56 protein-coding genes and 1 riboswitch (2 of these 57 only partly in view) are annotated in these 54203 nt (G+C 73.4%); of the genes, 30 read left to right on the forward strand and 26 right to left on the reverse strand.

Annotated elements, in window-relative coordinates:
* The 6 genes from ACH4J0_RS13255 to ACH4J0_RS13280 form a co-directional block, all read right to left on the reverse strand.
* A protein-coding gene (locus ACH4J0_RS13255) for a hypothetical protein (RefSeq protein ID WP_396239378.1) crosses the window boundary here: on the reverse strand, positions 1 to 317 show its beginning. It extends 349 nt beyond the left edge of the window; 317 of the gene's 666 nt are visible here — the first part of the coding sequence; its start codon is at positions 315 to 317; its stop codon lies beyond the left edge, outside the window.
* On the reverse strand, positions 248 to 1111 hold the full coding sequence (locus ACH4J0_RS13260; protein ID WP_396239380.1) for a hypothetical protein: 864 nt from the start codon (positions 1109 to 1111) through the stop codon (positions 248 to 250). The genes ACH4J0_RS13255 and ACH4J0_RS13260 overlap by 70 nt, the downstream gene beginning before the upstream one ends.
* A gap of 288 nt (positions 1112 to 1399) precedes the next feature.
* On the reverse strand, positions 1400 to 2455 hold the full coding sequence (locus ACH4J0_RS13265) for a serine hydrolase domain-containing protein (RefSeq protein WP_396239382.1): 1056 nt from the start codon (positions 2453 to 2455) through the stop codon (positions 1400 to 1402).
* Positions 2456 to 2723: 268 nt separating this feature from the next.
* The gene (locus ACH4J0_RS13270) at positions 2724 to 3632 is read right to left on the reverse strand and encodes a glycoside hydrolase family 19 protein (protein ID WP_396239385.1); all 909 of its coding nucleotides are present in this window, start codon (positions 3630 to 3632) and stop codon (positions 2724 to 2726) included.
* Positions 3633 to 4077: 445 nt separating this feature from the next.
* On the reverse strand, positions 4078 to 4494 hold the full coding sequence (locus ACH4J0_RS13275) for an HIT family protein (RefSeq protein WP_396239387.1): 417 nt from the start codon (positions 4492 to 4494) through the stop codon (positions 4078 to 4080).
* 194 nt (positions 4495 to 4688) lie between these two features.
* A complete protein-coding gene (locus ACH4J0_RS13280) occupies positions 4689 to 5384 on the reverse strand; it encodes an MSMEG_1061 family FMN-dependent PPOX-type flavoprotein (protein WP_396239389.1) in 696 nt (231 codons plus the stop codon).
* Positions 5385 to 5594: 210 nt separating this feature from the next.
* On the opposite strand from ACH4J0_RS13280, the gene ACH4J0_RS13285 reads away from it, so the two are divergent.
* Positions 5595 to 5909, forward strand: a complete 315-nt coding sequence (locus ACH4J0_RS13285; RefSeq protein ID WP_396239391.1) for an antibiotic biosynthesis monooxygenase family protein — start codon at positions 5595 to 5597, stop codon at positions 5907 to 5909.
* Positions 5910 to 5941: 32 nt separating this feature from the next.
* On the opposite strand, the gene ACH4J0_RS13290 is transcribed toward ACH4J0_RS13285, so the two are convergent.
* On the reverse strand, positions 5942 to 6187 hold the full coding sequence (locus ACH4J0_RS13290; RefSeq protein WP_396239393.1) for an SCO4226 family nickel-binding protein: 246 nt from the start codon (positions 6185 to 6187) through the stop codon (positions 5942 to 5944).
* A gap of 262 nt (positions 6188 to 6449) precedes the next feature.
* A riboswitch (FMN riboswitch) is annotated at positions 6450 to 6577 on the forward strand.
* 227 nt (positions 6578 to 6804) lie between these two features.
* Here ACH4J0_RS13290 and ACH4J0_RS13295 point away from each other — a divergent pair.
* The 10 genes from ACH4J0_RS13295 (at position 6805) to ACH4J0_RS13340 (ending at position 15652) form a co-directional block, all read left to right on the forward strand.
* Complete coding sequence (locus ACH4J0_RS13295; protein ID WP_396239395.1) at positions 6805 to 7497, forward strand: riboflavin synthase; 693 nt, start codon at positions 6805 to 6807, stop codon at positions 7495 to 7497.
* Positions 7494 to 8141 carry a nicotinamide riboside transporter PnuC gene (locus tag ACH4J0_RS13300; RefSeq protein WP_396239397.1) on the forward strand — a complete coding sequence of 216 codons (648 nt, stop codon included), beginning with the start codon at positions 7494 to 7496 and terminating at the stop codon, positions 8139 to 8141. The genes ACH4J0_RS13295 and ACH4J0_RS13300 overlap by 4 nt, the downstream gene beginning before the upstream one ends.
* The gene (locus ACH4J0_RS13305) at positions 8138 to 9409 is read left to right on the forward strand and encodes a bifunctional 3,4-dihydroxy-2-butanone-4-phosphate synthase/GTP cyclohydrolase II (RefSeq protein WP_396239399.1); all 1272 of its coding nucleotides are present in this window, start codon (positions 8138 to 8140) and stop codon (positions 9407 to 9409) included. The genes ACH4J0_RS13300 and ACH4J0_RS13305 overlap by 4 nt, the downstream gene beginning before the upstream one ends.
* A gap of 36 nt (positions 9410 to 9445) precedes the next feature.
* Positions 9446 to 9919 carry a 6,7-dimethyl-8-ribityllumazine synthase gene (gene ribH / locus ACH4J0_RS13310; protein WP_396239401.1) on the forward strand — a complete coding sequence of 158 codons (474 nt, stop codon included), beginning with the start codon at positions 9446 to 9448 and terminating at the stop codon, positions 9917 to 9919.
* 103 nt (positions 9920 to 10022) lie between these two features.
* Entirely contained in the window at positions 10023 to 10295 is a 273-nt protein-coding gene (locus ACH4J0_RS13315) for a phosphoribosyl-ATP diphosphatase (protein ID WP_030279806.1), read from the forward strand.
* A 97-nt stretch (positions 10296 to 10392) separates the two neighbouring features.
* Positions 10393 to 11241 (forward strand): ATP phosphoribosyltransferase, encoded by an 849-nt coding sequence (gene hisG / locus ACH4J0_RS13320; protein ID WP_396239403.1) that lies wholly within the window; start codon positions 10393 to 10395, stop codon positions 11239 to 11241.
* 208 nt (positions 11242 to 11449) lie between these two features.
* Positions 11450 to 11890: a PH domain-containing protein gene (locus ACH4J0_RS13325; RefSeq protein ID WP_396239405.1), complete on the forward strand. Its 441-nt coding sequence runs from the start codon at positions 11450 to 11452 to the stop codon at positions 11888 to 11890.
* A gap of 296 nt (positions 11891 to 12186) precedes the next feature.
* Positions 12187 to 13530 (forward strand): hemolysin family protein, encoded by a 1344-nt coding sequence (locus ACH4J0_RS13330; protein ID WP_396239407.1) that lies wholly within the window; start codon positions 12187 to 12189, stop codon positions 13528 to 13530.
* Positions 13527 to 14570 (forward strand): hemolysin family protein, encoded by a 1044-nt coding sequence (locus ACH4J0_RS13335; RefSeq protein WP_396239409.1) that lies wholly within the window; start codon positions 13527 to 13529, stop codon positions 14568 to 14570. The genes ACH4J0_RS13330 and ACH4J0_RS13335 overlap by 4 nt, the downstream gene beginning before the upstream one ends.
* Before the next feature lie 95 nt (positions 14571 to 14665).
* Positions 14666 to 15652: an NAD-dependent epimerase/dehydratase family protein gene (locus ACH4J0_RS13340; protein WP_396239411.1), complete on the forward strand. Its 987-nt coding sequence runs from the start codon at positions 14666 to 14668 to the stop codon at positions 15650 to 15652.
* A 20-nt stretch (positions 15653 to 15672) separates the two neighbouring features.
* Here ACH4J0_RS13340 and ACH4J0_RS13345 read toward each other — a convergent pair whose 3' ends face one another.
* Positions 15673 to 17685 (reverse strand): AAA family ATPase, encoded by a 2013-nt coding sequence (locus tag ACH4J0_RS13345; RefSeq protein ID WP_396239497.1) that lies wholly within the window; start codon positions 17683 to 17685, stop codon positions 15673 to 15675.
* 385 nt (positions 17686 to 18070) lie between these two features.
* Positions 18071 to 18691 (reverse strand): uridine kinase, encoded by a 621-nt coding sequence (locus ACH4J0_RS13350; RefSeq protein WP_396239499.1) that lies wholly within the window; start codon positions 18689 to 18691, stop codon positions 18071 to 18073.
* Between the two features lie 264 nt (positions 18692 to 18955).
* Here ACH4J0_RS13350 and ACH4J0_RS13355 point away from each other — a divergent pair, with 264 nt between their 5' ends.
* Positions 18956 to 20119 (forward strand): acyl-CoA dehydrogenase family protein, encoded by a 1164-nt coding sequence (locus ACH4J0_RS13355; protein ID WP_396239413.1) that lies wholly within the window; start codon positions 18956 to 18958, stop codon positions 20117 to 20119.
* Between the two features lie 99 nt (positions 20120 to 20218).
* On the opposite strand, the gene ACH4J0_RS13360 is transcribed toward ACH4J0_RS13355, so the two are convergent.
* Positions 20219 to 20719: a hypothetical protein gene (locus ACH4J0_RS13360; RefSeq protein ID WP_396239415.1), complete on the reverse strand. Its 501-nt coding sequence runs from the start codon at positions 20717 to 20719 to the stop codon at positions 20219 to 20221.
* Positions 20720 to 20950: 231 nt separating this feature from the next.
* On the opposite strand from ACH4J0_RS13360, the gene ACH4J0_RS13365 reads away from it, so the two are divergent.
* The 5 genes from ACH4J0_RS13365 to fxsA all read left to right on the forward strand — a co-directional run bounded on the left by ACH4J0_RS13365 (position 20951) and on the right by fxsA (position 25916).
* A complete protein-coding gene (locus tag ACH4J0_RS13365) occupies positions 20951 to 21391 on the forward strand; it encodes an Lrp/AsnC family transcriptional regulator (RefSeq protein ID WP_030058365.1) in 441 nt (146 codons plus the stop codon).
* Between the two features lie 31 nt (positions 21392 to 21422).
* Positions 21423 to 23030, forward strand: coding sequence for an amidohydrolase (locus ACH4J0_RS13370; RefSeq protein WP_396239417.1), 1608 nt, complete (start codon positions 21423 to 21425; stop codon positions 23028 to 23030).
* Positions 23031 to 23072: 42 nt separating this feature from the next.
* On the forward strand, positions 23073 to 23531 hold the full coding sequence (locus ACH4J0_RS13375; protein WP_396239419.1) for an N-acetyltransferase: 459 nt from the start codon (positions 23073 to 23075) through the stop codon (positions 23529 to 23531).
* Between the two features lie 111 nt (positions 23532 to 23642).
* Positions 23643 to 25283: an apolipoprotein N-acyltransferase gene (lnt, locus tag ACH4J0_RS13380; RefSeq protein WP_396239421.1), complete on the forward strand. Its 1641-nt coding sequence runs from the start codon at positions 23643 to 23645 to the stop codon at positions 25281 to 25283.
* Between the two features lie 54 nt (positions 25284 to 25337).
* A complete protein-coding gene (gene fxsA / locus ACH4J0_RS13385; RefSeq protein WP_396239423.1) occupies positions 25338 to 25916 on the forward strand; it encodes an FxsA family membrane protein in 579 nt (192 codons plus the stop codon).
* An 84-nt stretch (positions 25917 to 26000) separates the two neighbouring features.
* On the opposite strand, the gene ACH4J0_RS13390 is transcribed toward fxsA, so the two are convergent.
* The 3 genes from ACH4J0_RS13390 to ACH4J0_RS13400 all read right to left on the reverse strand — a co-directional run bounded on the left by ACH4J0_RS13390 (position 26001) and on the right by ACH4J0_RS13400 (position 28577).
* A complete protein-coding gene (locus ACH4J0_RS13390) occupies positions 26001 to 26375 on the reverse strand; it encodes an RNA polymerase-binding protein RbpA (protein ID WP_030279777.1) in 375 nt (124 codons plus the stop codon).
* A gap of 277 nt (positions 26376 to 26652) precedes the next feature.
* Complete coding sequence (locus ACH4J0_RS13395; RefSeq protein WP_396239425.1) at positions 26653 to 28266, reverse strand: hypothetical protein; 1614 nt, start codon at positions 28264 to 28266, stop codon at positions 26653 to 26655.
* 116 nt (positions 28267 to 28382) lie between these two features.
* The gene (locus ACH4J0_RS13400; RefSeq protein WP_380415173.1) at positions 28383 to 28577 is read right to left on the reverse strand and encodes a hypothetical protein; all 195 of its coding nucleotides are present in this window, start codon (positions 28575 to 28577) and stop codon (positions 28383 to 28385) included.
* Between the two features lie 404 nt (positions 28578 to 28981).
* Between ACH4J0_RS13400 and ACH4J0_RS13405 the strand changes: the two genes are divergently transcribed.
* The 4 genes from ACH4J0_RS13405 to ACH4J0_RS13420 all read left to right on the forward strand — a co-directional run bounded on the left by ACH4J0_RS13405 (position 28982) and on the right by ACH4J0_RS13420 (position 31760).
* Positions 28982 to 29374: an ankyrin repeat domain-containing protein gene (locus ACH4J0_RS13405; protein WP_396239427.1), complete on the forward strand. Its 393-nt coding sequence runs from the start codon at positions 28982 to 28984 to the stop codon at positions 29372 to 29374.
* 58 nt (positions 29375 to 29432) lie between these two features.
* Complete coding sequence (locus tag ACH4J0_RS13410; RefSeq protein WP_396239429.1) at positions 29433 to 29948, forward strand: GNAT family N-acetyltransferase; 516 nt, start codon at positions 29433 to 29435, stop codon at positions 29946 to 29948.
* Positions 29949 to 30066: 118 nt separating this feature from the next.
* On the forward strand, positions 30067 to 31149 hold the full coding sequence (locus ACH4J0_RS13415) for a serine hydrolase domain-containing protein (protein WP_396239431.1): 1083 nt from the start codon (positions 30067 to 30069) through the stop codon (positions 31147 to 31149).
* Between the two features lie 110 nt (positions 31150 to 31259).
* The gene (locus ACH4J0_RS13420) at positions 31260 to 31760 is read left to right on the forward strand and encodes an NUDIX domain-containing protein (RefSeq protein ID WP_396239433.1); all 501 of its coding nucleotides are present in this window, start codon (positions 31260 to 31262) and stop codon (positions 31758 to 31760) included.
* Between the two features lie 17 nt (positions 31761 to 31777).
* On the opposite strand, the gene ACH4J0_RS13425 is transcribed toward ACH4J0_RS13420, so the two are convergent.
* The 3 genes from ACH4J0_RS13425 to ACH4J0_RS13435 all read right to left on the reverse strand — a co-directional run bounded on the left by ACH4J0_RS13425 (position 31778) and on the right by ACH4J0_RS13435 (position 34117).
* Positions 31778 to 32425 (reverse strand): vitamin K epoxide reductase family protein, encoded by a 648-nt coding sequence (locus ACH4J0_RS13425; protein WP_396239435.1) that lies wholly within the window; start codon positions 32423 to 32425, stop codon positions 31778 to 31780.
* A 76-nt stretch (positions 32426 to 32501) separates the two neighbouring features.
* On the reverse strand, positions 32502 to 33308 hold the full coding sequence (locus ACH4J0_RS13430) for a DsbA family protein (RefSeq protein WP_396239437.1): 807 nt from the start codon (positions 33306 to 33308) through the stop codon (positions 32502 to 32504).
* 137 nt (positions 33309 to 33445) lie between these two features.
* Positions 33446 to 34117 carry a hypothetical protein gene (locus tag ACH4J0_RS13435; RefSeq protein WP_396239439.1) on the reverse strand — a complete coding sequence of 224 codons (672 nt, stop codon included), beginning with the start codon at positions 34115 to 34117 and terminating at the stop codon, positions 33446 to 33448.
* Between the two features lie 144 nt (positions 34118 to 34261).
* Here ACH4J0_RS13435 and ACH4J0_RS13440 point away from each other — a divergent pair, with 144 nt between their 5' ends.
* Positions 34262 to 35140 carry a CHAD domain-containing protein gene (locus tag ACH4J0_RS13440; protein WP_396239441.1) on the forward strand — a complete coding sequence of 293 codons (879 nt, stop codon included), beginning with the start codon at positions 34262 to 34264 and terminating at the stop codon, positions 35138 to 35140.
* Positions 35141 to 35437: 297 nt separating this feature from the next.
* Here ACH4J0_RS13440 and ACH4J0_RS13445 read toward each other — a convergent pair whose 3' ends face one another.
* The gene (locus ACH4J0_RS13445; protein WP_396239443.1) at positions 35438 to 36211 is read right to left on the reverse strand and encodes a uracil-DNA glycosylase; all 774 of its coding nucleotides are present in this window, start codon (positions 36209 to 36211) and stop codon (positions 35438 to 35440) included.
* 145 nt (positions 36212 to 36356) lie between these two features.
* Between ACH4J0_RS13445 and ACH4J0_RS13450 the strand changes: the two genes are divergently transcribed.
* The 3 genes from ACH4J0_RS13450 to ACH4J0_RS13460 all read left to right on the forward strand — a co-directional run bounded on the left by ACH4J0_RS13450 (position 36357) and on the right by ACH4J0_RS13460 (position 38533).
* A complete protein-coding gene (locus tag ACH4J0_RS13450) occupies positions 36357 to 37367 on the forward strand; it encodes an SPFH domain-containing protein (RefSeq protein WP_396239445.1) in 1011 nt (336 codons plus the stop codon).
* 72 nt (positions 37368 to 37439) lie between these two features.
* Positions 37440 to 37892, forward strand: a complete 453-nt coding sequence (locus tag ACH4J0_RS13455; protein ID WP_396239447.1) for a CBS domain-containing protein — start codon at positions 37440 to 37442, stop codon at positions 37890 to 37892.
* A 134-nt stretch (positions 37893 to 38026) separates the two neighbouring features.
* A complete protein-coding gene (locus tag ACH4J0_RS13460) occupies positions 38027 to 38533 on the forward strand; it encodes a hypothetical protein (RefSeq protein ID WP_396239449.1) in 507 nt (168 codons plus the stop codon).
* Here the strand turns inward: ACH4J0_RS13460 and ACH4J0_RS13465 are convergent, their stop codons facing one another.
* From ACH4J0_RS13465 to ACH4J0_RS13480, 4 genes are all read right to left on the reverse strand, one after another.
* A complete protein-coding gene (locus ACH4J0_RS13465) occupies positions 38534 to 41437 on the reverse strand; it encodes an FAD-binding and (Fe-S)-binding domain-containing protein (protein ID WP_396239450.1) in 2904 nt (967 codons plus the stop codon).
* A 287-nt stretch (positions 41438 to 41724) separates the two neighbouring features.
* A complete protein-coding gene (locus tag ACH4J0_RS13470) occupies positions 41725 to 42729 on the reverse strand; it encodes a glycosyltransferase family 2 protein (protein WP_396239451.1) in 1005 nt (334 codons plus the stop codon).
* Positions 42730 to 42934: 205 nt separating this feature from the next.
* Positions 42935 to 43645: a transglycosylase SLT domain-containing protein gene (locus ACH4J0_RS13475; protein WP_396239453.1), complete on the reverse strand. Its 711-nt coding sequence runs from the start codon at positions 43643 to 43645 to the stop codon at positions 42935 to 42937.
* A 642-nt stretch (positions 43646 to 44287) separates the two neighbouring features.
* Complete coding sequence (locus tag ACH4J0_RS13480) at positions 44288 to 45730, reverse strand: amino acid permease (protein ID WP_396239454.1); 1443 nt, start codon at positions 45728 to 45730, stop codon at positions 44288 to 44290.
* A gap of 319 nt (positions 45731 to 46049) precedes the next feature.
* On the opposite strand from ACH4J0_RS13480, the gene ACH4J0_RS13485 reads away from it, so the two are divergent.
* A complete protein-coding gene (locus ACH4J0_RS13485) occupies positions 46050 to 47033 on the forward strand; it encodes a Ku protein (protein ID WP_396239456.1) in 984 nt (327 codons plus the stop codon).
* A 47-nt stretch (positions 47034 to 47080) separates the two neighbouring features.
* On the forward strand, positions 47081 to 47365 hold the full coding sequence (locus ACH4J0_RS13490) for a hypothetical protein (protein ID WP_396239458.1): 285 nt from the start codon (positions 47081 to 47083) through the stop codon (positions 47363 to 47365).
* A 28-nt stretch (positions 47366 to 47393) separates the two neighbouring features.
* Here the strand turns inward: ACH4J0_RS13490 and ACH4J0_RS13495 are convergent, their stop codons facing one another.
* Positions 47394 to 48782, reverse strand: a complete 1389-nt coding sequence (locus tag ACH4J0_RS13495) for an NADP-dependent succinic semialdehyde dehydrogenase (RefSeq protein ID WP_396239460.1) — start codon at positions 48780 to 48782, stop codon at positions 47394 to 47396.
* 123 nt (positions 48783 to 48905) lie between these two features.
* The gene (locus ACH4J0_RS13500) at positions 48906 to 49187 is read right to left on the reverse strand and encodes a DUF6158 family protein (protein WP_391490298.1); all 282 of its coding nucleotides are present in this window, start codon (positions 49185 to 49187) and stop codon (positions 48906 to 48908) included.
* A gap of 136 nt (positions 49188 to 49323) precedes the next feature.
* On the opposite strand from ACH4J0_RS13500, the gene ACH4J0_RS13505 reads away from it, so the two are divergent.
* The 3 genes from ACH4J0_RS13505 to ACH4J0_RS13515 are packed head-to-tail and all read left to right on the forward strand — an operon-like array spanning position 49324 to position 52281.
* Positions 49324 to 49938, forward strand: a complete 615-nt coding sequence (locus ACH4J0_RS13505) for an ArsR/SmtB family transcription factor (RefSeq protein WP_396239463.1) — start codon at positions 49324 to 49326, stop codon at positions 49936 to 49938.
* On the forward strand, positions 49935 to 51230 hold the full coding sequence (locus ACH4J0_RS13510) for an MFS transporter (RefSeq protein WP_396239465.1): 1296 nt from the start codon (positions 49935 to 49937) through the stop codon (positions 51228 to 51230). Before ACH4J0_RS13505 ends, ACH4J0_RS13510 begins: the two co-directional genes overlap by 4 nt.
* Before the next feature lie 52 nt (positions 51231 to 51282).
* Entirely contained in the window at positions 51283 to 52281 is a 999-nt protein-coding gene (locus tag ACH4J0_RS13515; protein WP_396239467.1) for an adenosine deaminase, read from the forward strand.
* Positions 52282 to 52326: 45 nt separating this feature from the next.
* Here ACH4J0_RS13515 and ACH4J0_RS13520 read toward each other — a convergent pair whose 3' ends face one another.
* The 3 genes from ACH4J0_RS13520 to ACH4J0_RS13530 form a co-directional block, all read right to left on the reverse strand.
* The gene (locus ACH4J0_RS13520; protein ID WP_396239469.1) at positions 52327 to 52908 is read right to left on the reverse strand and encodes a dihydrofolate reductase family protein; all 582 of its coding nucleotides are present in this window, start codon (positions 52906 to 52908) and stop codon (positions 52327 to 52329) included.
* Positions 52909 to 52972: 64 nt separating this feature from the next.
* Entirely contained in the window at positions 52973 to 53584 is a 612-nt protein-coding gene (locus ACH4J0_RS13525; protein ID WP_396239471.1) for a vitamin K epoxide reductase family protein, read from the reverse strand.
* On the reverse strand, positions 53581 to 54203 hold the 3' portion of the coding sequence (locus tag ACH4J0_RS13530; protein ID WP_396239473.1) for a thioredoxin domain-containing protein. 172 nt of this gene lie beyond the right edge of the window; the window shows 623 of its 795 coding nt (coding positions 173-795); the start codon falls outside the window, past its right edge — the gene reads right to left on this strand; its stop codon occupies positions 53581 to 53583. The genes ACH4J0_RS13525 and ACH4J0_RS13530 overlap by 4 nt, the downstream gene beginning before the upstream one ends.

The raw sequence follows: 54203 nt of genomic DNA on the forward strand, positions 1-54203 counted from the left end.
TGCGCCTCGGAGTGGAAGCCCAGCAGGAGCTGGGCCACGGCGAGGCAGACAGCTCGGAGACAGTCAGTCACGGCAGGCGGCCGGGAGGGGCCGCACAGTCGGGCGACGGTGGTGACCGGGACGGACTCCGGGACCCCGGCCGACGGCCAGGCGTGGCGCGCCGTACTCATGGCCCGTTCCGCGATCTGGTCCACGCGGCCGCCGATCACGTCGTCGACCACAGCCGGGTCGATGCCGCTGAGCCCGATCAGAGCCCGGAGGATGTGGGCGGGCTGGTCGAGCGGCTGGACCGCCGAGAGCGAATCTCCGGGCTCCATCCAGTCGTCCCCGTACTCCGGGCGCGGACCTCCTCCAGGAACCCCGCCGCCGCACGGGCGTTGAGCACCAGGAGGGTGAGCGGCAGGCCGGCCGAGTGCGTCCGGATCTCCAGTTCCCCGAGGCCGTTCGCCCGGGCCGAGTGCACCTCCGCCCAGCGGTAGGCCTCCGTCGGGGCCAGCGGGTACGGCGGCCGGTGCACCAGCCCGCCGGCCGTCACCGTCAGCCGCCCCCGGCCGAACCGGACGTTCCCCTCGGAGCGCAGCGCCTCGTGCAGGGCGGCCCGGAGGCTGGGGGAGAGACGCTCGTCCACCTCCCGGAACAGTCCGTCCAACCCGCGCAGTTGTACCAGCACCAGCGGCTCGTCCGCGCCCGCCAGCCATATTCGACCGTGTTCGGGCTTGCCGCGCTGCCCGCCCGGGACGTACTCGACGGCCTCCATCTGGCCCCACGGCAGAAGCCGTTCGCCGCCGTTCGCCCCGACCAGGGCCAGCCCGCCCTGGTGGATCCGTACGGAGCGCAGCTCGGGCGCGGGCCGCAGCTGCCCGTACCCGCTCACGGCCACCACCGCCACGGCCGCGACCACCGGCGCGGGCCACCACTCGCCGAGCGCCACGCAGACCGCCAGGGCGAGGAGCGCCGCAACGGCGTCCAGCCACGTCCGCGCCCGCCACGGGACGGGCCGGAAGCCCCGGTGCACCCGCACCACCGGCCCGAGCGGACCGTTCGGGCCGAGCCGGGCCTGGCCGCTCTCCACGAGCGACCGCGCCCACCCCGGCGACCACACCATCGCCACTTCGGCCCCCTTGCACTCGGCGGTCTCACCAACCGGAACTGCGGCTGTCGGATCACCAGGATCGTCCGCCTGCCGCCCTCAGGAACAGTGTCAATCGGCACCTTTTGGCCCGAAACAGCCAAAGTGGATCCGGGGAGGGGGTGCCGTTCGGCCCATCTGCGGCGGCGACGGCAGCGACGGCGCACGACAGCGCACGACGGTCCGGCAGGCAGCAGCGGGCAGCAAGCGGCCAAGGGCCGTAGGTGCCGAACGGCCAGGACGTCGGGGCCCGCCCAGCCGAGGAACCCGTCAGCCCCGTCCCGTGCCGAACCCGGTCTGCAGCCTCCGCAGCAGCGCCGTGCCCGCCGGGTCCACCGACCGCCGGGTGTTGGCCAGCACCACCACTCCCACCTGCTGCTCCGGGTCGAAGGCGACGAAGGAGCTGGACCCACCCGTCCCCCCGTTGTGCCACAACTGCAGGTGCCTGCCCTGCTGGGCGTGCAGCCGGTGGCCGAGCCAGCCGAGGTGCGTCCAGGCGAACGGGTTGACCCGGTGCCGGGTCTCCCGGGTGAGCAGGATCGCGGGCGTCAGCGGCGCCTCGGCCTCGCGCTCGGCGGCCAACTGCGCGCGCAGGAGTACCGCGAGGTCGGCCGCGGTGGAGCGCAGTCCGCCCATGCCCGGGAGCGCCGCCATGTCCCAGGAGGGGACCGGTCGGCCGCCCGGCGAGTGGCCGTGGGCCAGCCGTTCGGACTGGTCCGGGCCGGGCCGCAGGCAGGTGTCGGGCAGGCCCAGCGGCACGCAGACCTCGCGCGTCACCAGCTCCTCGTACCCGGTGCCGGCCCGGTGGGCGAGGGCCAGCCCGAGCAGCCCGGCGCCGAGGTTCGAGTAGCGGAAACTGCGCCCGGGGGCGGAGTGCAGTCGGGTCCGGGCGAGCCCGGAGATTATTCGTTCGGCAGTGCAACGGGCGTACGGATCGGGCCGGTTGGGCTGGAGCAGTGCGCGCAGCGCCATGCCCCGGGGCAGGCGGGGAAGCCCCGACGTGTGGGTGGCGAGGTGCCGCAGCGTGATCGGCTGCCCTCCCCGGACCGGGACGGCCGCCCGATCGGGGAGCACCTCTGCGAGCGGCTCGTCGAGTCGTACCGCACCGTCGAGCGTCAGCCGTGCGAGCACGAGCGAGGTGAACACCTTGGTGACGGACCCGATGTCGAAGAGCGTGTCCGCCCCGGGTGCCCCGCCGCCCGGCCCCGTCCGCCCGGCGCCGTGGATCTCCACGGCGTCACCGGCCAGTCCGGCGACCACCACGCCGACGTGCCGGCCCGCGAGCCGGTCGGCGGTCTGCTCCACGAGGCGGGCGAGTTCGTTCATGTGCGCGAGCCTAGGCGGCCACGACCTGCGAAGTCGTCCGCCTGGAAAATGATGTCCATCGCTCCGGTTGCTCCCACGGGTGTACGCCCCGCTGCGCCCGCAGCAGCAGTACGGCACAGCGCGGCAGGAACGGCGGGCGGCCCGACGCGCGCACCCGGCAACGCGTCGACCCGCCCGTCGTGGACCACCCGCCGCGGCCTCACCGGCCCGCGGACCCGTCGGCCACGCCACCGGCGGCCCGGCGGCCCGTCGGCCCGCGGACCCGCGGTCAGCAGCTCAGGTTGTCCCCGGGCACGGTGCCGAGGATCTGCACGAAGCCCTGGTACAGGCTGATCCGGTGCTGCATCTGCGCGGTGTTGCTGCCGTTGCACTCCAGCGCGCCGTTGATGCTGCGGATCGTCTCACCGAAGCCCCGCCCGTTGACCATCGCGTCGTGCGCGGTCATGGTGCCCGGGCCGTTCTGGGTGTTCCAGTACCAGAGGCCGGTCTTCCAGGCCACCGCCGGATCGGTCTGCACCAGGTCCGGGTGGTTCAGCAGGTCGAGGCCGAGCGCGTCGCCCGCCGCCTTGTAGTTGAAGTTCCAGCTGAGCTGGATCGGTCCGCGCCCGTAGTACGCGGCTTGCCCGGCCGGGCACCCGTACGGTTGCGAAGTGTCGCAGTAGTGCGAGTAGTTGGAGGTGTTCTGCTCTACCACGTAGACCAGTCCGCCGGTCTCGTGGCTGACGTTGGCGAGGAAGGCCGCGGCCTCCTGCCGCCGTACGGTGTCGCTGCCGGTGGCCGCGAAGCCGGGGTAGGCGCCGGTCGCGTCGAGCAGGCCCTGGTAGGTGTAGAAGGGGTTCCGGTTCGGGAACATCTGGTCGAACTGGGCCTGGCTGACCGGGAATCCGCCGGGGTCGGGCGTCGGGGTCGGCGTCGGGCCGGGGTCGGTGGGCCCGCCGCAGGGGCCCTGGTCGGCCCAGACCCCGGAGCCGCCGGTGCTCGGCGGCTCGTTCTGGGTCCACCACTTGGCGGTCCAGTTGTGCCCGTTGTACGAGACGGCGGCGCCGCCGGTGTACACGGCGGTGGCGCTCCACGCCGTGCCGCAGGCGGCGGCACTGGCGGAGGCCGGGAGGAGCACCGCGAGCGCGAGCGCCGTGATCACGGTGGACAGCAGCGCGAGCAGGCGTTTGGTTGACACGTCATCACCCCTTGTGCGGTGGGGCCGCACGTCGTCGAGACAGGGACCTGGTCGGGGTAGGGCAGCCGGGCCCCGTGCGGGGGCGCGTCGTGGGGGACGGCCGACCGGGGTGCGAGCCGGTGAACGGGGCTGACACCGACTCAAGCGGAGTGGTCTATACCTGTCAAGGGGCTGGACGGAAGCGCCACCCGCGAACCCGGGGAAACGGCTCCCGGCGAACCCCAGAGGACCCCTGAACCCCGAGGGACCCACGCCCCCCGAGGGACCCACACACCCCGAGGGACCCACACACCCCGAGGGGCCCATGCACCCCGAGGGGACCCCTAAGCCCCGAGGGACCCACGCACCCCGAGTTCCTCTTGGAACCCCCGACCCCCCTGAACCCCCGAAGTCCCCCTCGGCGCCCCGGAGACTCCCGACACCCCTGACACCCCCTCAGGGCCCGCTACGCCTCCCCGAGCGCCGCCCGGATCCGCGCCGCGACTTCCGCCGCCCCCGCCTCGTCCGGGTACTTCCCCCGCGGCCAGAAGAACCCGCGCAGCCCGTCCTTCGGATTGCGCGGCACCACGTGCACGTGCAGGTGCGGCACCGACTGGCTGATCCGGTTGTTCGCCGCCACGAAGCTCCCCGCCGCGCCCAGCCCCCCTTCGACCGCCGCCGCCACCCGCTGCACCCGCAGGAAGAACGGCCCGACCTCCTCGGCCGGCAGGTCCGCCAGGGTCCGGTGGTGGGCGCGCGGCACCACCAGCACATGGCCGGGGAAGAGCGGGCGACGGTCCAGGAAGGCCACCGCCGTCCCGTCGTCCAGCACCCGGTGCGCGGGTTCCTCGCCCGCCACCACCGCACAGAAGACGCAGTCCATCCGTCCATTCAAACCACCGGCGGTGATCCCGGCACCCCCCGTGAACCCGGGCCCGCCCGGCTTCACCCGCCCGGGGGCCGACCGGGTACGCCCGCCCCGCCCCGGGCGCACGACGGCGCGGGCGACACCCGGACCCGCAGAACACCCCGGGACGCACCAGGGTGCCGCGCCCCGCCGCCGGCCTCGCGGCACACCTACTCGTACCGGTACAGCAGCGCCTCCCGCTCCGCCTGCTCGATCATCTCGACGGTCAGCGAGTCGTCCCGCAGGTGCGACAGCGTGACCTCCGCCGAACTCGGCTGCGCGTCCTCGGCCAGCCAGTTCTCCGGCTTCCACGCCGAGGCCCGCAGCAGCGACTTCGGGCAGTGCGCGTACACCTCCTCCACGGCCACCACGATCGCGCTGCGCGGCGGCTTGCCGACGGCGGTCAGCTGCCGCAGCAGCTCGGGGTCGGTGGAGACGCAGGCCCGCCCGTTGACCCGCAGCGTGGTGTCCCGGCCCGGTACGACGAAGAGCAGCCCGACCCGGCCGTTCTCCAGGATGTTGTGCAGGGTGTCCAACCGCTTGTTGCCGGTGGCGTCCGGAATGGCCAGGGTGTACTCGTCGAGCACCGAGACCAGCCCGGCCGGCCCGCCGCGCGGCGAGACGTCGCAGCGCCCGGCGGCGTCGGAACTGGCGACGAAGACCAGCGAGGAGCAGGCGATGAGCCGTCGGGCGACCTCGTGCAGGCGGTCGACCTGCTTGCGCCGCGCGTGCTCGCCCGGCTGCTCGTAGACCTCGCGCAGCTGTGCCGGGTCGGTGAGGGCTTCCGCGCTGAGGGCGGCGAACAGGCCGTTCGGGGTGACCGCAGCGGTGGTTGACGGTGCGATGGCGTCCGGTGTGAGGGTCATGCCGGGAATCTAGCCGAGGCCGTCCGCCGCTCCGACGGCCCGGGTTCGCAGCCCCGCCACCGCCCCGGTGGCGGACGCCGTCCCGCGCCCACGGCGGCCCCGCCCACCGGATTTCCCCATTCTCCGTGAAAGAGTCGCCCTACCCCTCCCCACCAGCGGTTTTCCGCTGATAATGGGGCCAGGGACTCCAGCCAGCCGGAGGTGGTGGCCGTGATCGTCAGAATCTGGGCCGGGCAGGTCACGGCCGATCGCATCGAGGAGTTCTGCGCGCACCTGGCCAGCCAGTTGCTGCCGCAGCTCGGGCGGACGGACGGCTGCCTCGGCGGCGAACTGCTGCGCTCGGTGGCCGAGGACGGGCACCGGGTGCTCGTGGTCAGTCGCTGGCGCGACGAGGAGGCCCTGCGCGGGTACGCCGGGCCGATGTGGCGGATCCGGCCGGTCTGGTCGGAGGGCGAGCTGCACTACCTCATGCACCCTCCGGAGGTCACCCACTTCATGCCGATTGCCGCACCCGCCACCCTCTGAATCCGGCTGGCCCAGGCCCTCGGACCGACGGCTCACACCGAGAGCGGCACCGGGTGGATCTCGTCAGCCGGGTGCCCGGTGCGGCGGTGGACCCGCTGCACCGCTTCCCTGGACGGCGCTTCGGACAGGCAGTACACCGTGCCCGAATCCGGGTCCGCCCAGGCCTGCTCGAAGTGCACGCCCTCCTCGGCCTCCACTGCCGCGTCGGCCGCATGGGCCGCCCTGAGCTGCTCCGCCGTGATCCCGCTCATCCCGTGGTGGACGTCCATGAACTTCATCGCCGTCGCCTCCGACCCGACAAACCGAACCTGGCCCCCTCACCAGCCTCGCCCTCCCCAACCACCCGCGCCACCCATCCGCGCCACCAGACACCCGGCCCCCGCCCCCGACCACCGCCCGCGGAACCACCCCGCCGACCCGCCGCCCCGCCGGGACCACCGGCCCCGCATTCCCCGCAGGACCGTGAAACAGGCCACAGCGGAACACCCTCCCTGGGCCTGCCTCCCGCGTGGCACAATGTCGTCAACAGCAGTGACGTTCAGCGCACTCCGGGGTCGGTGAAAATCCGAACCGGCGGTTACAGTCCGCGACCCGTCCGCAGCCAGCGGCCGGTTGACCAGGTGAAATTCCTGGACCGACGGTTAAAGTCCGGATGGGAGGCGTGCGCGGGCGGACGAAGAGCAGTACCCGTGGTCCATCGACGTCCATGACGAAACCGGACCGGACCACGGTCAGGTGAACGGCGGGAGCAGTGTCTCCCGGGCCGGGTGAGCGATCTCCCGGCGGTTCCGGCACCCCCGGCGACGGGTCGTGCACGGGCCCGCGCACCGGTGCCCGTCCGTGTCATCTCCCCCTGCCGCCCCGGAGTCCGCGCCCCAAGCGCGAGGAGACCCGGGTGTTCACCGGCATCATCGAAGAGCTCGGCGAGGTCGTGTCGATCGAGGAGATCGGCGACTCCTCGCGAATCCGCCTGCGTGGTCCGGTGGTCCGTGACGGCGCGCGCCACGGCGACTCCATCGCGGTCAACGGCGTCTGTCTGACCGTCGTCGACAGCCCCGAGCAACTGGCCGCCGATACCGGCGAGTTCAGCGCCGACGTGATGGCCGAGACGCTGCACCGCTCCAGTCTGGGCGAGCTGAAGCCCGGCTCCCCGGTCAACCTGGAGCGCGCGATGGCGCTCGGCGCCCGGCTCGGGGGCCACCTGGTCCAGGGCCATGTCGACGCCACCGGGCGGCTGTTGAGCCGCGAGCCCGGCGAGCGCGACGCGGACGGCAAGCTGCGCTGGGAGGTGCTGCGCTTCTCGCTGCCGGAGTCCATCTCCCGCTACCTGGTGGAGAAGGGCTCGATCACGGTCGACGGCGTCAGCCTCACCGTGGTGGAGGCGGCCCGCGACAGCTTCACCGTCAGCCTCATCCCGGCCACCCTCGCGCTGACCACGCTCGGGGCCAAGGGGCTCGGCGAGAGCGTCAACCTCGAGGTGGACGTGCTCGCCAAGTACGTGGAGCGGCTGCTCGAATCGCGCACCCTGCCGAACCTGCCCGCCCTGCCGGGCACCGACGCCACCACCACCCCGGGGGAGACCAAGTGAGCTGGCTCAGCGGCGAGGCGTTCACCGTCCTCGGCGAACACGTGAAGTGGGCCGACATGATCGGCAACCTGCTCGGCTTCGGCGCCCTGGCGCTCGGCTGGCGCCGCTCGGTCTGGAGCTGGCCGGTCCAACTCCTGTCCGGCGTCGTGCTGATCGCCGCCTACCTCGGCGGCCACGTCCCCGGTCTGATCGGCAAGCAGCTGATCGTCATCGTCACCGCCGCCTGGGGCTGGGCGCAGTGGCGCCGAGGCCGCCGCGACACCGGGACGATCGCCGTCCGGTTCGCCAACTGGCCCGAGCGGGCTGCCCTGGTGGCCGGTACGGCGGTCGGCACCGTCGCCCTGGCGCTGCTGTTCACCGCCTACCCCAGCCTCTCCTGGAGCCCGTGGTCGGACGCCTACATCTTCGTCGGCACGCTCGCCGCGATGGTCGCGCAGGCGCGCGGCTGGCTGGAGTTCTGGTTCGCCTGGATAGCGGTCGACGCGGTCGGCGTCCCGTTCGCCTTCAACAGCGGCTACACCTTCTCCGGCCTCACCTACTCCGTCTACTTCGTCCTGGTGCTGCTCGGCCTGCGCTCCTGGTGGCTGAGCGCCCGTGAGCCGCGAGCCACGTCCTCCAACATCCCGCAGGGAGTCACGGCATGACCGAGAACCAGACCGACCCCGGCAGCGTCGGTGACGAGCTCGTCCTCGACCCGGTCGAGCGGGCGATCGCCGACATCGCGCTCGGCCGTGCGGTGGTCGTGGTCGACGACGAGGACCGCGAGAACGAGGGCGACCTCGTCTTCGCCGCCTCCGCCGCCACCCCCGAGCTGATGGCCTTCACCATCCGCTACAGCTCCGGCGTGATCTGCGCCCCGATGACCGGCGCGGAGCTGGACCGGCTCAAGCTGCCGCCGATGACCCAGGTCAACGAGGACCGCAAGGGCACCGCCTACACCGTCTCGGTGGACGCCCGCGAGGGCGTGGACACCGGCATCTCCGCCGCCGACCGCGCCCGGACCGTACGGCTGCTCTCCTCGCCCGGGACCGAGCCCGGCGACCTCACCCGCCCCGGGCACGTCTTCCCGCTGCGCGCCGTCGAGGGCGGCGTGCTGGTCCGCCCCGGACACACCGAGGCCGCCGTGGACCTGGCCCGGCTCGCCGGGCTCGCGCCGGCCGGCGCGATCGCGGAGGTGGTCAACGACGACGGCACCATGGCCCGGCTGCCCGAGCTGGTCGCCTTCGCCCGCGAGCACGGCCTGGCGATCATCTCCATCGAGGACCTGATCGCCTACCGCCGCCGCACCGAGCTGCACGTCGACCGGGCCGCCGTCACCGCCCTGCCCACCGCGCACGGGGAGTTCACCGCCGTCGGCTACCAGGGCACCATCGACGGCGTCGAGCACATCGCACTGGTGGCCGGCGGCCTCGGGGCGGACGGGCGGCTGCCGGACGGCGAGGACGTCCTGGTGCGGGTCCACTCCGAGTGCCTGACCGGCGACGTCTTCGGCTCGCTGCGCTGCGACTGCGGCCCCCAGCTGGAGGCCTCGCTCCAGCGGGTCGCCGAGGCCGGCCGCGGCGTGGTGCTCTACCTGCGCGGCCACGAGGGCCGGGGGATCGGCCTGGCGCACAAGCTGCGCGCGTACGAACTCCAGGAGCAGGGCCGCGACACCGTCGACGCCAACCTGGACCTCGGCCTGCCCGCCGACGCCCGCGACTACAGCATCGCGGCGCAGATGCTGGCGGACCTCGGGGTGCGCTCGCTCACCCTGCTGACCAACAACCCGCGGAAGCTGACCGCGCTCACCGACCACGGCCTCAAGGTCAAGGGGCGCGAGGCGGTCGAGATCGCGCCGGGCGAACACAACCTGCGCTACCTGCGCACCAAGCGCGACCGGATGGGCCACGACCTGCCCGGCCTCGGCTCCTGACGCACCCCACCGAACCGACAGAACGGAAACACGAACATGAGCGGCCACGGAGCCCCCGAGCTGACCATCGACGGCGCCGCCGACCTCAAGGTCGCGGTCGTCGCCGCCCAGTGGCACGACCAGGTGATGAACGGCCTGCTGGACGGCGCCCACCGCGCGCTCAAGGAGCTGGGCGTCGCCGCGCCGACAGTCCTGCGCGTCCCCGGCACCTTCGAGCTGCCGGTCGCCGCCAAGCGCCTCGCCGAGCGCGGCTACGACGCCGTGGTCGCCCTCGGCGTCGTGATCCGCGGCGGAACCCCGCACTTCGACTACGTCTGCCAGGCGGCCACCGCAGGCCTCACCCAGGTCAGCGTTGACACCGGCGTTCCGGTCGGCTTCGGAGTGCTGACCTGCGACAACGAGGAGCAGGCGCTCGACCGTGCGGGTCTGCCGGGCTCCGCCGAGGACAAGGGCCACGAGGCCGTCACCGCCGCCGTCGCCACCGCGGTGGCTCTACGCGACCTCACCTGAGCGCACGGGTGCCCGGTCCCGGCCCGCGGTGGTCGACGCGACCGTCCACGGTCCGGGACCGTTTACCGCCCGTCTGCCCGCACGCCGTATGGTGAGTCCCATCATGGCTTCGAAGACATTCGAGGAGCTCTTCGCCGAGCTCCAGCAGAAGGCCGCCACCGGCGACCCCTCGTCCTCCCGCACCGCCCAGCTCGTCCAGCAGGGCGTCCATTCGATCGGCAAGAAGGTCGTCGAGGAGGCCGCCGAGGTCTGGATGGCCGCCGAGTTCCAGTCGGACGAGCAGACGGCGGAGGAGATCTCGCAGCTCCTGTACCACCTTCAGGTGATGATGATCGCCCGCGGGCTGACGCTCGACGACGTCTACAAATACCTCTAGAACACCCCGGCCGGGCACCCCGGCCGAAACGACCCCGGCCCAAACGACCTCCGGCTCCCCGAGCACATCCTCCCTACAGGTAAGGAAGCACCCTCCCATGCTGCGCATCGCCGTCCCCAACAAGGGTTCTCTCTCGGGTCCCGCGGCGGAGATGCTCCATGAGGCCGGCTACCGCCAGCGGAAGGATCCCAAGGAGCTGGTGCTCGTCGACCCCAACAACGAGGTCGAGTTCTTCTTCCTCCGCCCGCGCGACATCGCCGTCTACGTCGGCTCCGGCCGCCTCGACGTCGGCATCACCGGCCGCGACCTGCTGCTGGACTCGCACTCCAACGCGGAGGAGGTGCTCGCCCTCGGCTTCGCCGGGTCGACCTTCCGCTTCGCCCGCCCCGAAGGTGTGGACGTCAAGGACGTGCAGGGCCTGGAGGGCCTGCGCATCGCGACCTCCTACACCGGCCTGGTCGAGCAGCACCTCGCCGACCACGGGGTGAAGGCGACGGTCACCAAGCTGGACGGCGCGGTGGAGACCGCGGTGCAGCTGGGCGTCGCCGACGTGATCGCCGACGTGGTGGAGACCGGCACCAGCCTGCGCAACGCCGGCCTGGAGGTGTTCGGCGAGCCGATCCTGATCTCGGACGCCGTGGTGATCCGCCCCAAGGGCGCGGGGCAGGACGCCCGGGTGGAGCAGTTCCTGCGCCGTCTTCAGGGCGTGCTGGTGGCCCGCCGCTACGTGCTGATGGACTACGACATCCGTGCCGAGAAGGTCAGCGCCGCCGTCGCGCTCACCCCCGGCCTGGAGTCGCCGACCGTCTCCCCGCTGCACACCGAGGGCTGGGTGGCCGTCCGCTCGATGGTGCTCCGCAAGGAGGCCCAGCAGATCATGGACGACCTGTGGGGCATCGGAGCCCGGGCGATCCTGGTCACCAACATCCACGCCTGCCGCCTCTGACCTGCTCGCACGACACGGCTCGCGCGACTCGCTGGCACGACCCGCGCGCACATCCGCGGGTAAAGAACGGTTCAATGGGGCGGGGACGCCGACCGGTGTCCCCGCCCCCGTGCTGTCGCGAACCGGAACCCGCCGAAGCCGGAGCCCACCGAAGGCGGCACCCGCCGAACCCGGCACCCACCGGACCCAGAACCACCGGAGACCCCACGTGTCCACGCCACCCGTCGAGTTCCCCGTCACCTGGGCACCCCGCCGCACCCGCGTGGTGCTGCTGCCGGTCTGCGCCGTGCTGGTGGTGCTGTTCGCCGTGCTGGCCGTGCTGCTCCCGGCGAGCTGGCAGCTCAACGACCGGATCATGATGGTCGCCAGCGGCGTGCTGTTCGCCTGCGCGGGCCTGATGCTGGCCCGCCCCCGGGTGAGCGCCGACGCGGAGGGCGTGACGGTGGTCAACTTCGTCCGCAGCCGCCGCCTGGCCTGGGCCGAGATCGTCCGGGTCAACTTCCGCCAGGGCGACCCGTGGGCCACCCTCGACCTGGCCGACGGCACCTCGCTCGCCGCGGTGGGCATCCAGTCCGGCGTCGGCAAGGCCCAGGCGATCGCGGACGCCCGCGCGCTGCGCGACCTGGTCGAGCACCACGCCCAGGTCTGACGGCGCGCGGCCCTGGCACCGCGTGGGCCCAACGGCCCCGGCACCCGTGGGCCCGACCACCCCGGCACCGCGTGGGCCCAACGGCCCCGGCGGGTCCGAACACGCTTCCTAACGTCACTCCGGTATGGTCTACGCTGGTAAAAGCGGGGCAAAACTTCGGCCCTGCCCGCAAACGACCCCACTCGAACCGATTCGCGCTTCGAGCGACCTGAGGAGTGACACACCCCCTCGATGGACGATCCGTCCGGTAGTACCTGCGCCGCCTCGCTTCCGGCCCCCGGAAGGCAGGCGGCACTGTGATCACCGCCTGGCTGCTGTTGCTCGCAGCCGTTCTCCTGATCCTCGCCAACGGCCTCTTCGTGGCCGCCGAGTTCGCCTTCGTGACCGCCGACCGCGGTGCGGTGGAACGCTCCGCCGAGAGCGGCGACGCCAAGTCCGGCCGGGTGGCCAGGGCCCTGCGGCACCTCTCCTTCGAACTCTCCGGCGCCCAGCTCGGCATCACCGTCACCTCGCTGGTGGTCGGCATGCTCGCCGAGCCGGCCCTGTCGACCCTGCTCCAGCCCGTGATGTCGGGCATCGGGGTGCCCGACTCGGCCACCCGCGGCGCCGCCGTGGTGGTCGGCATGGTGCTGGCCACGGTCGTCCAGATGGTGATCGGCGAGCTGGTCCCGAAGAACTGGGCGATCTCCCGCCCGCTCCAGGTGGCCCGCGCGGTCGCCGCTCCGCACATGGCCTTCTCCTTCACCTGCCGCCCGCTGATCAGCTTCCTGAACGGCGCCGCCGACCGTACGGTCCGGGCCTTCGGCATCGAGCCGCAGGAGGAGCTGGAGCACGCCCGCACCCCGGCCGAGCTGGTCTCGCTGGCCCGGCACTCGGCCAGGGCCGGTGCGATAGACGAGGAGTCGGCGACCCTGTTCGTCCGCACCCTCGGCCTCGGCGACCTCACCGCCGAGTCGGTGATGACTCCGCGGGTCGACGTCTCCGCCCTCCAGCACGACGCCACCGCCTCCGACGTCATCAACCTCACCCGGGCCACCGGCCTGTCCCGCTTCCCGGTCTACGCCGACACCGTGGACGAGGTCACCGGCATCGTGACGCTCAAGGACGCGCTCGCCGTCCCGGCCGCCCGGCGCGGCCAGGTGCGGGTCGCCGAGCTGGCCTCGCCGCCGCTGCTGGTGCCCGAGACCCTGCCCGCCGAGCGGCTGCTCGACCAGCTGCGCCGCCTCCAGCCGATGGCCATCGTGGTCGACGAGTACGGCGGCACCGCCGGTGTCGTCACCGTCGAGGACATCGTCGAGGAGATCGTCGGCGAGGTGCAGGACGAGCACGACCCGGCCGACCACCCCGACCTGCTCCCGCTGCCGGCCGTCGACGGCGTGCCCGTCTGGATGGCGGACGGCCGCGCCCGGCTCGACCAGCTGGAGGCGATCGGCCTGAACGCCCCGGACGGCCCGTACGAGACCCTGGCCGGTCTGGTCGCCGACCTGCTCGGCAAGCTCCCCGAGGTGGGCGAGCAGGCCGAGCTGCCCGGCTGGCGGCTCACCGTGACCGGCGTCGACCGGCACCGCACCAGCCAGGTCCGGGTGGAGCGCACCAGCGCGCCCGGGCTCTTCGGCGAGGGCGGGGAGGACGTCCGATGACCGTCGTGCAACTGCTCCTCGCCGCGCTGCTCCTGCTCGGCAACGCCTTCTTCGTCGGCGCCGAGTTCGCCGTCGTCTCGGTGCGCCGCAGCCAGATCGAGCCGCTCGCCGAGGCCGGGCACCGGCGCGCCCGCACCGTGCTGCACGCGCTGTCCAACGTCTCCGCGATGCTGGCCGCCGCCCAACTCGGCATCACGGTCTGCTCGCTGGGCCTCGGTGCGCTCGCCGAGCCGACCATCGCCGCCCTGCTGGAGGGCCCGTTCCACGCTATCGGCGTCCCGTCCGGTCTGATGCACCCGCTCTCGTACGGGATCTCGCTCGCCGTCGTGGTGTTCCTGCACATGGTGATGGGCGAGATGGTGCCGAAGAACATGGCCATGGCCGGCCCGGAGCGGGCCGCGCTCTGGCTCGGCCCGCCGCTGGACCGGCTGGCCCGCTGGCTCACCCCGGTGATCCGGCTGCTCAACGCCTTCGCCAACGGCGTGCTGAGGCTGTTCCGGGTCGAGGCCAAGGACGAGGTCGAGTCGGTCTTCACCACCGAGCAGCTGATGTACCTGCTGGTCGACTCCCGGGACGCCGGCCTGCTCGACGAGGACCGCCAGGAGCGCCTGGAGGACGCCCTGGAGCTGGGCCGCCGCCCGGTCACCGACGTGCTGCTGCCGCCCGAGCAGCTGGTCACCGTGGACCCGAAGGCGACCGCCGCCGAGGTCGAGGAGCTCGCCCTGCGCACCGGCTTCTCGCGCTTCCCGGTCACCGACGGCGACCCGGCGGGCCACGGCTACCTGGGCTACCTCCACCTCAAGGACATCCTCGACGTGGAGGACCAGGCGGCGCCCGTCCCGGCCCGGCTGTGGCGGCCGATCACGGTGCTGCGGGGCAGCCTCCCGCTGGACGACGCCCTCGGTGCGATGCGCCGGGCCGCCTGCCACCTGGCCGCCGTGCTGGACCAGGACGGCCGCACGATCGGCGTGGTCATGCTGGAGGACGTCCTGGAGGAGCTGGTCGGCGAGATGCACGACCCCGACCACCGGACGAACTGAGCCGGACCACCGTCATCCGACGTTCGCCGACGGCGATTCTGCCCACAGCAGGCAGCGGTTCCCGTGCCGGCCGTCCTCGGAGGAGGGTGGTCGGCATGAGACTGCTGCTGCTGGGTGGAACGAAGTTCGTCGGACGTGCCGTCGCCGAGGAGGCGCTGGCCAGGGGATGGGAGGTGACGGCACTCAACCGCGGCACGCAGCCCGCCCCCGGGGGCGTGCGGGTGCTGCTGGGCGACCGCACCGCCGAGGACGGCCTCGCGGCGCTGGGCACGGAGGAGTGGGACGCGGTGGTGGACACCTGGTCCTGGGCCCCGGCGGCGGTGCGCGACAGCGCCCGGCGGCTGAACGGCCGGGTCGGCCACTACGCGTACGTCTCCAGCCGCTCGGTGTACGACCACCCGCTGCGCGTGGGGGCCGACGAGACGGCCCCGGTGGTGCCGGCGTCCCCGGACCTCACCGGCGAGGTGCCCTACGCCGAGGCCAAGCGCGGTGCCGAACTGGCCCTGGAGGAGGAGTACGGCGGGAGCGCCCTGCTGGTCCGCGCCGGGCTGATCCTCGGCCCGTACGAGGACATCGGCCGACTGCCCTGGTGGCTGAACCGGATCGCCCGCGGTGGCCCGGTGCTCGCCCCCGGGCCGCGCGACCTGCCGCTGCAGTACATCGACGGCCGTGACCTCGCCGCCTGGACCCTGGACGCGGTGGCGGCCCGGCTGAGCGGCCCGTACAACGTGGTCAGCCCGGCCGGCCACACCACCATGGCCGGGCTGCTGGAGGCCTGCGTCCGGGCCACCGGCTCGGACGCCGAACTGCGCTGGACCGACCCGGAGCGGATCGTGGCGGCGGGCGTGCAGCCGTGGACGGAACTGCCGATCTGGCTGGCGCCCGGCGAGCTGTGCGACTTCCTGCACGGCGCCTCGGCCGCCCGGGCCGTCGCCGCCGGGCTGCGCTGCCGCCCGGTCGCCGAGACGGTCGAGGACACCTGGGCCTGGCTGCGCTCGATCGGCGGCGAGGCCCCGCAGCGCGCCGACCGGCCGAACGTCGGGCTCGACCCCGAGCGGGAGGCGGAGTTGCTCAAGGGCTGAGCGCCGGCGGGGAGTCGACGTCAGCTCCGGCCGTCGATCAGCTCCCCGTACGCCTGCACCAGGTCCGGAAGCCGCAGGGTCGCCAGGTCCTCCCGGCCCGGCGGCACGCGCAGCAGTGACAGCCGCAGATCCCGGTAGGCGCAGGACTTCTCGTACAGGGTGCGGATGAACCGGCCGTTGCCCAGCTCGTCGATCCAGCCCTCGCGCACCACGTGGGTGCAGATGCTGGCCAGTTCCTCCGCCGCGTCCTCGTCCCAGCCGTCGCCGTCCCGGCCGGCCAGCGCCGCACCGATCGCGGTCAGCTCGTTCGGGCGGTAGCTGGGAAAGTCGACCCTGGTGGTGAAGCGGGAGTTGAGGCCGGGGTTGGTGGCGAGCAGCCGGTTCATCCCCTCTGGGTAGCCGGCCAGGATCACCACCAGCCGGTCCCGGTTGTCCTCGGCCCGCTTCAGCAGCACCTGGAGCGCCTCGTCGCCGTACGCGTCGCCCTTGGTGTAACCGGAGTTGGAGAGGCTGTACGCCTCGTCGATGAACAGCACGCCGTCCAGTGCGGAGTCGATCAGCTCGTTCGCCTTGACGGCGGTCTGGCCGAGGAACTCGCCCACCAGGTCGGCGCGTTGGGCCTCCACCAGGTGGTCCCCGGAGAGCAGCCCGAGGGCGTGGAAGACCCGGCCGAGGATCCGCGCCACGGTGGTCTTGCCGGTGCCGGAGGGGCCGGAGAAGACGAAGTGCCGCTTCGGAGGCTGGACCGGCAGCCCCTGCTCGGCCCGCAGCCGGGACATCCTCAACTGGGCGGAGAGCGCCCGCACCTGGCGCTTGACCGGCTCCAGCCCCACCATCAGCGAGAGTTCGGCCAGCGCCGCGTCCAACTCCCGTTCGTCACCCTCGGGTCGGGGCGCCGGCGGGGGAGCGGTACGGGGCTGCGCCTCTCCGCGCACCGGGAGCGGCAGGGGCCCGGCAGGCCCGGCCGGGGCACCCGAGCCGGAGCGCTCGCCGGCCGCCTGCGGCGCGCCGTCCGTCGGGGCGGCGGCGTCCGGCTCCGGTCCGGCGAGCGGGCCGTCCACCAGCGTGGCGTCCACCGACGGCCCGCCGCCGGCGGGTGCGGGCCCGGGGCCGGATCCGGCTTCGCAGGGCGGACCTTCGACGCGCCCCGGATCGTCCTGGTACGCCTGGTCGCCGCCCGCCCCGGCGTCGTCGAGCCCGGCGTCGTCGAGCCCGGCGTCGTCGAGCCCGGCGTCGTCCAGTCCCACGACGTCCGGCCCCGAAGCGTCCGGCCCGACGGCGTCCGGCCCGCCCGAGCGCCCGCCCGCCAGCAGCCCGTCCGCGAGCGCGTCCTCCGCCGAGATGGCCGCCAGCCGGGCCGAGGTGTCCATGAACGCCGGGTCCGCCCGGTGCACCGCCCGGTACAGCGGCAGCGCCGCCGCGCTGCGCCCGGCGCCTTCGTACGCCCGGGCCAGCCAGTAGCGCAGCTCCTTGCGCTGCGGCTGCTCGGAGCGGCAGCGGGCCAGCGAGGCGGCCAGCGGGCCCTGGGCCTGCGCGCACATGTCCAGCCGCACCCGGGCCATGCCGGCGAACAGCCCGGCCTCGATGCCCAGCAGCGGGTCGTCCAGCAGCCGGTCGGTGTCCCGGATCAACTGCTCCCAGTCCTTGAGCAGATAGGACCGGCAGGCGTACAGGAACTGCGCGGACGGGTCCTCGCCGGGCGCCGGGCACTGCTCCAGCGCCCGGTCCAGCTCGGCCAGGTGGCGACCGTCCAGCCAGTGCGAGGCGTGCGCCAGCGCGAGGTCGCGGGCGTCCTCCAGCACCGGCTGCACCCACCAGCCCAGCCAGTACCAGGAGCTGAGCGGGCGCCGGTGCAGCCGCCGTTGCTCGCCGAAGCGCTTCTGGTTGCGGTACATGGACAGCAGGGCCGCCGAGGTGTCGCTGCGCAGCGCGTGTAGTCCGAGCCAGGCGTCGGCCATGCCCGGGTCCAGCCGGACGGCCGCCCGGAACTCCTCCTCGGCGCGGGTGTAGGCGCCCGCCGTGTAGGCGTCCATGGCGCGCAGCCAGGCCCGGTCGGCGAGCCGGTCCGGGCCGCCCGCCGTGCTGTCGGAACTGTCCACCGTCGTCACTCACGCCCCCCGCGGTGTGGCCCCGGGGCCCGGCCGACGGATCGCAGCGCGCAGCCGGGCCGGTGGTCGGAAGCCCCGGGGCGCATGTGCGCCTACGGGAATCGTACCGGCGCGGGGCTGATCCGGAAGGGTGCCGTACAGGGCCAAATGCGATCGTGCGCACGGCCGTTGAGCGGGCGGATGGCCGAAACACCGCTGACCGGGAGGGGTGGTGGAGGGGACCGGACGGCGCCCCCGGCTCACGGGGGAACAAGCCGGGGGCGCCGGGTCCGAGACGCCGGAACGGTGGGTTCCGGCGGCTGAGGAGAACCTAGGTCCTGGTGATGTCGCAGGTCAAGGGGCTAGTTGAAGGTTCACCGACGGTGCCCGGCAGGATCCGCCCGGTCACCCCGTCGACCCGGGTCACGGCGTACGGACGGCTCGGGTCGGCGGCGAAGTGCGCCGCCTCCGCGCGGGCCCAACCGGCCCAGAACCCGGCGAGTTCCGGCCCGTCCCGCTGCTCGCCCCGCCGGCGGGCCGCGGCGGCCTCCAGCTCCATCCAGATCACCCGGGCCAGCCACGGCCGGACCTCTCGGCGCCCCGCGCCGACCCCCTCCACCAGCACCACCGGGGCGAGCGGCACCCGGGCGGTGCCCGCGAAGCGGCGCAGCGTCCAGTCGTAGACCCGGTGCTCGGCGTCCCGGCCGGCCGCCAGCGGCCCCAGCACCTGTGCGCGCAGCCGCCCGGTCCACTCGAAGGGTTCGGCGTGGGTGGCCAGGTCGTCCAGGTGCACCACCGGCGCACCGCCGAGCGCCGCCGCCAGCCGTCCGGCGAAGGTGGTCTTGCCGGAGCCGGCGTGCCCGTCCACCGCGACCAGCCGCACCGGCCCGCAGGACGGCGGTAGCGCGCGCAGCTCGGCGGCGAGCACGCCGAGCGCGTCGGGCCCGGTCAGTGCGTCGCCGGGAGCGGACGGGCGAGGGGAGGAGGCGGTTCCGGATGCAGCCACAACGTCAACCCTACGGTGCCGTAGCCCACCACTGCGGACAGTTCATCTGTGCTGGTCGTGACGCCGACCCGGCTTTCGGGCATACTCGCCTTCGCCACGCCTGTGAACGGCCGTTCACCGCAACCCGGTGCCCGGTCGGGCCGACCTGCCACACCCGCGCCGGACCCCGCCACCCCGGGCCGGCGCCCGATCGAGGAGGCGACCCCCGCCATGACCCCCTCCCCCGTGAAAGCCGTGGAGCGCCAGCTGCCCAGCGAGGAGGCCCGCGAATTGCTGAGCCTCACCCGGGACCTGGTCCAGCGCGAGCTCCAGCCGCGCGCGGCGGAGGACGAGGCCGCCGGCCGCTTCCCCCGGGAGGTCTTCCGCACCCTCGGCGAGGCCGGCCTGCTGTCCCTCCCGTACGACGAGAAGTACGGCGGCGGCGAGCAGCCCTACGAGGTGTACCTCCAGGTCCTGGAGGAGCTCGCGTCCGGCTGGCTGGCCGTCGGCCTCGGCGTCAGCGTGCACACCCTGTCCTGCCACGCGCTGGCCACCTTCGGCAGCGAGGAGCAGCGCGAGAAGTGGCTGCCCGCCATGCTCTCCGGCGAACAGCTCGGTGCCTACTGCCTCTCCGAGCCGCAGTCCGGCTCGGACGCGGCCGCCCTGCGCACCCGCGCCGACCTGGACGGCGAGGAGTACGTCGTCAACGGCACCAAGGCGTGGATCACCCACGGCGGCCAGGCCGACTTCTACAGCGCCCTGGTGCGCACCGGCGCCGAGGGCCCCAAGGGCATCAGCTGCCTGCTGGTCCCCGGCACCCAGCAGGGCCTGTCGGCCGCGCCGCCGGAGCACAAGATGGGCATGCGCTCCTCGCCGACCGCCCAGCTGCACTTCGACGGCGCCCGGGTCCCCCGCGAGCGGCTGGTCGGCGAGGAGGGCCAGGGTTTCCAGATCGCGCTGGCCGCACTGGACTCCGGCCGTCTCGGCATCGCCGCCTGTGCCGTCGGCGTCGCGCAGGCCGCGCTCGACCTCGCGGTCGACTACGCGCGAACCCGGCGCCAGTTCGGCCGCCCGATCGCCGAGTTCCAGGGCCTGTCCTTCATGCTCGCCGACATGGCCACCCAGATCGAGGCCGGGCGCTCGCTCTACCTCGCCGCCGCCCGGCTGCGCGACGCGGGCCGCCCGTTCTCCAAGGAGGCGGCGATGGCCAAGCTGTTCTGCACCGACGCGGCGATGAGGGTGGCCACCGACGCCGTCCAGGTGCTCGGCGGCTACGGCTACACCCAGGACTTCCCGGCCGAGCGCTACATGCGCGAGGCCAAGGTGCTGCAGATCGTCGAGGGCACCAACCAGATCCAGCGCCTGGTGATCGGCCGCCACCTCACGAAGGGCTGAGGCCCTCCCCGATACGGCCTCCGGCCGTCACTCCAGGGTGCGGAGTGACGGCCGGAGGCGATTTTGACGAAACGTCGACAGGCTTGCCGATGGCGGGAGTCAGCGCCGTGCGAGCTGCCGCCGCTGCTCCGGGATGGTGGCCAGCGACGCCGCCGTGGCCACCGCCCGCCCAGCCCTGGCCGGGACGGCGGCGACGGCCGTCGCACCGCGCACCGGGCGGTGCACCAGCGCGTGCGAGAACGGCTGGGTGCGCCAGTCGAGCTCGCTCGGGAGCTTGAACAGCGCGCCGAGCCCGGACGGTTCGGCGTCCTCGGGCGCCTCCACCTCGGCCAGGTCGTCGGTCGGCGTGCCCGAACCGGGGCAGATCGCGGGGGCGAAGGGGTTCCAGGCGGTGGGCAGCAGCGCGTGCTGCGGAAGCCGCTCCTCGTCCGCCACGAGGGCGATCGGGCGACGGCACTCGGGGCAGTGGACCCGGAAGATGTCCCAGGTCTCGGCCTCGCCGGGGTCGGTGCCCGGCGCGTGGTCGACCGCGAGGTCGTCGCGGCCGGTCATATCGTCGGTCTCGTCGGCGGCCAGCACGCGCTGGTCAGTAGCAGGCATGAGGATCCCCCTAGGATCGGGCCCGGCGTGGTCGCTCAGGGCCACAACCAGCACTTCCCTCCCGTTCGGGCTCATAACCCTGCGGAGTTGCGCACCGTGATGCACCGGGTTGTGTCCTTGGCCACACCGTCCGCCACATTCACCCGGCACATGCCCGTGTGACACCTGCGATCCCACCCCGTGCTACTTCCGTGCGCCCCCCGTGTCTCCGACCCGGTAGGTTTGCGCACTGTGGAGGATCTAGACCAACGCATCGTCCAGCTGCTCCTGGAGGACGGCCGGATGAGCTACACGGACCTGGGCAAGGCCACCGGCCTGTCCACCTCGGCCGTGCACCAGCGGGTGCGCCGCCTCGAACAGCGCGGGGTGATCCGCGGCTACACCGCGATCATCGACCCCGACGCCGTCGACCTGGCACTGACCGCGTTCATCTCGGTCAAGCCCTTCGATCCCAGCGCCCCCGACGACACCCCGGACAGACTGGCCGGCCTGCCCGAGATCGAGGCCTGCCACAGCGTCGCCGGGGACGAGAACTACATCCTCAAGGTGCGCGTCGGAGCCCCCGGTGACCTGGAGGACCTGCTCGCCCGCATCCGCAGCGCCGCCGGAGTCTCCACCCGCACCACCGTCGTCCTCTCCACCCCCTACGAGGCCCGACCCCCGAAGCTCTGACCAGGAACGGGAGGGGTGCAGACTTAGCGGCATGACCGAACGCACCCCCCGGACCGTCCTGCTGCGCGGCGGCGCCGTCTACAGCCCCGCCGACCCCTTCGCCACCGCGATGCTCGTGGAGGGCGGGCACATCGCCTGGGTCGGCAGCGACGGTGCCGCCGAGGCGTACGCCACCATCGCCGACGAGATCGTCGAGCTGGACGGCGCACTGGTCACCCCCGCCTTCGTCGACGCCCACGTGCACGCCACCGCCACCGGACTGGCGCTCACCGGCCTCGACCTCACCGGCAGCCCCTCGCTGGCCGCCGCCCTGGCCGCCGTCACCGCCTTCGTCGAGGCCCGGCCGGAGACCGGTGGCGTGCTGATCGGCCACGGCTGGGACGAGACCGGCTGGCCCGAGGGCCGCCCGCCCACGCTCGCCGAACTCGACGACGCCGCCCGCGGCGCCGCGCTCTACCTCTCCCGCACCGACGTGCACTCCGCGCTCGCCACCACCGCGCTGCGCACCCTCACCGAGGGCCTCGCCGAGCGGCCCGGCCACGACGCCGAGGGCCCGCTCACCAAGGACGCCCACCACGCCGTCCGGCGGACCGCGCTCGCCCACCTCACTCCCGAGCAGCGCCGTCGCGCCCAGCGCGCCACCCTCACCCGCGCTGCCGAACTCGGCATCGGCGCCCTGCACGAGTGCGCGGGCCCGGAGATCTCCTCCGAGGCCGACCTGACCGCCCTGCTGGCCCTGGCCGCCGACGGTGAAGGTCCCGAAGTCTTCGGCTACTGGGGCGAGTTGGGCGGCATCGAGACCGCCCGCAGGCTCGGCGCGGTGGGCGCCGGCGGCGACCTCTTCGTGGACGGCGCGCTCGGCTCGCACACCGCCTGCCTGCACGCCAGCTACGCCGACGCCGAGCACACCGGCACCGCCTACCTGACCGCCGAGCAGGTCGCCGACCACGTCGCCGCCTGCACCGGGGCCGGACTGCAGGCCGGCTTCCACGCCATCGGCGACGCGGCCGTCGCCGCCGTGATCGAGGGTGTGCGCGCCGCGGGCGAGCGGGTCGGCGCCGACCGGGTCAGGGCGCTGCGCCACCGCGTCGAACACGCCGAGGCCCTGGACGACAAGGCCATCGCCGCCTTCGCCGAGCTCGGCCTGACCGCCTCCGTCCAGCCCGCCTTCGACGCCGCCTGGGGAGGCCCGGACGGCATGTACGTCCAGCGCCTGGGCGCCGAACGGGCCGCGGGCCTCAACCCGTACGCCGCGCTCCTGCGGGCCGGCGTCCCGCTGGCCTTCGGCTCGGACGCCCCGGTGACCCCGCTCGACCCCTGGGGCACCGTCCGCGCCGCGGCCTTCCACCAGACCCTGGAGCACCGGATCTCCGTCCGCGCCGCCTTCACCGCCCACACCCGCGGCGGCTGGCGCGCGATCGGCCGTGACCAGGACGGCGTGCTGGTGCCCGGCGCGGTCGCCAACTACGCGATCTGGGCCGCCGACGAGCTGGTCGTCCAGGCCCCCGATTCCCGGGTGGCCGGCTGGTCCACCGACCCCCGCTCCGGCACCCCCGGCCTGCCCGACCTCACCCCGGGCCGTGAACTGCCGGTCTGCCTGCGCACGGTGGTCCGCGGCCGCACCGTGTACGAGCGGTAAATCGGATGAGGGCGCGGGCCGGTGCCTCATAGGTTGACCAGCATGACGACCGACCCGCTGGTACCCGCCGACTTCACCGTCCCGCGCGAGCTGCTCGCCCCGGAGTTCCGCCTGGAACCCCTGGGCGAGCAGCACAACGCCTCCGACCACGCCGCCTGGACGAGCAGCATCGAGCACATCCGCGCCACCCCCGGCTGGGCGGGCCGCGGCTGGCCGCCCGTCGACGGCATGCCCCTGGAGCGCAACCTCGCCGACCTGCGCCGCCACGCCGCCGACTTCGAGGCCCGCAGGGGCTTCACCTACACCGTCCTGGAGCCGGACCGCGACGAGGTGATCGGCTGCGTCTACGTCTACCCGGACCGCGAGGACCCGTCCGTCGTCTCGGTCAGCTCCTGGGTCCGCGCCGACCGCACCGAGCTGGACACCTCGCTGTACCGCGCGGTCTCCGCCTGGCTCACCACCCACTGGCCGCTGGGACGCTTCGTCTACGCCGAGCGCTGACCGCCCGGACGGGCGCTACCACCCTCACCTCACGCCGCTCCGACATTCCGGGGTACCTTCTTCGCACAGCGTCCGAACAGCAAGCCCCAGGAAGATGGTGCGCCGGTGGCCATGCCCGTCACCCAGGAGCGGTCCGGGACCGCTCCCGAGCCGCAGGACCCGGCCCCGCAGCCCGGCCGCGTCGCTCGCGCGCTCGCCAAGGTCCGCGCCGGGCTGCCGCGCACGGGCCTCGCCGTGCTGGCCGGCCTGCTGCTCGCGCTCGCCTTCCCGCCCTACGACCTGTGGCCGCTGTCTCTGCTCGGCGTCGCCGCGCTCTCGCTGCTCACCCGCGGCCGCACCTTCCGCCAGGGCGCCTGGACGGGCTTCGCCTTCGGCCTGCCGTTCTTCCTGATGCTGCTCAGCTGGCTGCGGGTGGTCGGCTGGGACGCCACGGTCGGCCTGTCGGTCGTCGAGGCGCTGTTCCTGGCCCTGCTCGGCGGCGCGCTGGCCCTCACCTCCCGGCTGCCCGGCCGGCCGCTGTGGGCGGCCGCCTTGTGGGTCACCCAGGAGTGGGCGCGCGACCGGCTGCCGCTCGGCGGCTTCCCCTGGGGCCGGCTCGCCTTCGCCAACACCGCCACCCCCTACACCCCGCTGGCAGCCCTCGGCGGCGCGCCGCTGGTGACCTTCGCCGTCGCGCTCTCCGGCACCCTGCTGGCCTGGGCCGCGCTGCGCCTGCGCGGGCCGGGAGGAGCGCCGAAGGCGGCCGCGCTGGCGGCGCTCGGCGCGGTGGCCGCGCTGCTGGCCGGCTACCTCGTCCCGGTGCCCACCGCCGCGGCCGACACCGTCAAGGTCGCCATCGTCCAGGGCAACGTGCCCAACCCGGGCATGGACTTCCTCGGCCGCCCGATGATGGTCCTCAACAACCACGCCTCGGCCACCGAACGCCTGGCCGCCGATATCCAGGCCGGCAAGCTGCCGCGCCCCGACGTGGTGATCTGGCCGGAGAACTCCTCCGACCTCGACCCGTTCGGCGACCCGCTGGCCCGTCAGCGCATCGACGAAGCGGTCAAGGCCGTCGGCGTACCCACCCTGGTAGGCACCCTGGTGGACGGCCCGGACGCGCAGCACGTCCAGAACGAGGGCATCGTCTGGGACCCGGTCACCGGCCCGGGCGCCGCCTACACCAAGCAGCACCCCGTCCCCTTCGGCGAGTACGTGCCGTTCCGCGCCGAGCTGATGAAGGTGGTCACCCGCCTCCAGCGGGTCGCCCGCGACTTCTACCCCGGTGACCACAACGGCGTGATGCAGCTCGGCCCGGCGAAGATCGGCGACGTGATCTGCTTCGAGGTGGCCTACGACGAGATCGTCCGGGACACCGTGGACAGCGGCGCCCGCGTCCTCGTGGTCCAGACCAACAACGCGACCTACGCCAAGACCGGCCAGCCCGAGCAGCAGCTCGCGATGAGCCGGCTGCGCGCGGTCGAGCACGGCCGGGCCGTCCTGATCGCCGCCACCAGCGGCATCAGCGCGGTGATCGCCCCGGACGGCACCGTCGAGCAGCGCACCGCGGAGCTGACCCCGGCCGAGCTGTCCGCCACCGTCCCGCTGCGCGACGGCACCACCGTGGCCGACCGCGTCGGCGCCGTCCCGGAGTGGACGCTGGCCGTCGGAGGCCTGCTGGCCTGCGGCGCCGCCGTCCTGGTAGGCCGCCGCCGTAAGTCCGGGGCCGGAACACCGGCCGCCGGGGAATCGTTGGACCAGGTGGTGCCGTAGCCGGCCCGGACCTCCCGTGCGGCGCGCAGGCACCGCTTGGAGTGGATTCGTACCGTGACCCAGCAAGCTACCCCCGCCCGTCCGGTCCCGCGCAGCAGGCTCCGCAGGACGCTGCCGCTGCTGATCACCGCCTGGCTGGTGCTGGAGATCTGGCTGCTGGTCCTGGTGGGCTCCTGGCTCGGCGGCTTCGCCGTCCTGCTGCTGCTCATCGCCGGCGGGCTGATCGGCGGCTCGCTGATCAAGCGGGCGGGGTTGAAGGCGCTGTCTGCGGCGATCGAGCAGAGCAAGGACCCGCAGTCCCAGCAGCCGCAGACCGGCACCAGCATGACCGTGCTCGCCGGGCTGCTGCTGATCATCCCCGGCTTCCTGTCCGACCTGGTCGCCCTGACCCTGCTGTTCCCGCCCACCCGGGCGCTGTGGCGGGCCGTCGGCCGCCGGGTCGCGGACAAGGCGGTGCGCGGTTCCTCCGCCGCGGGCACCGATCCCTTCGCGGACGCGATGCGGTTGCAGGAGCAGCTGCGCATCCACCGCCCGGACGGCAAGGTGATCCAGGGCGAGGTGGTCGACCCGGAGGCCGGCCCGCGCGGCCCGCAGGGCCCGGACACCACCTACCGCCCGCCGCTCAACGGCTGAGCCTCCCCCGGACAACGCGAAAGGGACCCTGGTGACCAGGGTCCCTTTTCGCGTCCTCCCGCTCGCGGCGGGAGCGAGGTGGTGTCAGGCGCTCTTGCGGGTGTCCCGCGGGTGCACCGCGAGGTTCATCCCACCGGAGCGGAGCACGGCCAGCCGTTCGGCCAGTACCTCCTCCAGCTCCTCGCGCGTCCGGCGCTCCATCAGCATGTCCCAATGGGTGCGCGTGGGCTTGACCTTCTTCTCCTCCGGCTCGTCACCGTCGAGAAGTGCCGCCTCCTGGCCACAGAAGCGGCATTCCCACACCGGGGGGATCTCCGCTTCGACCGAGAAAGGAACCTCGAATCGGTGTCCGTTCTGACATGCGTACTCGACGGTCTGGCGGGGAGCCAGATCGATACCACGGTCGGTCTCGTAGCTAGTGGCCCCGAGTCGCGTGCCGCGGAGAGCTCGCTCGCTCATGAATCGTGCCTCCCGGGCTTATGGCCCACAGGACTAGTGGTCGCTGTTCTTCGTCGTTCGGTCAACGCTCGGCTTCCGACGAAGATTCCCGTCCCGGGACATGCGTCGTCTGTCGTGCCGCCCCTGTTTGTACCCACCGGCGCCCGATTTGTCACATCTGGCCGGTGATATCACCCCAGGTGTCGCCTATTTCACATCTGGTGATCGTGGGGACTTTCTGTGACGAGCCTACCGGGAAGGGATTCGGCGCCGGCCGCCGACCCCGCGTCCCGCGAGGTCAGGAGATCGGTCGGGAACGGATCATCGGCTCGGTCTTGCCGAGGTCGACCGGGTGCGAGGGCGCGGCGGCGTCGGACTGGACCACCGGCGGGCGGTCCGGGCGGGGCGGTGCGGCGGGGGCGGCCTCGGTCCGGCTGTCGCGGTGCGGCAGCAGGGCGATCACGGCCTCCCGCAGTCGGGCCGGGGCGTCCTCGTCGAGCGGGTCGACCGTGGCCGGCACCTGGAGCCGGACCGGGGTGCCGTTGCCGATCCGGGCGTAACCGCGGCCCACCGGGGCTTGGGCGGCGGGCACGATGTCCAGCGGGGCGCCGAGCGCGGCGTGCCCCTCCTCGGGCCGGGCGGGGCCGAGCAGCACCCGGGCCCGGGTGGTGGCGTGGACGGTCGGGGTGATCCGGTCCCGGGCCTCGACGTCGTCGGCGATCACCACGGTGACCCGGGCGGCCCGGCCGTGCCGCAGCGGCAGCTCCAGCAGGTCCTGCGGGTCGGGGCGGCCCTCGGCGTGGGCGAGTTCCCCCAGCTCGGTCGGGTGGTCCAGCAGCAGCCACAGCGGCCGGGTGACGTCCTCGGGCACGCTGGCGCCGGTGTGCCGGGCGGCGTTCAGTGCGGTGAGCCGGCGCTCGGTCTCCTGGCCGGCCCAGGTCAGCGCGGCCAGCGCGCCGTGCAGGCTGGTCTCCACGGTGTGCACGCCGGGCCGGTTGACCAGGCAGGCGTGCTCCCCGGTCCCGGCGCCGTCGATCACCACCAGGTCGGCGTACGGGAGGGCCTGGAGCGCGATCGAGCGGATCAGACTGGAGGTGCCGTAGCCGGCGACGCCGAGGGCCAGCAGGTGGGGCTCGGAGGAGCGCGGGCCGGTGCGCCAGACCACCGGCGGCTGCTGGGTGATGATGCCGCCCCGGGTGACCGGGATGGTGCGGGCGGTGCCGTCCTCGTCGGTGAAGCCGAGCACGATCTCGCCGGGGGCGGCCACGAAGCGCTGGGCGACGACGTCGGTGGGTAGCGGGGTGAGCGCGGTGATCCGCAGCCGGTTGGACTCCTCGTCCCAGTCGAAGCGGTACTCCCGGGCCCGCCCGGCCTTGCCCTGGACGACCTGTTCGATCCGGGCCCGGGCGGTGGGCTCGGTGTCGGTGAAGTACGCCGGGTAGCTCAGCTCCAGGCGGGAGAGCCGGCCCTCGCCGTCGAACTCCCAGGAGCTGAAGGCGTTCTTGTAACTGCCCTCGAAGTGGTAGAGCGGGTTGGCGTCCTCGGGGCCGCACAGGTACGGGGTGAGCGCCGAGTAGAGGGCGCCGAGTTTGACGTCGGCCACGTCGGGCGCGGGCGGGGCGGGCGCCGCCTTGGGGGCCCGGCCGGCCCATGCGGAGCTGGCCATCAGGGCGACCAGCGCGAACAGCAGGCCGTGCGGCAGCAGGTAGATGCCGATCAGCATCGCGCCGGACAGGAACAGCGTCGGGCCGCGGCGCTCCTTGGGGGTGGCCCGCCAGTGGTCCCTGGCCCAGCCGGCGTGGTGGCGCAGCCCGCGGCCGATCACGGCGAGCGGGGCGAACATGTCGGTGGCGTGGTCCCCGGCGGTTCGGGCGACCTCGCGGCCCTTGGCGAGGTGGCGGTGGAGCGGCATTCCGTGACTCCCCGGTCGAGTGGGACGGGTGGGGTGGGAGGAGGACTGTTCGAGGTACGACGGGGCCCGGGGCGGTGGGATCCGCGCCCGGGCCGGTGGGGGGAGTGGCGGCGCGCCTAGAACTTGATGCCGCCGAGCAGGCTCGCCAGGCTGGCGCTGCCCGCGGTGATGCTCGGGGCGATGGAGGAGCCGGCGACGTAGAAGCCGAAGAGGGAGCAGACGACGGCGTGGGAGACCTTTAGTCCGTCCCTGCGGAAGAACAGGAAGGCGATGGTGCCGAACAGGACGATGCCGGAAATCGAGAGGATCACTTCTGCTCCTCGGGGAGGGGGCGGGGGACAGAGTTACTTAAAGTTCCCTTATCGTGACAAAAAGTAATAGATGATGGAACGGTGCAAATGGGTGGTTCTGCCGTTCGATGCCGCCGGGAAGCCGGAGGGAGGTGTGCGGTACGGCACGGGTGGGGGCCCGGTGCCGCACGGACGTCGCGTGGATCCGGTGCCGCGAGGCATTCCCGGGGGCAGGGTGGGAGGTTTCCGGGGGGTCCCGGAAGTTCGCTCGAACGGCCGCGCAGCCTGCGCGGCCGCCCGTCGTGCCGCGTCCCGTGCCGGTGCGGCCGTCATCCGGATTCCGGACGCCGGCTGGCCCGGTCCGTCGGCGGCCGCTACCGTGCCGTACGCACGCCTCCGTCAGCCCTCTGGAAAGGCAGTCCGCCATGACCGATGCCCCCGACGCCGAGGTGATCGCGCTCGCCGGGAAGCTCTTCGACGCCGCCCGGGCCGGTGACACCGCGACCCTGACCACCGCCGTCGATGCGGGCGTCTCCGCGGACCTCACCAACGGCAGCGGCGACACCCTGGTCATGCTCGCCGCCTACCACGGCCACGCGGCCACCGTCGAAGCCCTGTTGCAGCGCGGCGCCGACCCGAACCGCGCCAACGACAAGGGCCAGACCCCGCTGGCCGGAGCCGTCTTCAAGGGCAGCGCGGACGTCGTCGACGCCCTGCTCGCCGGCGGCGCCGACCCCGGGGCCGGCGTCCCGTCCGCCGTCGACGCCGCCGCGATGTTCGGGAAGACCGACCTGCTGGCCCGCTTCGAGGGCTGCTGACTCCGGCCGTCGGACCCGCCCCGCGCGCCGGGCCCCCGACGTCGTAGGCTCTCCGACCATGGAGAGCACCGCCACCAAGGACACCGGCACCGTCGAGTTCCGCATCACCGGGTACGCCCACCCCGACGCCCAGGCCCTGTCGGCGGAGGTGCAACAGGAGTACGTCCGCCGTTACGGGGACCCGGACGAGACCGTGATGCACCCCGAGGACTTCGAGGCGCCGGCCGGCCTGTTCATGATCGCCTACCTGGACGGCCGACCGGTCGCCTGTGGGGGCTGGCGGGCCAAGCGGGCCGGAGCGGACGGGCTGCGCGACGGTGACGCCGAGGTGAAGCGGATGTTCGTGGTACCCGACGCCCGCGGCCGGGGCCTGGCCCGGGCGATGCTGCGCCGGCTGGAGGAGACCGCCGTCGAGGCCGGGCGCACCCGCTTCATCCTGGAGACCGGTACCGAGCAGCCCGAGGCCATCGCGCTGTACGGCTCCGAGGGCTACGCGGCGATCCGCAAGTTCGGCATCTACAAGGACTACCCGCAGAGCATCTGCCTCGGCAAGGAACTCCCGGTGGCGGTCTGAAGGCCGCGGTCCGCGTGCCGCCGCTCTGGACGTCGGCGACCCGGGCGTCGGCGGCCAGAGCCTCGGTGGCCCGGACGTCGGCGGTCTGAGCGGCGCGGGGGCCGGGTAGAGACCCGTCGTGAGCCAGCAACCACCCGAACCGCCCGGAGCCGCACGGCTCCCCGACCTGGCCGCGCCCGGCGGGGAACTGGACCGCCTGGTCCGGGAGGGCGCGCGCACCGTCGGGGCGGGCGCCGTCTGGGCGGTCGGCGACGCCGGGGGCCCGCTCGGCGGGGGCGGCCACGGCGCGCTCGGGCAGGGCCCGTACGCGCGGCTCGCCCCCGGTCCGGACACGCTGTACGACCTGGCCAGTCTCACCAAGATCGTCGCGCTCTGGCCCTGCGCCGGGGTGCTCCGGCGGTCCGGACGGCTTCCGCTGGACGAACCGCTCGGCCACTGGTGGCCGCCCGCCGCCGGGCGCCCCGCCGGTGGGGTGACGGCGCGTCAGCTCCTCTCCCACACCGCCGGGATGCTCCCGTACACCCGCTTCGAGCAGCTCTACGGGCGGGCACCGGCGGCGATCCGGGCCGGGGTGATCGCCGCCCCGTTGCACCGCGTGCCGGGGGCCGCAGTCGAGTACACCGACCGGGCCGCCGTGCTGCTCACCTACCTGGTCGAGGACCTCGGCGGCGCCCCGCTGGACGAACTCGCCGCGCGCTGGGCCTGGCGGCCACTGGGCATGACCGACACCCGCTACGGTCCGCTCGACGCCGCGGCGGTCGCCCGCACCGCGCCCACCGAGCTCGACCGGTCGACCGGCGCCCACCTGCGCGGCGTCGTGCACGACCCCTCGGCCCGGCTGCTCGGAGGCGTCTCCGGCAACGCCGGGGCCTTCTCCACCCCCGCCGACCTCGCCCGCTTCCTCACCGCCCTGCTCGCCCCGCCGCCCCACCTGCCTTGGGGTGAACCGTGGATCGCCGAATCGCTGCGCGAGCAGACCGGCGGCCTCGCCCCCGCCCGCGGCCTGTCCTGGCAGTACGCCCCCGGCACCGAACCCGCCGAGGGCACCTTCGTCCACTACGGCTTCACCGGCACCGGCATCTGGGTCTCCCGTCGGCTGGGCCGCTGGGCCCTGTTGCTCACCAACCAGGTGCACCACAGCCGGATCACCCAGTCCCTCACCGACCTGCGCAACGCCTTCCGGCGGGCCGTCTTCGGGTGAGCCGCCGGCGCCGAGTACCCGATCGGGTGGATTAGGTACGAACCACCTTTCGTGGCGCGGGGACCGGGGCAGGGTGGCCGCGACGGAGGACGGCCGGCGGAGGAGGCGCGATGACGGACACCTGGACACTCTCGGAGGAGGAGTGGCTCGCCCGGATGGTGCGCGCCTACATCGGTTGCAGCGTGCTGCTCACCGACCGGGGCGGCAAGGTCCTGTTGCTGAAGGCCAGTTACCGCGACCAGTGGCAGTTCCCCGGTGGTGGGATGGACCCGGGGGAGGGGCCGGCCGAGTGCGCGGCCCGGGAACTGCACGAGGAGACCGGACTGGTGGCCCGAGAGCTGCGGCTGCTGGTCGTGGAGTGGCGCGAGGCGATCCCCGACCAGGGCCAACACGCCCACCCCGCCGTGCACTTCATGTTCGACGGCGGCGCGGTGGAGCCGGGTGCGGTGTTCCGGCTCCAGGCGGAGGAGATCGCCGGCCACGGCTACTTCACCCCCGCCCGGGCGGCCGCCCTGCTGCACCCCTGTGCGGGGCGCCGTCTCACCGCGGCCCTGGAGGCCCGGCGGACCGGCGTCGCCGCGCTGCTGCACTCGGCGGGGTACGTGGGATGAGAGCCCCCGGAGGACGGTCAGAGCAGAGTGCTCCAGTAGTACCAGAACCGGTTGAGCACCATCAGCGCGATCACGGCCGCCCACAGCACCGGGAGCGCCCAGTGGTAGCGCGCCGCCTCCCGGACGACCGTCCGCATCCTCGGCCCGACCGGGATCACCCCGGTGCGGAGGTTGTGCAGCGTGGTGTACCAGAACAGCAGCACCACCGTCGCCCACACCACCATGCAGTACGGGCACAGCGCGCCGATGTCGTACAGCGCCTGGCCGACCAGCCAGTGCACGAACACCACACCCAGCGCCGTCCCGCCGTGCAGGCCCAACCAGAACCAGCGCCGGTAGGCGGCGCCGGCCAGTAGCCCCGCCCCGATCGCCGCCAGCGCGCCGAAGGCGGCCAGGCCGAGCAGCGGGTTGGGGAAGCCGAAGACGGAGGCCTGCTCGGTGCGCATCACCGAACCGCAGCTGATCACCGGATTGATGTTGCAGCTGGGGACGTACGACGGGTTCTCCAGGATGCGGAGCTTGTCGAAGGTCAGGACGGCCGAGGCGACGAGACCGACCAGCCCGCCGAGGAACAGCAGGAGGGCGAGGGCCCGGCCGGCGCCGATCGGGCCCGGGCCGGCGGCGTCGGGGGCGGGATGGGAAGGGTGCACGGTAGTCGCGGTCATGACAGCACGCTCCGGTGGCTGGCTGGGAGGGGCCGGCCCGGCCGGGAGTTCGGCCGGGCCGGTGGTGCCGTGCGGCCTACTGCAGACCGGCGGCCTGCTTGACCTGGGCGGTGAACTGCTCCGGGGACGCGGCGGCGTTGCCCGCGAACAGGTTGATCGGCTTGCCGTCCACCTTGACCGTCGGAGTACCGGTCACCTGGCTGTTGTTGAACGCGTCGGCGACCTTCGCCGCCCACGGCGCGTACGTCCGGTCGGTGACCGCCTTCACGAAGGCGTCCGTCTTCAGCCCGGGCACCTGGCCGGCCAGGTCCAGCAGGTGGTTGACGTCGCCGAAGCCGTCCTCGCGCTCGTCCGGCTGGTTGGCGTACAGCACGTCGTGGAACGCCTTGAACTTGTCCACGCCCTCGTTCAGCGCGGCACCGGCCGCGGCCAGCGCCGTGCGCGAGCCCTTGCCGCCGAGGTTCTTGTCCAGGAAGGCGGCCAGGTGGAACTCCACCTTGATCTGGCCGTCCTGGGTGATCTCCTTGACGGTCTGGCCGTTCGCCGCCTCGAAGTGCTTGCAGACCGGGCAGCGGAAGTCCTCGTACACCTCCATGGTGTGCGGGGCGTCGGCCTTGCCGTAGGTGATCACCGTGCCGTCCGGGCCGGTGGCGTTGGCCGGGACGACCAGCGGGGCCGCGGAGGCGGCCGCGGCGGCCTTGTCGTCGTTCTTCGAGCCGGTGTTGATCGCGAGCGCCACACCGCCCGCGAGGGCGAGCACGACGACGGCGGAGACCGACACGACGATCCGCTGACGGCGCTTGGCGGCCTGCTGCTCGCGGCGCTGCGCCTCCTGGATGCGCTCACGGGCGCTGATGCGCTTCTTGTTCTTGTCCTGAGCCATGGGGAAGTCCACTCCTGTACGCGGCGCGCGGGTGCGCGCGGGTGGCCGCACCGGGTGCGGCGGGGGCAAGTGACGCGGGAGTCGTGCGCACTGCCGGCGGGCGTACGGGACCGTGCTCGGAGAAGCGGGGTACGCGCTCAGCAGGCAGGCGCGAAGACCGGCGGACCACGCCGGGGAGCCGGGCTCAGCACCACGTCCTCGCGGCGCGGCCGCTCGTGGTCCGACACCGGCAGTGGCACCCGCAGCACCGGGCGGACCGGGGCGGGCAGCAGCAGGACGAGCAGGGCCCGCAGCGGGCGGGCCACCGACTGGTGCAGCGCGCGCAGTGCCCGGGCCAGGCCGGACAGCGCGGAGTCGCCCAGCCGCAGCCAGGCCGAGGCCGCCAGCGCGATCACCAGGTGCACCAGCAGGAGCAGCAGCTGGGTCGCGGCGGGTGCCAACTGCCCCGCATGACCCAGCGGGCTGCCCAGCAGCGAGCCGTCCACCGAGCCGCCGCCGCAGACCAGCAGGTTCACCCCGCGCGCCGACACGTGCTCGGACAGGACCGGTCCACAGCCGGTCTGGCCCAGGTTGAAGGTGGTGTTGAGCAGCAGCTCGACCGGCACCATCACACCGGAGATGTGCAGCAGCCGCCGCTCCCCGCCGGCCGACACGGCCGCGACCAGGAACACGACGGCACTCGCCGTGGCCACCAGCGACAGCGGCAGAGGGCGACCGGTGATGACCACCTGGCCCAGTGCGGCCATCGGCACGGCGAGCGCGGTGAACACCGCGGCCCGCAGGGCCCTGGTCGCATGGGTGGAGGTCATCACGCCCCGGAGTATGCCATGCCCCTTACGGCGGACACGAGACCGCGTACGGATACGGCGTTGGGGTGACGCCCCCTCAGCGGACCGCGGAGTCGACGGACAGGGCCTAGCCTGGAAGGCATCCCGGCGAGGGGGTGCACACGCATGGCGAGGCCCGAAACCACGGTCGGACAGGTGCTGCTCGACCGCATCGAGGCCCAGGCGGCGGTGCTCGCCGGACTCGACGACGCCGTCCGGGCGGGCGAACCCGACGCGGTCCACCGGATGCGGGTCGCCTGCCGACGGCTGCGCAGCGCCCTGCGGACCTTCCGCCGACTCCTCGCCCCCGGCACCACCGACGCCCTCGTCGCCGACCTGCGCTGGCTGGGCGCCGCCCTGGGCCGCGCCCGGGACCGCGAGGTGCTCGCCGAACGGCTGGCCGCCCGCGCCCGCGAGCTGCCCGCCGTCTGCGGACCGGAACGGGTCGCGGACGCGCTGGAGCGGTGGGGCGAGGCCGAGTACCGGCGGGTGTGGCCGGAGGTGGTCGCGGCCCTCGACAGCCCCCGCCGCCGGGCCCTCGCCACGGCCCTGACCACTCTGCTCGCCGACCCGCCGCTGTGCCCCCGGGCCGCCCGCACCGCCGCCCCCGAACTCTCCCGCATCGCCGCCCAGGAGCAGCGCCGCACGGCCGCCCGTGTCCACGCCGCCCTCGTCGCCGCCCCCGAGCACCGGGACCGGGCGCTGCACGAGGCCCGCAAGGCCGCCAAACGCGCCCGCTACGCCGGCGAAACGGCGGCCGCCGCCGTCGGCCCGGCAGCCGAGTGCTACACGGAACGGATGAAGGCCGTCCAGGAGCTGCTGGGCGAACACCACGACGCGGTGGTCGCCGCCGCGGCCCTGGTCGAACGGGCGGCCGAGAACGGCGAGCCCTTCGCCTACGGCGTGCTCTACGCGGGCCAGCTGGCGGCGGCGGAGGCGGCGCGCGGGCGGTTGCCGGAGGTGTGGGCGGAGGCGGGGAAGCGGAAGCTGACGCGGTTCGGCTGAGGGCTTCGAACCGGGTTCTCCGCCCGCCCCGGGGAGGCGCAGGCGTGTCGGGCGGGGCCGCCGGGGCGGCGGGGCGAGGCAGGCGAAGACGCGATGGTCCTGCACGGGGAGCGGGAAGACCCCCCGGGCTCGGCCGGCTCCGACGAGGCCGCCCAGCGGGGCGGCGGAGGCTGCTGAGCGACGGCCCCTTGCGTCGCTGGCGTGCCGCCGCCGGTGGACGGCGGGACCACGGCCGCGGGACCACGGCCATCCGACGGTTCGCCCGAGGGCGTTCGGGGGCCTGGGGCCGGGAGCGCGCTACAGGGGGCTGAGCCCCGCCGAGAGGGCCGCCTCGCGGAGCAGGTCGCGGAGCATCGCGGCGGTGAGCCGACCGGTGTTCGTGTTGCGCGGGCTCACGTGGTAGCAGCCGTAGAGCCGCAGGTCGGGGCCGCCGTCGCGGGCGGGGAAGGTGGCCAGGGCGGCGTGGCCGAAGGCGGGGCGGGGGCGCGGGACCAGCCAGCCGGCGTCGGCGATCACCGGCAGCATGGCCTGCCAGGCGAAGCCGCCGAGGGCGATGACGGTCCGGACGGTGGGGCGCAGCAGTTGCATCTCGCGGGTGATCCAGGGGCGGCAGGTCTCGCGTTCGGCGGTGCTGGGCTTGTTGTCGGGAGGGGCGCAGCGGACCGGGTCGGTGATCCTGACGCCGTACAGCTCCAGACCGTCGCCGTGGCGGACGGACTGCGGGCGGTTGGCGAGCCCCAGCTCGTAGAGCGCCGCGTAGAGGAGGTCGCCGGAGGGGTCGCCGGTGAAGATCCGGCCGGTGCGGTTTCCGCCGTGGGCGGCGGGCGCGAGGCCGACCATGACGAGTGGGGCCTCGGGCGGGCCGAAGCCGGGGATGGGGCGGGCCCAGTAGTCCCAGTCCTGGTAGGCGCGGCGCTTGGTGCGGGCGGCCTCCTCGCGCCATTCGACCAGCCGGGGGCAGGCCCGGCAGTCGGTGACGACGCGGTCGAGCTCGGCGAGTCCGGTGGCGCGGGCAGCGGCCTCGGCGGGGTGGCGGGGGTGGCTCGGGTCGTCGGCGGGGACCAGCTGCATGGCTCCGATCCTAGGGCGTGTGCCCGCTCGGTCCGGCCGCTGCCGGGCAGCGGTAGCGTGGAATCAGTTGCTCCGGCGGCCCCGGCCGGTCCGGTCGGCGGTGGCCGCAGGCACGGGTGTGCGCGGAGGCCGCGAGGAGGCCGCGATGATCGTCGATTCGGTACTGGGGGCTCTCGGGGGGCTGGTCGGGCTGGGGGTGGTCTGGGCGGGGCTGAGCATCCGGGTGGTCCAGCAGTTCCAGAAGGGCGTGGTGTTCCGCTTCGGGCGGGTGCGCGACGAGGTCCGCGAGCCTGGGCTGGTCGCGTTGATGCCGATCGCGGACCGGCTGCGCCGGGTGAACGTGCAGATCGTGACGATGCCGATCCCGGCGCAGGAGGGCATCACCCGGGACAACGTGACCGTGCGGGTGGACGCGGTGGTCTACTTCCAGGTGCAGGACCCGGTCAAGGCGACGGTCAACGTGCAGGACTACAACTTCGCGATCTCCCAGGTCGCGCAGACCTCGCTGCGGTCGATCATCGGCAAGAGCGAGCTGGACGACCTGCTGGCCAACCGGGAACCGATCAACCAGGGGCTGGAGTTGATGATCGACAGCCCGGCGCTGGGCTGGGGCATCCAGATCGACCGGGTGGAGATCAAGGACGTCGCCCTGCCGGAGTCGATGAAGCGCTCGATCGCGCGCCAGGCGGAGGCCGAGCGGGAGCGGCGGGCGCGGATCATCACGGCGGACGGTGAGTACCAGGCCTCGGAGCGGCTGTCGTCGGCGGCGGCCGTGATGAGCGCGACCCCGTCGGCGCTCCAACTCCGCCTGCTGCAGACCGTGGTGGAGGTGGCGGCGGAGAAGAACTCGACGCTGGTGCTGCCGTTCCCGGTGGAGCTGCTGCGCTTCCTGGACAGCGCGACGGAGTCCCAGCAGCGGGATCTGCTGTCGGCCGCCGCCGTGGCGGCCGCGGCGAAGTCCGCGGAGCAGGCGGTGGAGAGCGGCGAGGTGCCGGAGCCGGAGTTCGAGCATGAGCAGTCCGAGCGCGAACTCCCTCCGCTGGAGGACGTGTTGTCCCGCTCGCCGCTGGAGGACGGAGACCTGGAGGGCGGTCGCGCGGAGGCGGACGGGAAGGACGGGCCGGAAGAGCGCACGGAGCCCGGGGCGACGCCCTGACGGGCGCCCGGTGGCGTGCGGCATCGGCCCGGACCACGATGGACGAGAGGGAGCGAGGTCAGGAGGCGGACCATGACCAGAGCCGGCGACATCATGCACCAGGGCGCGGAGTGCGTCCGCGAGCAGGAGACGCTCGCGGACGCCGCCCGGATCATGCGGGAACGGCACGTGGGCGCACTGCCCATCTGCGGGGAGAACGACAAGTTGCTGGGCATCGTGACCGACCGCGACATCGTGCTGCGCTGCGTCGCGGAGGGTCGCGACCCGGCCGGGATGACGGCGGGCGAGCTGGCGCAGGGCAGGCCGATGACGGTGGAGGCGGACGAGGACTGTGAGCAGGTGCTGCGCGTCATGGAGCAGTACCAGGTCCGCCGGCTGCCGGTGATCAACCACCCGGAGCACAAGCTGGTCGGCATGATCAGCGAGGCCGACATCGCGCGCGGGCTGCCGCAGGCGCGGCTCGCGGAGTTCGTGGCGGCGGTGTGCGCGGAGGAGCCGCCGAAGAAGGAGGCGCTGCAGGGCTGATCGGGCCGGACGCCCGGGTGCGACCCGGGCCCGTGGGGGAACGGGCCCGGGTCGCACCCGCGTGTCCGGCCCAGGACCGGTTCTGTCGGTAACTTTGGTTGTCGAAATGCCATTCGGTAACTACAGTTGTCGCCATGACTGCTGTGGAGATCACTCCCGAGGAACGGTCCGAACTGGCCAGTGCCCTCCTGGAGGCGCTGAACCCCCTCGCCACCGCCGTGCGCGCCCGGGCGGCCGGGCTGCCCGAGGAGCGGATGTGGGACGCCGACCCGGCCGAGGTCGCCCTCTCCGTGCTGTCCGCCTGGAAGCTGGTGGACGTCGAGGTCAAGCGGCTCACCGCGACCGCGGCCGCCACCGCCGGCTCCTACGGCGCCAGCTACGAACAGCTGGGCGTCGCCTGGGGCATCACCCGCCAGGGCGCCCGGAAGAAGTGGCCGGAGGCGGTCGGCCGTCCGGCGGCTCGACCTGGTTCGCTCGAACTGTTCGGTGGTACCGCCGAATTGGCCCGGGACGAGGCCGCGGACGGCTGGCGCTGGACGGCCACCGGCGCGGACGGCGAAACCGGCCGGGCGGCGGTCGGCCACCCGACCCGGGAGGAGGCCGCGGCGCACGCCGGGGCCTTCCTCGCCGAGCACGCGTAGTCAGTCGACGGGCCGGGCGGCGGCCCGCAGCTCCCGGGCGATGAGCTCCGCCAGGTGCAGGGCCCGGCGCCCGTCCGCGAGTTGGGCGATCTGGGTGCGGCAGCTGAAGCCGTCCGCCAGCACCACCGTGTGGGGCCCGGCCGCCCGGACCTCGGGCAGCAGGACCCGTTCGGCGATCGCCTCGGACACCTCGAAGTGGCCCTGCTCGAAGCCGAAGTTGCCCGCCAGACCGCAGCAGCCGGAGTCCAACACCCGGTTGTGCAGGCCCAGTCTGGCCTCGACCCGGCGGTCCGCCGCGCTGCCGAGCACCGCGTGCTGGTGGCAGTGGGTCTGGGTGACGGCGTCGGACCGGACGTGGGGGAGCGGGGCGTCCGGGGCGTGCTCGTCGATGAACTCGGCGAAGGTGCGGGTCCGTTCGGAGAGGGGGCGGCCGTCCGCGCCGAGCAGGCGGGGCAGGTCCTCGCGCAGGGTGGCGGTGCAACTGGGGTCCAGACCGACCACGGGGGTGTCGGCCGGGACCGAAACGGCCGCCAGCGCGGCCAGGCTGCGCCGCAACACCCGGCGGGCGGTGCCGAGTTGGCCGGTGGAGTACCACGTGAGACCGCAGCACACCGGCCCGTCGGGCAGCCGGACGTCGAAGCCCAGGTGCTCCAGCACCTCGACGGCCGAGCGCAGCACCTGCGGCTGGAGCTGGTTGGAGAAGGTGTCCGGCCACAGCAGCACCGGCCGGGCCCCCGCCGGGGCCGGGTGGGCGGCGCGGTGCCGCCGGTACCAGCGGGTGAAGTTCTCGAGCGGGAAGACCGGCAGCACCCGGCGCCGGTCGATCCCGCCGAGCCGCTTGAGCAGCGCGCCGGCCGGGGAGCGGACCAGCGAGTTGGCCGCCCCCGGCGCGAGCGCGACCGCCCGCAGCCACAGCGGCAGCCAGCCCATCGAGTAGTGCGGGAGCGGGCGCGGACGGTGCCGGTAGTGCTGGTACAGGAACTCCGTCTTGTAGGTCGCCATGTCGACGTGCACCGGGCAGTCGCTCGCGCAGCCCTTGCAGCTCAGGCAGAGGTCCAGCGCCTCCCGCACCTCGGCCGAGCGCCAGCCGTCCGGGACCGCCTCGCCGCGCAGCATCTCGGCGAGCAGCCGGGCCCGGCCCCGGGTGGAGTGCCGCTCCTCGCCGGTTGCCATGTAGCTCGGGCACATCACCCCGGTGGTCGGGTCCACGCACTTGGCGACGCCCACGCAGCGGTGCACCGCCTTGGTCAGACTGCCGCCGTCCTGCTCGTACGGAAGGGCCAGCGGCAGCGGGCGGCGGGGGGAGGTGACGAAGCGCAGGTCGGCGTCGAGCGGGCGCGGGTCCACCAGGGCACCGGGGTTGAGCAGGTTCTCCGGGTCCCAGATCCGCTTGAACTCGCCGAACAGGCCGATCACTTCGGGTGGGTACATGCGCGGCAGCAGTTCGGCGCGGGCCTGCCCGTCCCCGTGCTCGCCGGAGAGCGAACCTCCGTGGGAGACCGCCAGATTGGCGGCCTGCTCCAGGAACTCCCGGAAGACCCCACCCCCTTGGGGCCGGTCCAGCGGGAAGTCGATCCGCAGGTGCACGCAGCCGTCGCCGAAGTGCCCGTACGGCACGCCGCGCAGACCGTGCCGGCGCAGCAGGGCGCGCAGGTCCCGCAGGTAGTCGCCGAGCCGCTCGGGCGGGACGGCGGAGTCCTCCCAGCCGGGCCAGGCCTCGCCCCCGCCGGGCAGCCGGGTGACGATCCCGGCGCCCGCCTCCCGGATGGCCCACAGCTGGCGCTGCTCGGCCGGGTCGGTGACCAGGGCGACGGCGGCCGAACGCTCGCGGCGCACCGCGTCGGCCAGCCGGCGGGCGGCCTGGTAGGCCTCCAGCGCGGTGGCGCCGCCGGTCTCCAGGAACAGCCAGCACCCGCCCGCGGGCAGCCGGTCCAGGGCGGGCGGGCGCGGGCCGGCCGCCAGCAGCGCGGCGATCAGGTCGGCCGCCATGCCCTCGGCGGTCAGCGGACCGTACGGCAGCAGGGCGGGGACGGCGTCGGCGGCGGCGCCCTCGTCGGGGTAGCCGGCCACCACCAGGGCGCGCGCGGGCGGGTCCTCGACCAGCCGGACGGTGGCGCCCAGCAGCAGCGCGCAGGTGCCCTCGGTGCCGGTGAGCGTCCGGGCGAGGTCGTGGCCGTGCTCGGGCAGCAGTGCGTCCAGCGGGTAGCCGGAGGTGCGGCGCGGCAGCCGGGGCATGCCCTGGCGGATGACGGCGAGGTTGCGGTCGGTGAACTCCTGGAGCCGGCTGTGGAGCCGGCCGGCCCGGCCGGGCAGCTCCCGCAGCCCCGCGCGCTCGGCGCCGGTCAGCCGCCCGCCCACGCTCAGCTCGGTGCCGTCCGCGAGCAGCAGCTCCAGCTGCTCCACGTTGTCGGAGGTGCGGCCCCAGGCGAGAGAGCGGGCGCCGCAGGAGTCGTTGCCGATCATGCCGCCGAGGGTGCAGCGGCTGTGGGTGGACGGGTCCGGCCCGAAGCGCAGTCCGTACGGTCGGGCGGCGCGCTGGAGGTCGTCCAGCACGGTGCCGGGCTGGACGCGGGCGGTGCGGGCCCGCGGATCGATCTCCAGCACCGCGCCGAGGTGGCGGCGGAAGTCCAGCACCACCGCGCCGGGGCCGATCGCCTGCCCGCCGACGCTCGTCCCCGCCCCGCGCGCCACCACCGGCACCCCGTACTGGCGGCACAGGGCCATCGCGGTGCGCACGTCGTCCAGGTCGGCGGGCTTGACCACGCCGAGCGGCAGCTGCCGGTAGTTGGAGGCGTCGTGGCTGTAGACCGTGCGCTCGGCCGTGCCGAAGCGGACCTCCCCGCGCAGCACGGTGGCCAGCTCACGGGCCAGTTCGGACCCGGCAACGGCGGACGGACGGCTCACCAGGGACCTCCGGGGCGGGTGCGGCAGCGCTCCGCCGATGATCGCAGTCCGGGCGCTGTCCGGGAACCGGGCACGACGGGGGTTCCGCCGACGGGGTGTGATGTGGCACCCGCGGCGAACGTGATCAACGACTCCGGGGCCCGGCCGGACCGGACGCCCACCTAGCCCGCCTGCCGATCGGCGGGCCGCTGTCCTTGGCGGTCGAGCTGTCGGCGCAGCCGGGGCCGGTCCGGCGGATCGCCGTCGCGCCGGCCGCGGACGGCGGTGCCGCGCACGCCTGACGGACGCTACTTGCGACCGGTGAGGGTGCCGCGGGCGATGTGGGAGAGCTTGGCGACCTCGAAGGCCGGGTAGGCGCCGCCGGCCAGCAGGGAGAACTTGATCCCCAGCCGCCCGCCGGGCTTGCGGTGGCCGGGCGGCATGAAGCGGCGGTGGTGCTCGGCGGCCCGGTGGAAGAACTGCGGGCGTTCGGCGCGGGTGACGCAGCCGGCGAGGTCGAAGACGAACAGGTAGTGCCGGATCATCCGGATGAACAGGGCGTCGCGCACCGCGTACAGGTGCGGCTGGTCCTCCAGCAGGGCGAAGCTGCGCTCGTACTGGTCGAACAGGTCGAAGACGCTGCTGCCGGGGCCGCCGGCCGGGTGGACGGTCTCCCGGCGGCGCAGCTGGACGCACTCGCGGGCCAGCACGGCGGCCTTCCGGGCGCCGAGCAGCGCCGCGTGGACGACCGGGATCTCCTCGTACCGGCCGTCGGGGAAGGCGAGCCCCAGCTCCTCCCAGTGGCCGCGGCGGATCAGCCGGTCCCAGATCAGCGGCGGGGCGCCGAACAGCTCGGGCCGGTCGAAGGGGGCGAAGGCCTCGGGGCCCGCCTCGGCGAGCAGGGCCTCGGCGCCGCCGGGCCAGTCCCGGTCGTTGTGGCGGCGGGAGTGGCCGAACAGCAGGACGTCCACCGGGCCGGTCTGCTGGAGCCGGTCGGCGAGCGTCTGGAGGGCGTCCCGGGGGAGCAGGTGGTCGGCGTCCAGGAACAGCAGGTAGTCGCCGGAGGCCCGCGCCGCACCCGCGTTCCGGCTCACTCCGACCCCGACCGCCGCGTTCAGGTGCAGCACCGACACCTGCGGGTGCCGGGCCGCGTAGGAGTCGGCGAGCCCGGCCGGGGTCTCGGGGGAGCGGTCGGCGACCACGATCACCTCGACGTTCGCCAGGGACTGGGCGAGCAGCGAGTCCAGGCAGTCGGCGAGCTGTTCGTGCTGGTCGTAGGCGGGGAGCACGACGCTGATCAGGGGTGAGGGCATGACGCCGGAGCGTAAGAGGGCGGGCGAACCGTGGCAAAGGCCTGACGGTGCGTAATTACGAGCAATTGGCGCAAACCGTACGAGCGTGCGCCATATCTTCACGCCGCCTTCTGGGCGTGCACACGCCGACCGGCGACGCCGCGAGGCCCGCGGCGCGGAGTGCGTCGCGGGCCTGGGGCGTGTACGGAGGGAGGGCCGGGCCGGCTCAGTACCAGTGGTGGGCCTGCCAGAACGACCACGCGGCGCAGGGGCTGCCGTAGCGGGTGTTCATGTAGTCCAGGCCCCACTTGATCTGGGTGGCCGGGTTGGTGCGCCAGTCGGCGCCGGCGGAGGCCATCTTGGAGCCGGGCAGGGCCTGGACCAGGCCGTAGGCACCGGAGGAGGCGTTGACGGCCAGCGGGTTCCAGCTGCTCTCGCGGAACACGATGTTGCTGAAGCACTGCAGCTGGCCGGCCGGCACGATCTGCGCGGCGATCTGCTGCGGGGTGCCGGAGTAGCTGTTGAGGTTCTGGCGCTGCTGGGAGCGGGAGGCGGCGGCGTCGGCCTGGGCCTTGGCGTCCGCCTGGGCCTTCGCGTCGGCCTCGGCCTGCGCCTGGGCGGCGGCCTGGGCGGCGGCGTCCGCCTGGGCCTTCGCCTGGGCGTCCCGAGCGGCCTGGGCGTCCTGTGCCGCCTGGGCGTCCTGGGCGTCCTGGGCGTCCTGGGCGGCCTGGGTGGCCTTGTCGGCAGCGGCAGCGGTGTCGGCCTGGCCCTGGTCGCCGACCGGCTTGCCGTCCACCGAGACGGCGGCCGCCGGGGCGGCGGCCTCGGTGGATCCCCCGACCTGTGGGATGGCGAGTGCGGCGGTGGCGGCGCTCGCGACCACGAGGGTGGCGACACCGGTGATCAGGGAGTTGCGGCGGGCATGGCTGAGCTGCATGGAGCGGACGATCCTTTTCCGTCGGGGGCCGTGCCGGGGCACTGGGCGGGCATCGCGTGGGCTCCGGGTGGGCGGTGCCCGCGCGGCCGTCCGGGACGGCCGTGGCGCCCCGGCGGTGACGGCGGGGCGAGCGGGCTGCGCGCGGCGGACCGGGCCGGCCGGCGCTGCCTGGCGACGGGCCATTCTTGGCAGGGCCCGAGACGGGTGGCAAAGGGGTTCGCTACTACGACCGGTAGTGGCTGCGGGGCGGGCGCGACCGGGCGAGCGGGTGAGTTTGGGGATGTTTGTCCGTTTTGGATACCTGGGGGTCGCGGGCAGGCGGCACCGCTGGATGGCGGCCCGCGAAAAGGCGATGGCCTGCGTTCTTCAGGCGGGGCCCGGGGCCCGCGCGAGCGGCCGGTGATGGCCGGTCGGGGCCGGTCGGCGGCTGGGTCGACCGTGTCCACTATCCAGGGCCGTAGACGCGAAACCTTCTGTGGGCGGGCTCACAGGAGGGCGGCGCCGACATCGACGCAGCGTGACCGGTCGGTCGCCGTTCGCCGGTGGTCGGGGCGGCGGCCGTGACGGGGCAGCGAAAGGCACCGGGCCCGGAAGCCTCCGCAACGGCTTCCGGGCCCGGCGTTCCAGCGCGGTGCGGACGGGTCAGGACTCCGCCGCCACCGCCGCCCGCCGCCGTCGGCCCACCACGGCCGCGGCGCCGAGCACGATCGCCGCGGCGACCAGCGACAGGTACATCTGCTGGCGTCCGTCGTGGTCGGTGAACATGTACACCACGACGAAGCCGATCATGCCGATGGCGAACCAGGTGAGATAGGGGTACAGCCACATCCGGACGGTGTGGCGCTCGGGCATCTCGCGCTCGATGATCTTGCGCATCCGCAGCTGGGTGGCGCAGATGACCAGCCAGACGAACAGCGCGACGGCCCCGGAGGAGTTCAGCAGGAAGGCGAACACCGTCTTGGGCGAGGTGTAGTTGAAGAAGACGGCGACGAAGCCGAAGACCACGGAGGAGAGGATGGCCACCCGCGGCACGCCGCGCGAGGTCACGGTCGCGAAGGCCTTGGGGGCGTCGCCGCGCTGGCCGAGCGAGAAGGCCATCCGGGAGGCCGTGTACATCCCGGAGTTGAGGCAGGACAGCACGGCCGTCAGCACGATCACGTCCATGACCTGGCCCGCGTGCGGGATGCCCACGTGGTCCAGGACCGCCACGTACGGGCTGGCCTTGACCTCGGGCGAGTTCCAGGGCAGCAGGGTGACCACGAGCAGGATCGAGCCGAGGTAGAAGATCCCGATCCGCCAGATCACGCTGTTGGTGGCCTTGCTGACCGCCTTCTCCGGGTCCTCCGACTCGCCGGCCGCCAGGGTCACGATCTCGCTGCCCATGAAGGCGAAGACCACCGTGAGCATGCCGGTGAACACCGCCCCCACGCCGTGCGGCAGGAAACCGCCCTGGCCGGTCAGGTTGCTGGCACCGACCGCGTGGGTGCCGGGCATCAGGCCGAAGGCGGCGAGGACGCCGATCACCAGGAACGCGGCGATCGCGACCACCTTGATGCCGGCGAACCAGAACTCGAACTCGCCGTAGGAGGCGACCGAGAACAGGTTGGTGGAGGTCAGCACGCCCATGACTATCAGCGCCCAGCCCCACTGCGGCACGCCGGGCACCCAAGTGTTGAGGATCTTGGCGCCGGCCGTGGCCTCGACGGCGAGCACCACGACCCAGAAGAACCAGTACAGCCAGCCGATGGTGAAGCCGGCCCAGCGGCCCAGCGCGCGGTCCGCGTACGCCGAGAACGAGCCGCTCTGCGGATCGGCCGCGGCCATCTCGCCGAGCATCCGCATCACCAGCACCACCAGCACGCCGGCCAGGGTGTAGGAGAGCAGGATGCCGGGGCCGGTGGACGCGATGCCCGCACCGGAGCCGACGAACAGGCCGGCGCCGATCACGCCGCCGATGGCGATCATCGACAGGTGGCGGTTCTTGAGCCCGGCCTTCAGGTGGCCGTCGCCACCGTGTCCGGCTGGGCCGAGCGGGTGACGGGCCTGGGTGGTGTCCGTCGCCTGCTTGGTGGTGTCCGCACTCATGGAGGGTGTCCTCTGCCTTTCCGGCGCGGCATGACCCTCGGCTCGTCGTGCCGGAGGGTGGGGGACAGATCCGCGCATTGCGGTGCAACCTAACTTCTACGCTCGAGTATCGGAACAATGCTTTCATAACTGTTCGCTTACCGAACTTAAAAAGCCAGGTCAGGAGGGTTGTGGAGGTGGCATGAAATGCTCAAATCTGATGCATCGTCAGCGTTCGAAAGCCTCCCGCCGGCCTGGGGACGACGAGGTGTGGCCGATCTGGGCGAATCCGGGCAAAGTGGGAGTCTCGGGGCACTTCGGACGTTCTCGGAGCCACTCCATGCAGACGACTTGGAAGGGGACGATCAGTTTCGGGCTGGTCAGCATCCCCGTCCACCTGTACTCCGCCACCCAGGAGCACGATGTCCCGCTGCACCAGGTGCATGCCAAGGACGGCGGGCGGGTGCGGATGAAGCGGTACTGCGAACGGGAGGAGAAAGAGGTCCCGTACGCCGAGATCGCCAAGGGCTACGAGTCGCCCGACGGCCGGACGGTCACGCTCAGCGACGAGGACCTCGCCGATCTGCCGCTGCCCAGCAAGAAGGTCATCGATGTGCTGGCCTTCGTGGACGCGACCGAGATCGACCCGCTGATGTTCTCCAAGGCCTACTACGTGGGCGTCGCCGACAAGGCGGCCGCCAAACCGTACGCCCTGCTGCGCGACGCCCTGGTGGCGTCCGGACAGATAGCCGTCACCAAGATCGCGCTGCGCACCCGGGAGTCGCCCGCGGTGCTGCGGGTGCACGACGGGACGCTGGTGCTGCAGACCTGCATCTGGCCCGACGAGGTCCGCCCGGCGGCCGGGATCGCGCCCGAGGAGAACGTCGCGGTGCGGCCGCAGGAGCTCAAGATGGCGCGGTCGCTGATGGACACCCTCTCGGAGGACTTCGACCTCTCCCAGCTGCACGACGACTACCAGCAGGCGCTCCAGCAGGTGATCACCGCCCGGCTGGAGGGCGTCGAGGTCCCGCACGAGGAGGAGGCCGGCGGGGCGCCGGACAACGTGATCGACCTGATGGAGGCGCTGCGCAGCAGCCTCAAGCAGGCCAAGGGCCAGCGGGCGCCGGCCGCCGGGCCGGAGAAGCCGGAGGAGGAGCCGGCCCCCCGCAAGCGCGCGGCGCCGAAGAAGACCACCGCCGGAGGGAGCGCGGCCGAGAAGGCCACCGGGAAGACCGCGGCCGGGAAGAGCGCGGCCGCCAAGAAGACGTCTCCGGCGAAGAAGACCACCACCCGCAAGTCCACGGCTCCGCGCAAGGCCTCCTGACCCCGCGGGCCGGGCTGTCCCCCTCTCCAGCACTGGAGGCGATCCCGATGGACCTGCTCACCTACGAGGAACTCGACACCGGCCCCGACGCCCCGCGGAACCCCAGCCGGGGGCACCGGGCCTGGCACTGGCTGCTCAGCCTCAGCCCGACCGTGGTGACGTTCATGGTCGCGCTCTCGATCGGTCTGTGCATGGTCGCCGTTCAGACGTACTGGGCCCCGATGCTCGGCCTGATGGCGTTCTTCTGGTTCCTGACGTTCGTCGCCCTGGTCGGCGTCGTCGCCCGCTGGATGACGCCCGGCCGGGGCAGGCACCGGATGGCGGCCTCCTGACCCGGCCGGGCGGCGCGTCCGGGAGGGCTCAGCCGATCCACACCGTGGTGACGTTGCAGAACTCCCGGATGCCGTGCCCGGACAGCTCCCGTCCGAAGCCGGAGCGCTTGACGCCGCCGAAGGGCAGCGCCGGGTGGGAGGCGGTCATGCCGTTGAAGAACACCCCGCCGGCCTGGATGTCCCGGACGAAGCGCTCCTGCTCGTCCTGGTCGGTGGTCCAGACGTTGGAACTGAGCCCGAACGGGGTGTCGTTGGCGAGCGCCACCGCCTCGTCCAGGTCGGCGACCCGGTAGACGGTGGCGACCGGGCCGAAGGTCTCCTCCTGGTGGATCCGCATCGCCGGGGTGATGCCGGTCAGGACGGTCGGCTCGTAGAACCAGCCGGTGTCCCAGCCCATCGGGCGCTCGCCGCCGCACTCGACGCGGGCGCCGTGGGTGCGGGCGTCCTCGACCAGCTCCTCCAGGTCGTCCCGGCCCTGGCGGCTGGCCAGCGGGCCGACGTCGGTGCTCTCGTCCATCGGGTCGCCGATCCGCAGCGAGCGCATCGCCTCGGTGAAGGCGGTGGTGAAGCGGTCGTAGACATCGGTGTGCACGATGAAGCGCTTGGCGGCGATGCAGGACTGGCCGTTGTTCTGCACCCGGGCCCGCACCGCGGTGCTCACCGCGGCCTCCAGGTCGGCGCTGGGCAGGACCACGAACGGGTCGCTGCCGCCCAGCTCCAGCACGGCCTTCTTCACCTCGTCGGCCGCGGTGGCCGCCACCGCCCGCCCGGCCGGCTCGCTGCCGGTGAGGGTGACGGCGGCGACCCGACGGTCCCGGATCACGCCGTCCACCGAGTCCGAGCCGATCAACAGGGTCTGGAAGCAGCCTTCCGGGAAGCCGGCCCGCTGGAAGAGGTCCTCGAGCGCGAGCGCGGTGCGCGGCACGTTGGAGGCGTGCTTGAGCAGGCCCACGTTGCCCGCCATCAGGGCCGGGGCGGCGAAGCGGACCACCTGCCAGAACGGGAAGTTCCACGGCATCACGGCGAGCACCGGGCCGAGCGGGCGGTAGCGCACGTACGCGCGGGCGGCCCCGCTGTCGGCCACGTCGGCCGGGGAGGGGTGCTCGTCGGCGAGCAGCGCCTCGGCGTTGTCGGCGTACCAGCGCATCGCCTTGGCGCACTTGGCGGCCTCGGCCCGGGAGGCGGCGATGGGCTTGCCCATCTCCTCGGTCATGGTGCGGGCGACCGCGTCCCGGTCCCGTTCCAGCAGGTCGGCCGCGCGGTGCATCAGTTCGGCGCGGGCGGCGAAGGGGGTGCTGCGGTAGCCGTGGAAGGCGGCTTCGGCACGGGCCAGTCGCCGCTCGATCCCGGCCGCGTCGAGCGGCTCGAAGGTCTGGACGGTCTCGCCGGTCGCGGGGTTGACGCTGGCGATGGGCATGCGGGCTCCCAGTGGGGTCGGGTCCGGTGCGTCTGTCCTCACACCCTCCCCGACGCCACGCCCGCAGGCACGCCACCGCCGCCCGGCGTGTCCCGCCGGGCCGCGGTTCCCGTCGTTCCGGTACTACTCCGGCAGCGACTCCACCCGGGCCGCCGCCTCCCGGGCCCGGGCCCCGGCTCTGGTCCGCGCGGCGGTGACCTGCCGGCCGGGGAAGCGGTGCAGGTACTCGGCCTCCAGCTCCCCGGTGCGCAGCGTGTGCCGCTTCAGTGCCTCCTCCGAGCCGTACAGGAAGGTCTCGTGGCGCGTGCGGTGCAGCTGCTCCAGCTCGTGCAGCAGGGTGTCGTTGCCCAGGGCGTGCGGGGAGATGCCCTCGGGCCGGATGTGCGGGTCGTTGACGTGCCGCATCTCTACCTCCTCGACGGAAGCCCCCTTCTACCGCGTGCCCGGTGTCCGGCACCGGTACACCCGTTCGGTGGCGCAATCAACAAGAGGTCTTGTAAAAGGGGTGTCGCACAAGAACTCTTGTGGATAGTCTCCCGCCATGGACGACACGACGGGCCCCGCGCCCGACACCGCGGGACAGCCGCGAGGTTCCCGGGAGATCCAGGACTCCCGGGTGCTCGCCGCCCTCACCCATCCGCTGCGCCGTCGGCTGATCGACCTGCTCAAGGTCGACGGCCCGGCCACGGTCGGGAAGCTGGCCGAGCGCACCGAGCAGGCGGTCGGCAACGTCAGCCACCACCTGAAGGTGCTGGCCGAGAGCGGACTGATCGAGGAGGCGCCCGAGCTGGCACGGGACCGGCGGGAGCGCTGGTGGCGGCTGGCCGACCGCGAACTCAGCTGGACCAGGGCCGACTTCGACGGCGACCCGGTCACCGAGGCCGTCGCGGACGCGGCCGGATCGATCCTGCTGGAGCGTCAGGTCGAGCTGGTCCGGGAGTGGTCCGTACGGCGCGGCGGCTACGGGCCCGACTGGCGGGACGGCTGCTCGGTGGCCACCCAGGCCTGGCTGCGGCTCACCCCGGAGGAGGCCCGGGAGCTGGCCGCGGACCTCCACGAGGTGATCCAGAAGTGGGCGCACCGGCCCGTGCCCGAGGACGGGATGGACCGCGTGACCGTCCTCGCCTTCGCCCACAGCGTCCCGGCCAGGCCGTGACCGCGACCCTCGCCCCGCCGCCCGACGAGCCCCGAGTCCGCTCCCGCTGGGGCCTGTTCGCCGACCGCGACTTCCGGCTGCTCTGGGCGGGGCAGACCGTCAGCCGGCTGGGCAGCAGCGTCACCACCGTCGCGCTGCCGCTGGTCGCCGTGCTCGCCCTGGACGCCGGGCCGCTCTCCACCGGCCTGCTGACCGGTGCGATCTGGCTGCCCTGGCTGCTGTTCGGCCTGCCCGCGGGGGTGTGGGTCGGCCGGGCGCCCCGGCGGGTCGTGATGATCGGCTGCAACCTCGGCTCAGCCGCGCTGTTCGCGAGCGTGCCGGTGGCAGGCTGGTTCGGCGGGCTCACCATGGCGCAGCTGCTGGTCGTGGCCTTCCTCGGTGGCGTCTGCTCGGTCTTCTTCGACGCCGCCGACCAGGCCTACCTGCCCGAACTGGTCGCGCCGCAGGACCTGATCGAGGGCAATGCCAAACTGACCGGCAGCGGCTCGGCGGCCGAGGTCGCCGGGCGCGGACTGGCCGGGCTGATCGTCCAACTCGTCGGCGCGGCGGGTGGGTTGCTCGTCGATGCGGTGAGCTTCCTGATCGCAGCCGCCACCCTGCTGCGGATCCGCGCCCGGTCGGAGCCGGCGCCCCGGGAGCAGGCGGACCTGCTCGGTCAGGTCCGGGAGGGGTTGTCCTTCCTGCTGCGCGACCCGTACCTGCGCGCCTTCCTGTTCTTCGGCGCCGCCGCCAACTTCGCCCTGATGGGGTACCAGTCGATCCTGGCCCTGTTCCTGGTCCGGTCGGCCGGGATCGCCCCCGGCTGGGTCGGCGCCCTCGCCTCCGCCGCCGCGGTCGGCGGCGTGCTCGGCTCACTGGCGGCGCGCCCGCTGTGCCGCCGGTTCGGAACGGCGCGCGGGACGCGGATCGTGCTGCTGACCGTCACCCCGTTCGGGCTGCTGATGCCGCTGGCCGGGCCGGGCGCCGGGACGGCGCTGTACGTCATCGGGTCGCTGGCCGTGGTCGCGGCGGTGGTGCTCTGCAACATCGTGCTCGGCAGCTTCCGGCAGTCCTACACCCCGCCCGAGCTGCTCACCCGGGTGACGGCCGGCTCGATGTTCGCCGTCCACGCCACCATCCCGCTCGGCGCGCTGACCGGCGGGGCACTGGGCGAGCTGATCGGTCTGCGGGCGACGATGTGGGTGATGACCGGCCTGCTCACGCTCACCGGGACACTGCCGCTGTTCTCGCCGTTGCGCACCCTCCGGGAGCTGCCCACGGCGCCCCCGGAGAAGGGGAAGATCATAGGATGAAATCTTCCGTACCTTCAGGTTCACCTCCCCCGACAGCTCGGACAGATCGCACATGCCGCTTCCCAAGGCCGAACTCCACCTGCACATCGAAGGCACCCTCGAACCCGAGCAGGCCTTCGCCCTCGCCGCCCGCAACTCCGTCGCGCTGCCGTACACCGACACCGAGGAGCTGCGCAAGGCGTACTCCTTCAGCGACCTCCAGTCCTTCCTGGACCTCTACTACGCGCTGATGGCCGTGCTGCGCACCGAGCAGGACTTCGCCGACCTCGCGGACGCCTACCTGGCCCGGGCCGCCGAGCAGGGTGTGCGGCACGCGGAGATCTTCTTCGACCCGCAGGCGCACACCGCCCGCGGGGTTCCGCTCGGCGTGGTGGTGGACGGGCTGACCCGGGCGCTGGCGCGCAGCGAGGAGCGGTACGGCATCAGCACCCAGCTGATCATGTGCTTCCTGCGGGACGAGTCCGCCGACTCCGCGCTGGACACCTTCGAGGCCGCCCGCCCGTACTTCGACCGGATCTCGGGCATCGGCCTGGACTCCGCCGAGGTCGGCAACCCGCCGGCGAAGTTCCGCGAGGTCTACCGCCGGGCCGCCGAGGCCGGACTGCGCCGGGTCGCCCACGCGGGCGAGGAGGGCCCGGCCTCGTACGTCACCGAGGCGCTGGACGTGCTGGGCGTCGAGCGGATCGACCACGGGCTGCGCTGCCTGGAGGACGGCGAACTCGTCGCCCGCCTGGTCCGCGAGCAGGTCCCGCTCACCCTCTGCCCGCTCTCCAACGTCCGCCTGCGCTGCGTCGACACCCTGGCCGACCACCCGCTGCGCGAGATGCTGGACGCCGGGCTGCTGGTCACCGTCAACTCCGACGACCCGGCCTACTTCGGCGGATACGTCGAGGACAACTTCCGCGCCGTGCGGCAGGCACTGGCCCTCGACCAGGAGACCCTGCGCCGGCTGGCCGCCAACTCCTTCCGGGCGTCCTTCCTCGACGACCGGCGGCGGGCCGAACTCCTCGCCGAGGTCGAGCGGTTCACCTTCGAGCTGGTCGAGGGCTGAGCGGAGCGGGCGCGGTGGCGGTGCGCCGCCGCGCCCGGGAGCCGGTCAGTCCAGCGGTGACGGGCCGCCGCGGGCGTAGTGCAGCAGGGTCACACCGTTGGTGAACCGGCGGGTGTCGGTCAGGGTGAGCGGGAGCGGGTGCTCGGTGGGGCGGAAGAGCAGGGTGCCGCGGCCGAGGACGACGGGGTGGACGTAGATCCGGAACCCGTCGATCAGGTCCTGGGCGAGGAAGGCCGCGGCCAGTTCGCCGCCGCTGAGCGAGAGGTCCCCGCCCGGGCCGGCGGTGAGGCCGGCGACCGTCTCGGGGGTGACCTCGCGCAGGACGGTGGTGTTCCAGTCGGCGTGGTCGAGGGTGCGGGAGAAGACGGTCTTCGGCATGTCTCGCCAGATGCCCGCGAACTCCGCCGTCGGGCCGTCGGCGGCCGGGTCCTGGTCGGCGGTGGGCCAGAAGGAGGCCATCAGCTCGTGGGTGCGTCGGCCGGAGACGAAACCACCCATTCGGGCGAGTTCCCGGTTGAAATGGGTGTGCAGCTCGTCGTCGACGCGGTGCCAGCTCAGGTCGTGGTCTGGGCCCTCGAAGTAGCCGTCCAGGGAGACGTTCACGAAGAGGACGATCCTGCGTCGCATGACGGCCTCGCGGGGAGGAGGGCCGCCGCCCGCCCCCGGGGCGGGAGCGGGTGGCGGACGGGAATCAGATCAGGGTGCTCCAGTAGTACCAGAACCGGCTGAGGACCAGCAGCGCGATCACCGCGTACCACAGCGCCGGGACGACCCAGTGGTAGCGCGCGGCCTCCTGCACGCCCACCCGGCCCCTCCGGCCCACCGGGATCACACCGGAGCGCAGGTTGTGCAGGGTGGTGTACCAGAACAGCGGGATCATCGCGGCCCACACCACCATGCAGTACGGGCAGAGCGCGCCGATCCGGTACAGCGTCTGGTACATCAGCCAGGTCACGAAGCCGATCCCGAAGACCGTCCCGGCCTGGAGCCCGAGCCAGAACCAGCGCCGGTACGCCGCCCCGGCGAGCAGGCCGGCGCCGATGGCGATCACCACCCCGAAGGCGACCAGGCCGATCAGCGAGTTGGGGAAGCCGAAGGCCGACGCCTGGTCGCTGCGCATGATCGAACCGCAGCTGATGATCGGATTGATGTTGCAGCTGGGGACGTACGACGGGTCCTCCAGCAGGCGGATCTTGTCCAGGGTGAGGACGGTCGAGGCGAACAGCCCGACCGCGCCGCCGATCAGCAGCAGCCAGGCGAACGGACGGCTCGCCGAGACGGTCCGCGGGGCGGGGGTCGTCACCCGGTCACCTGCTTGACCATCGCGGTGAACTCGTCGGGCGAGGCGGCCTTGCCGTTGGTGAGGACGTCCAGCTTCCTGCCGTCGAGCTTGACGGTCGGGGTGCCGGTGACGTCGCTCTTGTTGAACTCGTCGTTCACCTTGGCCCCCCACGGCGCGTAGGTGCCCTCCTGGACGGCCTTGACGAAGCCGTCGGTCTTCAGCCCGGGCACCTGGCCGGCCAGGTCCAGGAGGTGGTTGACGTCGCCGAAGGCGTCGCTGCGCTCGTCCGGCTGGTTGGCGTACAGCACGTCGTGGAAGGCCTTGAACTTGTCCACGCCCTCGTTCAGCGCGGCGCCCGCCGCGGCCAGGGCGGTGCGCGAGCCCTTGCCGCCGAGGTTCTTGTCCAGGAACGTCGCGAGATGGTACTCGATCTTGTAGGTGCCGGTGTCGGCGAGCTGCTGGACGGTCTTGCCGGTGGTGGTCTCCAGCTGTTCGCAGAACGGGCAGCGGAAGTCCTCGTAGATCTCCAGGGTGTGCGGCGCGTCGGCCTTCCCGTAGGTGATCACGGTGCCGTCGGTGCCGCCAGCGTTGGCGGGGACGACCAGCGGACCGTTCGCGGCGGCGTCCGAGGAGGAGCCGG

Origin of the sequence: Kitasatospora sp. NPDC017646 (assembly GCF_044329365.1) — a bacterium.
In the GTDB taxonomy this organism is placed as follows: Bacteria; Actinomycetota; Actinomycetes; order Streptomycetales; family Streptomycetaceae; genus Kitasatospora.

What these genes read in the sequence shown, in the direction of transcription:
- ACH4J0_RS13265 (WP_396239382.1), bottom strand. Translation starts at nt 2,455, where the DNA reads ATGAACGAACTCGCCCGCCTCGTGGAGCAGACCGCCGACCGGCTCGCG.
- ACH4J0_RS13275 (WP_396239387.1), bottom strand. Translation starts at nt 4,494, where the DNA reads ATGGACTGCGTCTTCTGTGCGGTGGTGGCGGGCGAGGAACCCGCGCAC.
- ACH4J0_RS13280 (WP_396239389.1), bottom strand. Translation starts at nt 5,384, where the DNA reads ATGACCCTCACACCGGACGCCATCGCACCGTCAACCACCGCTGCGGTC.
- ACH4J0_RS13290 (WP_396239393.1), bottom strand. Translation starts at nt 6,187, where the DNA reads ATGAAGTTCATGGACGTCCACCACGGGATGAGCGGGATCACGGCGGAG.
- ACH4J0_RS13305 (WP_396239399.1), top strand. Translation starts at nt 8,138, where the DNA reads ATGACCGAGAACCAGACCGACCCCGGCAGCGTCGGTGACGAGCTCGTC.
- ribH (WP_396239401.1), top strand. Translation starts at nt 9,446, where the DNA reads ATGAGCGGCCACGGAGCCCCCGAGCTGACCATCGACGGCGCCGCCGAC.
- ACH4J0_RS13315 (WP_030279806.1), top strand. Translation starts at nt 10,023, where the DNA reads ATGGCTTCGAAGACATTCGAGGAGCTCTTCGCCGAGCTCCAGCAGAAG.
- hisG (WP_396239403.1), top strand. Translation starts at nt 10,393, where the DNA reads ATGCTGCGCATCGCCGTCCCCAACAAGGGTTCTCTCTCGGGTCCCGCG.
- ACH4J0_RS13335 (WP_396239409.1), top strand. Translation starts at nt 13,527, where the DNA reads ATGACCGTCGTGCAACTGCTCCTCGCCGCGCTGCTCCTGCTCGGCAAC.
- ACH4J0_RS13340 (WP_396239411.1), top strand. Translation starts at nt 14,666, where the DNA reads ATGAGACTGCTGCTGCTGGGTGGAACGAAGTTCGTCGGACGTGCCGTC.
- ACH4J0_RS13345 (WP_396239497.1), bottom strand. Translation starts at nt 17,685, where the DNA reads ATGGACGCCTACACGGCGGGCGCCTACACCCGCGCCGAGGAGGAGTTC.
- ACH4J0_RS13355 (WP_396239413.1), top strand. Translation starts at nt 18,956, where the DNA reads ATGACCCCCTCCCCCGTGAAAGCCGTGGAGCGCCAGCTGCCCAGCGAG.
- ACH4J0_RS13360 (WP_396239415.1), bottom strand. Translation starts at nt 20,719, where the DNA reads ATGCCTGCTACTGACCAGCGCGTGCTGGCCGCCGACGAGACCGACGAT.
- ACH4J0_RS13370 (WP_396239417.1), top strand. Translation starts at nt 21,423, where the DNA reads ATGACCGAACGCACCCCCCGGACCGTCCTGCTGCGCGGCGGCGCCGTC.
- ACH4J0_RS13375 (WP_396239419.1), top strand. Translation starts at nt 23,073, where the DNA reads ATGACGACCGACCCGCTGGTACCCGCCGACTTCACCGTCCCGCGCGAG.
- lnt (WP_396239421.1), top strand. Translation starts at nt 23,643, where the DNA reads ATGCCCGTCACCCAGGAGCGGTCCGGGACCGCTCCCGAGCCGCAGGAC.
- ACH4J0_RS13390 (WP_030279777.1), bottom strand. Translation starts at nt 26,375, where the DNA reads ATGAGCGAGCGAGCTCTCCGCGGCACGCGACTCGGGGCCACTAGCTAC.
- ACH4J0_RS13395 (WP_396239425.1), bottom strand. Translation starts at nt 28,266, where the DNA reads ATGCCGCTCCACCGCCACCTCGCCAAGGGCCGCGAGGTCGCCCGAACC.
- ACH4J0_RS13405 (WP_396239427.1), top strand. Translation starts at nt 28,982, where the DNA reads ATGACCGATGCCCCCGACGCCGAGGTGATCGCGCTCGCCGGGAAGCTC.
- ACH4J0_RS13410 (WP_396239429.1), top strand. Translation starts at nt 29,433, where the DNA reads ATGGAGAGCACCGCCACCAAGGACACCGGCACCGTCGAGTTCCGCATC.
- ACH4J0_RS13420 (WP_396239433.1), top strand. Translation starts at nt 31,260, where the DNA reads ATGACGGACACCTGGACACTCTCGGAGGAGGAGTGGCTCGCCCGGATG.
- ACH4J0_RS13425 (WP_396239435.1), bottom strand. Translation starts at nt 32,425, where the DNA reads ATGACCGCGACTACCGTGCACCCTTCCCATCCCGCCCCCGACGCCGCC.
- ACH4J0_RS13430 (WP_396239437.1), bottom strand. Translation starts at nt 33,308, where the DNA reads ATGGCTCAGGACAAGAACAAGAAGCGCATCAGCGCCCGTGAGCGCATC.
- ACH4J0_RS13435 (WP_396239439.1), bottom strand. Translation starts at nt 34,117, where the DNA reads ATGACCTCCACCCATGCGACCAGGGCCCTGCGGGCCGCGGTGTTCACC.
- ACH4J0_RS13440 (WP_396239441.1), top strand. Translation starts at nt 34,262, where the DNA reads ATGGCGAGGCCCGAAACCACGGTCGGACAGGTGCTGCTCGACCGCATC.
- ACH4J0_RS13445 (WP_396239443.1), bottom strand. Translation starts at nt 36,211, where the DNA reads ATGCAGCTGGTCCCCGCCGACGACCCGAGCCACCCCCGCCACCCCGCC.
- ACH4J0_RS13450 (WP_396239445.1), top strand. Translation starts at nt 36,357, where the DNA reads ATGATCGTCGATTCGGTACTGGGGGCTCTCGGGGGGCTGGTCGGGCTG.
- ACH4J0_RS13455 (WP_396239447.1), top strand. Translation starts at nt 37,440, where the DNA reads ATGACCAGAGCCGGCGACATCATGCACCAGGGCGCGGAGTGCGTCCGC.
- ACH4J0_RS13460 (WP_396239449.1), top strand. Translation starts at nt 38,027, where the DNA reads ATGACTGCTGTGGAGATCACTCCCGAGGAACGGTCCGAACTGGCCAGT.
- ACH4J0_RS13470 (WP_396239451.1), bottom strand. Translation starts at nt 42,729, where the DNA reads ATGCCCTCACCCCTGATCAGCGTCGTGCTCCCCGCCTACGACCAGCAC.
- ACH4J0_RS13475 (WP_396239453.1), bottom strand. Translation starts at nt 43,645, where the DNA reads ATGCAGCTCAGCCATGCCCGCCGCAACTCCCTGATCACCGGTGTCGCC.
- ACH4J0_RS13480 (WP_396239454.1), bottom strand. Translation starts at nt 45,730, where the DNA reads ATGAGTGCGGACACCACCAAGCAGGCGACGGACACCACCCAGGCCCGT.
- ACH4J0_RS13485 (WP_396239456.1), top strand. Translation starts at nt 46,050, where the DNA reads ATGCAGACGACTTGGAAGGGGACGATCAGTTTCGGGCTGGTCAGCATC.
- ACH4J0_RS13490 (WP_396239458.1), top strand. Translation starts at nt 47,081, where the DNA reads ATGGACCTGCTCACCTACGAGGAACTCGACACCGGCCCCGACGCCCCG.
- ACH4J0_RS13495 (WP_396239460.1), bottom strand. Translation starts at nt 48,782, where the DNA reads ATGCCCATCGCCAGCGTCAACCCCGCGACCGGCGAGACCGTCCAGACC.
- ACH4J0_RS13500 (WP_391490298.1), bottom strand. Translation starts at nt 49,187, where the DNA reads ATGCGGCACGTCAACGACCCGCACATCCGGCCCGAGGGCATCTCCCCG.
- ACH4J0_RS13505 (WP_396239463.1), top strand. Translation starts at nt 49,324, where the DNA reads ATGGACGACACGACGGGCCCCGCGCCCGACACCGCGGGACAGCCGCGA.
- ACH4J0_RS13515 (WP_396239467.1), top strand. Translation starts at nt 51,283, where the DNA reads ATGCCGCTTCCCAAGGCCGAACTCCACCTGCACATCGAAGGCACCCTC.
- ACH4J0_RS13520 (WP_396239469.1), bottom strand. Translation starts at nt 52,908, where the DNA reads ATGCGACGCAGGATCGTCCTCTTCGTGAACGTCTCCCTGGACGGCTAC.